The sequence below is a fragment of the Bacillus sp. EKM208B genome (genome assembly GCF_011800725.1).
Taxonomy (GTDB): Bacteria; Bacillota; Bacilli; order Bacillales; family Bacillaceae; genus Bacillus; species Bacillus velezensis.
On sequence record NZ_JAANHO010000008.1, the window covers coordinates 115,344 to 168,393 of the forward strand.

General features: G+C 45.2%; 49 protein-coding genes, 5 tRNA genes, 1 rRNA gene and 1 pseudogene (1 of these 56 running past the window's edge). 20 read left to right on the plus strand and 36 right to left on the minus strand.

Annotated features, from left to right (window positions below; all coding sequences use genetic code 11):
- On the plus strand, window positions 1–343 hold the end of the coding sequence (locus tag G9F75_RS15190; protein WP_007408993.1) for a glycerophosphodiester phosphodiesterase. It extends 545 nt beyond the left edge of the window; 343 of the gene's 888 nt are visible here — the last part of the coding sequence; its start codon lies beyond the left edge, outside the window; its stop codon occupies window positions 341–343.
- A gap of 181 nt (window positions 344–524) precedes the next feature.
- Here G9F75_RS15190 and G9F75_RS15195 read toward each other — a convergent pair whose 3' ends face one another.
- Together G9F75_RS15195 and G9F75_RS15200 are read right to left on the minus strand one after the other, a co-directional pair.
- Complete coding sequence (locus G9F75_RS15195) at window positions 525–773, minus strand: DUF2651 family protein (RefSeq protein ID WP_031304552.1); 249 nt, start codon at window positions 771–773, stop codon at window positions 525–527.
- A gap of 65 nt (window positions 774–838) precedes the next feature.
- Window positions 839–2,041 (minus strand): hypothetical protein, encoded by a 1,203-nt coding sequence (locus G9F75_RS15200; RefSeq protein WP_021495315.1) that lies wholly within the window; start codon window positions 2,039–2,041, stop codon window positions 839–841.
- Window positions 2,042–2,490: 449 nt separating this feature from the next.
- Between G9F75_RS15200 and G9F75_RS15205 the strand changes: the two are divergent.
- Window positions 2,491–2,631, plus strand: a pseudogene (locus G9F75_RS15205) (glycerophosphodiester phosphodiesterase family protein); the annotation flags it as partial.
- A 68-nt stretch (window positions 2,632–2,699) separates the two neighbouring features.
- Here G9F75_RS15205 and G9F75_RS15210 read toward each other — a convergent pair.
- On the minus strand, window positions 2,700–4,589 hold the full coding sequence (locus tag G9F75_RS15210) for a glycosyltransferase family 2 protein (RefSeq protein ID WP_021495317.1): 1,890 nt from the start codon (window positions 4,587–4,589) through the stop codon (window positions 2,700–2,702).
- 404 nt (window positions 4,590–4,993) lie between these two features.
- Entirely contained in the window at window positions 4,994–6,613 is a 1,620-nt protein-coding gene (locus G9F75_RS15215) for a glutamate/serine transporter AimA (RefSeq protein WP_014416799.1), read from the minus strand.
- 185 nt (window positions 6,614–6,798) lie between these two features.
- On the opposite strand from G9F75_RS15215, the gene G9F75_RS15220 reads away from it, so the two are divergent.
- Window positions 6,799–7,059 (plus strand): hypothetical protein, encoded by a 261-nt coding sequence (locus G9F75_RS15220; RefSeq protein WP_003156732.1) that lies wholly within the window; start codon window positions 6,799–6,801, stop codon window positions 7,057–7,059.
- Between the two features lie 44 nt (window positions 7,060–7,103).
- Here the strand turns inward: G9F75_RS15220 and G9F75_RS15225 are convergent, their stop codons facing one another.
- The 12 genes from G9F75_RS15225 to G9F75_RS15280 form a co-directional block, all read right to left on the minus strand.
- Window positions 7,104–7,802 carry a YqeB family protein gene (locus tag G9F75_RS15225; RefSeq protein WP_100261577.1) on the minus strand — a complete coding sequence of 233 codons (699 nt, stop codon included), beginning with the start codon at window positions 7,800–7,802 and terminating at the stop codon, window positions 7,104–7,106.
- A gap of 109 nt (window positions 7,803–7,911) precedes the next feature.
- Complete coding sequence (locus tag G9F75_RS15230; RefSeq protein ID WP_029974790.1) at window positions 7,912–8,160, minus strand: sigma-G-dependent sporulation-specific acid-soluble spore protein CsgA; 249 nt, start codon at window positions 8,158–8,160, stop codon at window positions 7,912–7,914.
- 80 nt (window positions 8,161–8,240) lie between these two features.
- A complete protein-coding gene (locus G9F75_RS15235; protein ID WP_100261576.1) occupies window positions 8,241–8,717 on the minus strand; it encodes a DUF4879 domain-containing protein in 477 nt (158 codons plus the stop codon).
- A gap of 103 nt (window positions 8,718–8,820) precedes the next feature.
- Window positions 8,821–9,000 carry a hypothetical protein gene (locus G9F75_RS15240; protein WP_011996242.1) on the minus strand — a complete coding sequence of 60 codons (180 nt, stop codon included), beginning with the start codon at window positions 8,998–9,000 and terminating at the stop codon, window positions 8,821–8,823.
- 13 nt (window positions 9,001–9,013) lie between these two features.
- Window positions 9,014–10,156: an ABC transporter permease gene (locus tag G9F75_RS15245; protein WP_022552516.1), complete on the minus strand. Its 1,143-nt coding sequence runs from the start codon at window positions 10,154–10,156 to the stop codon at window positions 9,014–9,016.
- Window positions 10,153–11,340 (minus strand): ABC transporter permease, encoded by a 1,188-nt coding sequence (locus tag G9F75_RS15250; protein WP_022552515.1) that lies wholly within the window; start codon window positions 11,338–11,340, stop codon window positions 10,153–10,155. The genes G9F75_RS15245 and G9F75_RS15250 overlap by 4 nt, the downstream gene beginning before the upstream one ends.
- Before the next feature lie 8 nt (window positions 11,341–11,348).
- Window positions 11,349–12,284, minus strand: a complete 936-nt coding sequence (locus tag G9F75_RS15255; protein ID WP_100261573.1) for an ABC transporter ATP-binding protein — start codon at window positions 12,282–12,284, stop codon at window positions 11,349–11,351.
- Between the two features lie 141 nt (window positions 12,285–12,425).
- On the minus strand, window positions 12,426–13,070 hold the full coding sequence (locus G9F75_RS15260) for a response regulator (protein ID WP_167409208.1): 645 nt from the start codon (window positions 13,068–13,070) through the stop codon (window positions 12,426–12,428).
- 4 nt (window positions 13,071–13,074) lie between these two features.
- Window positions 13,075–14,205, minus strand: coding sequence for a sensor histidine kinase (locus G9F75_RS15265; RefSeq protein ID WP_167409209.1), 1,131 nt, complete (start codon window positions 14,203–14,205; stop codon window positions 13,075–13,077).
- A 10-nt stretch (window positions 14,206–14,215) separates the two neighbouring features.
- The gene (locus G9F75_RS15270) at window positions 14,216–14,929 is read right to left on the minus strand and encodes a YjjG family noncanonical pyrimidine nucleotidase (protein WP_021495325.1); all 714 of its coding nucleotides are present in this window, start codon (window positions 14,927–14,929) and stop codon (window positions 14,216–14,218) included.
- A gap of 92 nt (window positions 14,930–15,021) precedes the next feature.
- Window positions 15,022–16,407, minus strand: coding sequence for an amino acid permease (locus G9F75_RS15275; RefSeq protein WP_014416788.1), 1,386 nt, complete (start codon window positions 16,405–16,407; stop codon window positions 15,022–15,024).
- 425 nt (window positions 16,408–16,832) lie between these two features.
- Entirely contained in the window at window positions 16,833–17,264 is a 432-nt protein-coding gene (locus G9F75_RS15280; protein WP_053285460.1) for a MarR family winged helix-turn-helix transcriptional regulator, read from the minus strand.
- Between the two features lie 195 nt (window positions 17,265–17,459).
- Here G9F75_RS15280 and G9F75_RS15285 point away from each other — a divergent pair, with 195 nt between their 5' ends.
- The 3 genes from G9F75_RS15285 to G9F75_RS15295 all read left to right on the plus strand — a co-directional run bounded on the left by G9F75_RS15285 (window position 17,460) and on the right by G9F75_RS15295 (window position 19,482).
- Window positions 17,460–17,864 (plus strand): CidA/LrgA family holin-like protein, encoded by a 405-nt coding sequence (locus G9F75_RS15285; protein ID WP_003156751.1) that lies wholly within the window; start codon window positions 17,460–17,462, stop codon window positions 17,862–17,864.
- The gene (locus G9F75_RS15290) at window positions 17,834–18,526 is read left to right on the plus strand and encodes an LrgB family protein (RefSeq protein ID WP_007408978.1); all 693 of its coding nucleotides are present in this window, start codon (window positions 17,834–17,836) and stop codon (window positions 18,524–18,526) included. The genes G9F75_RS15285 and G9F75_RS15290 overlap by 31 nt, the downstream gene beginning before the upstream one ends.
- A gap of 110 nt (window positions 18,527–18,636) precedes the next feature.
- Complete coding sequence (locus G9F75_RS15295; protein ID WP_079890943.1) at window positions 18,637–19,482, plus strand: aldo/keto reductase; 846 nt, start codon at window positions 18,637–18,639, stop codon at window positions 19,480–19,482.
- A gap of 52 nt (window positions 19,483–19,534) precedes the next feature.
- Here the strand turns inward: G9F75_RS15295 and G9F75_RS15300 are convergent, their stop codons facing one another.
- Window positions 19,535–20,701, minus strand: coding sequence for a DUF4885 family protein (locus tag G9F75_RS15300; protein WP_014416783.1), 1,167 nt, complete (start codon window positions 20,699–20,701; stop codon window positions 19,535–19,537).
- Window positions 20,702–20,835: 134 nt separating this feature from the next.
- Here G9F75_RS15300 and G9F75_RS15305 point away from each other — a divergent pair, with 134 nt between their 5' ends.
- Window positions 20,836–21,717, plus strand: a complete 882-nt coding sequence (locus G9F75_RS15305; protein WP_094296342.1) for a hypothetical protein — start codon at window positions 20,836–20,838, stop codon at window positions 21,715–21,717.
- 76 nt (window positions 21,718–21,793) lie between these two features.
- On the opposite strand, the gene G9F75_RS15310 is transcribed toward G9F75_RS15305, so the two are convergent.
- From G9F75_RS15310 to G9F75_RS15370, 13 genes are all read right to left on the minus strand, one after another.
- The gene (locus G9F75_RS15310) at window positions 21,794–22,456 is read right to left on the minus strand and encodes an ABC-2 transporter permease (protein ID WP_014416781.1); all 663 of its coding nucleotides are present in this window, start codon (window positions 22,454–22,456) and stop codon (window positions 21,794–21,796) included.
- Window positions 22,434–23,306, minus strand: coding sequence for an ABC transporter ATP-binding protein (locus G9F75_RS15315; RefSeq protein ID WP_021495330.1), 873 nt, complete (start codon window positions 23,304–23,306; stop codon window positions 22,434–22,436). Before G9F75_RS15315 ends, G9F75_RS15310 begins: the two co-directional genes overlap by 23 nt.
- Window positions 23,307–23,730: 424 nt before the next feature.
- On the minus strand, window positions 23,731–25,533 hold the full coding sequence (gene glmS / locus G9F75_RS15320; protein WP_003156758.1) for a glutamine--fructose-6-phosphate transaminase (isomerizing): 1,803 nt from the start codon (window positions 25,531–25,533) through the stop codon (window positions 23,731–23,733).
- A 431-nt stretch (window positions 25,534–25,964) separates the two neighbouring features.
- Window positions 25,965–27,311 (minus strand): phosphoglucosamine mutase, encoded by a 1,347-nt coding sequence (gene glmM / locus G9F75_RS15325; protein ID WP_007408011.1) that lies wholly within the window; start codon window positions 27,309–27,311, stop codon window positions 25,965–25,967.
- A gap of 17 nt (window positions 27,312–27,328) precedes the next feature.
- The gene (gene cdaR / locus G9F75_RS15330; protein WP_021495334.1) at window positions 27,329–28,768 is read right to left on the minus strand and encodes a CdaA regulatory protein CdaR; all 1,440 of its coding nucleotides are present in this window, start codon (window positions 28,766–28,768) and stop codon (window positions 27,329–27,331) included.
- A complete protein-coding gene (cdaA, locus tag G9F75_RS15335; RefSeq protein WP_003156763.1) occupies window positions 28,761–29,582 on the minus strand; it encodes a diadenylate cyclase CdaA in 822 nt (273 codons plus the stop codon). The genes cdaR and cdaA overlap by 8 nt, the downstream gene beginning before the upstream one ends.
- A 164-nt stretch (window positions 29,583–29,746) precedes the next feature.
- On the minus strand, window positions 29,747–30,373 hold the full coding sequence (rsiW, locus tag G9F75_RS15340; RefSeq protein ID WP_003156765.1) for an anti-sigma-W factor RsiW: 627 nt from the start codon (window positions 30,371–30,373) through the stop codon (window positions 29,747–29,749).
- Between the two features lie 13 nt (window positions 30,374–30,386).
- The gene (sigW, locus tag G9F75_RS15345; RefSeq protein WP_003156766.1) at window positions 30,387–30,950 is read right to left on the minus strand and encodes an RNA polymerase sigma factor SigW; all 564 of its coding nucleotides are present in this window, start codon (window positions 30,948–30,950) and stop codon (window positions 30,387–30,389) included.
- Window positions 30,951–31,179: 229 nt separating this feature from the next.
- A tRNA-Gln gene (locus tag G9F75_RS15350) sits at window positions 31,180–31,251 on the minus strand.
- A 4-nt stretch (window positions 31,252–31,255) separates the two neighbouring features.
- Window positions 31,256–31,340, minus strand: a tRNA-Tyr gene (locus G9F75_RS15355).
- Window positions 31,341–31,359: 19 nt separating this feature from the next.
- A tRNA-Thr gene (locus tag G9F75_RS15360) sits at window positions 31,360–31,432 on the minus strand.
- 5 nt (window positions 31,433–31,437) lie between these two features.
- A tRNA-Val gene (locus tag G9F75_RS15365) sits at window positions 31,438–31,513 on the minus strand.
- A gap of 3 nt (window positions 31,514–31,516) precedes the next feature.
- A tRNA-Glu gene (locus tag G9F75_RS15370) sits at window positions 31,517–31,588 on the minus strand.
- A gap of 180 nt (window positions 31,589–31,768) precedes the next feature.
- Between G9F75_RS15370 and G9F75_RS15375 the strand changes: the two genes are divergently transcribed.
- The 12 genes from G9F75_RS15375 to G9F75_RS15430 all read left to right on the plus strand — a co-directional run bounded on the left by G9F75_RS15375 (window position 31,769) and on the right by G9F75_RS15430 (window position 45,327).
- Window positions 31,769–32,221, plus strand: coding sequence for a 2-thiouracil desulfurase family protein (locus G9F75_RS15375; protein ID WP_014416775.1), 453 nt, complete (start codon window positions 31,769–31,771; stop codon window positions 32,219–32,221).
- Window positions 32,222–32,239: 18 nt separating this feature from the next.
- On the plus strand, window positions 32,240–32,716 hold the full coding sequence (locus G9F75_RS15380; RefSeq protein WP_007408015.1) for a GNAT family N-acetyltransferase: 477 nt from the start codon (window positions 32,240–32,242) through the stop codon (window positions 32,714–32,716).
- Between the two features lie 99 nt (window positions 32,717–32,815).
- Window positions 32,816–33,745 carry an N-acetylmuramic acid 6-phosphate etherase gene (murQ, locus tag G9F75_RS15385; protein ID WP_095061737.1) on the plus strand — a complete coding sequence of 310 codons (930 nt, stop codon included), beginning with the start codon at window positions 32,816–32,818 and terminating at the stop codon, window positions 33,743–33,745.
- A gap of 127 nt (window positions 33,746–33,872) precedes the next feature.
- Window positions 33,873–35,240, plus strand: coding sequence for a PTS transporter subunit EIIC (locus tag G9F75_RS15390; RefSeq protein WP_160216697.1), 1,368 nt, complete (start codon window positions 33,873–33,875; stop codon window positions 35,238–35,240).
- A gap of 18 nt (window positions 35,241–35,258) precedes the next feature.
- The gene (gene pbp4b / locus G9F75_RS15395; protein ID WP_014416772.1) at window positions 35,259–36,542 is read left to right on the plus strand and encodes a penicillin binding protein PBP4B; all 1,284 of its coding nucleotides are present in this window, start codon (window positions 35,259–35,261) and stop codon (window positions 36,540–36,542) included.
- A gap of 46 nt (window positions 36,543–36,588) precedes the next feature.
- Window positions 36,589–38,502, plus strand: a complete 1,914-nt coding sequence (locus tag G9F75_RS15400) for a glycoside hydrolase family 3 protein (RefSeq protein ID WP_167409210.1) — start codon at window positions 36,589–36,591, stop codon at window positions 38,500–38,502.
- A 15-nt stretch (window positions 38,503–38,517) separates the two neighbouring features.
- Window positions 38,518–39,762: an exo-beta-N-acetylmuramidase NamZ family protein gene (locus tag G9F75_RS15405; protein ID WP_017419292.1), complete on the plus strand. Its 1,245-nt coding sequence runs from the start codon at window positions 38,518–38,520 to the stop codon at window positions 39,760–39,762.
- A 137-nt stretch (window positions 39,763–39,899) separates the two neighbouring features.
- Window positions 39,900–41,492, plus strand: a complete 1,593-nt coding sequence (btr, locus tag G9F75_RS15410; protein WP_167409211.1) for a bacillibactin transport transcriptional regulator Btr — start codon at window positions 39,900–39,902, stop codon at window positions 41,490–41,492.
- A gap of 90 nt (window positions 41,493–41,582) precedes the next feature.
- A complete protein-coding gene (locus G9F75_RS15415; protein ID WP_003156778.1) occupies window positions 41,583–42,539 on the plus strand; it encodes an ABC transporter substrate-binding protein in 957 nt (318 codons plus the stop codon).
- A gap of 19 nt (window positions 42,540–42,558) precedes the next feature.
- Window positions 42,559–43,566: a FecCD family ABC transporter permease gene (locus G9F75_RS15420; RefSeq protein WP_128496407.1), complete on the plus strand. Its 1,008-nt coding sequence runs from the start codon at window positions 42,559–42,561 to the stop codon at window positions 43,564–43,566.
- A 1-nt stretch (window position 43,567) separates the two neighbouring features.
- Window positions 43,568–44,578, plus strand: a complete 1,011-nt coding sequence (feuC, locus tag G9F75_RS15425) for an iron ABC transporter permease FeuC (protein ID WP_038461736.1) — start codon at window positions 43,568–43,570, stop codon at window positions 44,576–44,578.
- Entirely contained in the window at window positions 44,575–45,327 is a 753-nt protein-coding gene (locus G9F75_RS15430; protein WP_061861782.1) for an alpha/beta hydrolase, read from the plus strand. Before feuC ends, G9F75_RS15430 begins: the two co-directional genes overlap by 4 nt.
- Here the strand turns inward: G9F75_RS15430 and G9F75_RS15435 are convergent.
- The 5 genes from G9F75_RS15435 to G9F75_RS15455 all read right to left on the minus strand — a co-directional run bounded on the left by G9F75_RS15435 (window position 45,316) and on the right by G9F75_RS15455 (window position 51,309).
- On the minus strand, window positions 45,316–46,257 hold the full coding sequence (locus G9F75_RS15435; RefSeq protein WP_088056555.1) for a bile acid:sodium symporter family protein: 942 nt from the start codon (window positions 46,255–46,257) through the stop codon (window positions 45,316–45,318). The two genes, G9F75_RS15430 and G9F75_RS15435, sit on opposite strands and share 12 nt — an antisense overlap.
- A 150-nt stretch (window positions 46,258–46,407) precedes the next feature.
- A complete protein-coding gene (locus G9F75_RS15440; RefSeq protein WP_128496406.1) occupies window positions 46,408–47,841 on the minus strand; it encodes a SulP family inorganic anion transporter in 1,434 nt (477 codons plus the stop codon).
- A 231-nt stretch (window positions 47,842–48,072) separates the two neighbouring features.
- A complete protein-coding gene (locus tag G9F75_RS15445; protein WP_003156784.1) occupies window positions 48,073–49,119 on the minus strand; it encodes a zinc-dependent alcohol dehydrogenase in 1,047 nt (348 codons plus the stop codon).
- A complete protein-coding gene (locus tag G9F75_RS15450; protein ID WP_014416764.1) occupies window positions 49,094–50,044 on the minus strand; it encodes an inositol monophosphatase family protein in 951 nt (316 codons plus the stop codon). The genes G9F75_RS15445 and G9F75_RS15450 overlap by 26 nt, the downstream gene beginning before the upstream one ends.
- Window positions 50,041–51,309, minus strand: coding sequence for an aspartate aminotransferase family protein (locus G9F75_RS15455; protein ID WP_167409212.1), 1,269 nt, complete (start codon window positions 51,307–51,309; stop codon window positions 50,041–50,043). The genes G9F75_RS15450 and G9F75_RS15455 overlap by 4 nt, the downstream gene beginning before the upstream one ends.
- A 229-nt stretch (window positions 51,310–51,538) precedes the next feature.
- Here G9F75_RS15455 and G9F75_RS15460 point away from each other — a divergent pair, with 229 nt between their 5' ends.
- A complete protein-coding gene (locus G9F75_RS15460) occupies window positions 51,539–52,750 on the plus strand; it encodes an MFS transporter (RefSeq protein WP_021495343.1) in 1,212 nt (403 codons plus the stop codon).
- Between the two features lie 95 nt (window positions 52,751–52,845).
- Here G9F75_RS15460 and rrf read toward each other — a convergent pair.
- A 5S ribosomal RNA gene (rrf, locus tag G9F75_RS15465) occupies window positions 52,846–52,961 on the minus strand.
- Between the last annotated feature and the right edge of the window lie 89 nt (window positions 52,962–53,050).

Genomic DNA, 53,050 nt, shown 5'->3' on the forward strand with positions numbered 1-53,050 from the left:
TGGACAAGTTATCATTCAGTCTTTCAGCAGGGACAGCCTTCTGAAAATCAAACAGCTCGATCCGAAACTTCCCGCCGTCCAATTGCTTGAAGCGGAACAGATGACGTCAATGACTGACGCAGATTTAACGGACATTAAAACATATGCCGTCGGAATCGGACCGGATTACAAAGCGCTGAACGCTCAAAATGTCCGAAACATTCGCAGCCATGGCCTTCTGCTTCACCCTTATACCGTGAACAGCGAGGCGGACATGCGCCGTCTGCTGAATTGGGGCGTAACCGGTGTGTTTACCAACTATGCGGATATATTCCAAAAGGTTAAAAAAGAATACAAATCATAAAGCCAGCATGGGTTCGGAGATGATGCCGAACCCATGTTTTTTCGCCCGATAATGCAAACGCCAGCATGGGTTATGTAGCGGGCGGAGCATATTATTCAAGCTTACATTCACCTTTATATTAATTAAAGGTATCACTGTAATTGTGAATTACCTATGATACCTTACAAACAAAAGGATATAATTATTTATTTCTATTATCTATTTTCTTTCTTATACTATTTGTAATAGACGATAATATAAGTGATACTAAACCATAGACAACAACCCATCCCCAGAAAGATAGATTAAAAACAGTAAACATTAGTATGACAGAAACAACTATACTGACAAGCGGCATTATATACACTTTTTTGAAAATATAAGTGAATATGATCGATAAGACGATAATAGAAAGTGGTAAAATACCAAAAGCAAGATCTAGCTCATCCATTATTATTCTCCTTTGTGAATTTAATTTCCCCTTAAGTATACTCACTCAGCTGTCTAGCCATTATATTAATTACCCCATACTTCTTTGTTTTTCTTAATCATAAAAAAGTCATATTCAGAAACATGGGTATTGTTAATAATTTTTTCAAGTCCTCTGATAGGAGTAGATTTTAATTTTTTTCCGTTTTTATAAGAGTAAGAATTAATCACATATTTCCCACCCTTGCTTATTTCTAACAAGAAAATTTCAGACTCATCAAAATAAGTGAATTTTGCTTGGTTTTCAAATTTTGTTGATCTATGTAATGGGAGTTTTTTCTTCGGCTTCATACTTTTCAGATCAAAAGTATAAAGTATTGAATTAGCTGCCAAATGATATAAAGTGTCATTTTTTACAAAAAAGTTATTAGTGGAAAGAGGAATTGCCAGTTGAGAAATTTCATCAGGGATATTATAACTGCCTAAAGGATATGCCCCTTTAAACTTATTATGCTTTAAATCTATTTCTGCTACTTTGAATTGTACTTTGTTTGATTTATCCGTTTGGTTATATAGTATAAAGAAGGCTGAGCTTTTTTTAACTATTATCTGTGAATAAACACTCCAATTTTCTTCATTCAATATAGGAATTGTTGTTCCTTTCCCTACTGTAACTTTGTCTTTATCTATTTTAACATCCTGGAAAGTCGGTGTTTTGATTGAAGAATCTTCATTTATCACGTAAATATATTCACCGTCATTACCGGTACTTGTATAGAAACCCGGAATAATTTTTTCATGAAATCCATTGCTGTTACCCCATCTGATTAAGCTATTATAATGGTTTTTACCGACTTCTTGATTATTCAAAAAATAAAAGATATTCCCTTTTATTAAATGACCCGATGACTGCCCATAACTTGTATGTACTTGATGTTGCATCGGGAATTTTTTGAAGTTATCGCCCATCATATAAACTTCTTTTTTGTCCTGTCTAACTATGTTTTTTTCATCTTGTGCAATGGTTCCAACTTCAATAGCATCTCCTTTTACAGCTGTTGCTTTTCCTGTTTCATCAATATATACAGTATAACTCCCATCTTTAGGGTAATCTATTGTAGCTGAATAATATATAGCTGCAATTTTATCATTCAAGAAATTCTTTTCTTTTTCTGTTTCAGTTTGTTTAACATCAGAAACTGTATTAGTATATTTAAAAGTTCCGATACATATAAATATACCTATTAATACTATGACCGCAATTATAATTAACCACTTAATTTTGTTCAAATATAATCTCACTCCTTAAAATAATAATGACTCCCTAAATAAACTTAGGGAGTGACGATGCAGAATGTTACAAAAAATTTTCGCTTTTTCATACTTATTACCATCGACTATTTGTTCATTTTTCTATATTTTAATTTATTATACAATTATTTCAAACACGACTTACGTACTGTATTTTCTCTATGGTTAATTATTTGTTTTGTCTCTAAAACTTTGACTTGAAGTACAGGAAAAAGAATGAGCATGGAGAAGAAGGAAATACATAAAAGGATTAATAGTTGCCCAACATATCTTTACATTCATTGTTTAGTATGGAAGACAGTTATTGATAGGGTGGAAGAAACATGCGGAAACATAAGTTGTTTGCTTTAGTATTGCTTTCATTCAGTTTATTGTCACTCATCGTCACGTCTGTATCGGCAGCGGGAAAAGGAAACCTTTTGTCTCCTGACAGCCACGGCCTTCTGCTTCATCCTTATACCGTAAACAGCGAAGCGGACATGCGCCGTCTGCTGAATTGGGGCGTAACCGGTGTGTTTACCAACTATGCGGATATATTTAATTTTGTTAAATCTAATAGGGATCAATAGGTTTACGAATCTAAAGATTTCAAAACAAAAACTGCACGTATATCGCGTGCAGTTTTATAATATTAATTTTAAATATTTCTCCCTTTAAATAAGGGTCTTAGTATATTCTTAACTTTTGCTTTAATAGATTTGCCCTTATAAATAACAGGAACACTTTGTTGCAAATGACCAATAATCACTTCTGCATTCTTTTTTAGCCTAATTTGTTTTAACTCCTGCTTAGTTACTTCAAAACTAAAGTCATATGACATTTTTTTTCGGGTAGAATCTTTAAGTACCACATCAGGTTTAAACACAAGAAACCTTCCAAAATTCACCTGGAAAGAATTCTGTTCTTCAAAACTTAAATCTGTTTCACAATCAAAATGTCCTTTAATCCTAGAACCGCTGCAGGTTAACACAAAGTTTTTAAAATGTAACATTTGATGTTTAACAACAAGAGAAAGATTACCCCATTTAGTTAGATACGAGTTTATAACGATAGGTTCTTTACATCCTTTTGCAATATAAGAAGCATTTTTTAAATAAACGCTTTCTTTCGATTTTAATCTCAATGATTTCGTATAATCTTCTATCTTACTAATTAATCTTAAATCTAATATACCATCTTCGCTATTTAAATGGAGTAAAGATTCTATAGAAATATATGCATAAAAATAAGTAACTTTTTCTTTTTTTATAATTTGCGTATCTATTTCAAAAGGATATTTTTTTTCAAAAAGGCTTCTATAAGCTGGAAATGAAATTGTTTTATCTTTTTGTTCTCTCAAAGAGACTTCGATAAATAAACGCTCATTTGAGGAGTCAACATGTGAATGATAACAAAAACCCTCTAACAAAACGGCATTCTCTAATTTCTCTATTTTTGTTATTTCTCCTTCAAATTTATTATTACGATGAAAGGAAATGGACTCATGCAAGGCCAAATTGTATGCTAATTCTGGTTTTGGATAGACCTTCCCATGTTGTACTACCATGTTACCAGGTTGTTTTTCAGCGTACCAGAAAGCAATTAAATCCTCCAATTGTCCTTTCTCAATTAAACGTAATAAGAGTTTATGGCGGGAAGAAAACTGCTGGTAGTAATCTAAGTATTGGTACTTGTCAAGCATTTTCTTTAATGTATTAAAAATATAGATTTTATCTTCAATTAGAAAAGACTTTGAAATCAGAGCGCTTAACTCCACTTCCATAATCCTTTCCCAGTAATGAAAGAAAATCAGCCGTTTTTTATCTGTTTCAAGGTTCAGTAATTCAATAGATGCCAATGTTTCTTCGATTCTGAACATAAAACTTTTACCTGATAATGGTTTCTTAGTAAGTTGAACCCTTCCTATTGTTTGATGATTGGTCAAATAATAACATGGGTAATCTTTAACAAGGGCTATGGAATTTGAATATGCATACGCTTGAATCATAAACGGTTGATCTTCTCCTAGAGAGAAGTGTTCCGGAAAACGAATATTATGTTTAATTAATAACTCCCGTTTAAATAGCTTTTGAGCACTCATCGTAAAAAGAGCATTGGAACCAGGGAAGGAAAAACAATCTGGATTCTTTTTAAATACAGCCACAGGAACACCTCTATTAATTCCTTCATAACGGCCGATAATTATATCACTTTGATACTGAACTATTTTTTCTTCCATCTTTTCTAAAGCTTCAGGTCCTAAATAATCATCTCCGTCTAGAAAATAAATATAATCACCTGTTGCTGCTTCTATAGCTTTGTTCCTCGGTCTGCCAGGTGCGCCGCTATTCTGCTGATGAATTACTTTAATAAACTTGTACTTGCTCATGTATTCATCTAAAATATTACCGCTTTTATCAGTTGAACCATCATTTACACAGATAATTTCAAGTTTGTCCTCTCCAACTGTTTGGTTCACTACGCTATCGAGACAATCTCTAATTGTGTTTTGATCATTATAAACCGGAATAGCTACAGTAAATATCATCTTTTTTCTCCTTAATTATTGTTTCCTATATAAAAACAAGTCCAGAATTATTCGAATCCAATTTTAAAAGTTTACCATAATTTCTTTCTTTTATAAATATGGGTTAAAAATTTTAATGTGTTTTTAAACCTAGCCACCGTAATCTAGATAATAAGATGGAATATTTCCAATAATTAAATCGAATTTTCCATAAGATCCCTAACAAATGCTTTGATTCATTTCTCTTTGAATTTGGAAAGCTCACTTCATTTAATCCTAAATACGATACTTTGCGGATTTTTAATTTTACCCATAAAAAAACACCTCTAAGTCGTTTTCAGGTATGATACCTGCTTTTCAACTTAAAGGTGCCTTTGTCCTGCGCTTACAGGCCCAGACTCTCAAAAACTTCAACTTTTTATAACTTATTCTTTTCCGGCAGCGGCTTCCGCCTGTCCGCCTTTTAATTGATCGTTGATTGCTTTGGCGTCTTTCAAATACTCAGTCTTGAATCCGCTCTTCAGCGCCCACGCATAGAAGGCAAGGGCAACGATTGCGATCAGCCCCATATCCCAGCCGTACGGAATGATGTTCAGACCGCCGAATTTTTCACTTCCGAGCCATGAAATGACCATCATGCTGAGCAGATAGACAACCATCCAGACGCCGCCTTTAAAGTTTCTGCGGAATCCTTTCCACTTCGCTTTCGCTTGGTAGTAGAAATAAATCGGAAGGCCGATCAAAATGATAAACAGCACCTGCCCTGTTAACGGCCAGCGCGCCCAATACAGCACGAGAGACGCGAACACGAAGCCGAGCGGTGCAACCACGCTCAGGCCTTTCAGACGGAGAGGCCGGTACAAATCCGCCGCCGTCCGCCGCAGCGTCATCACCGTCACGGGACCCGTGATATAAGAAATCAGCGTCGCAACGGAAATGATTTCAGCAAGCACGCCCCATCCTCTGAATAAAAACAAAAAGATAAACGATACGATCAGATTGAAAATCATCGCTTGGCGCGGCACGCCGTACAGCGGATGAAGCTTTCCGAAAATGCTCGGCATATATTTATTTTTTTCCATGCCGTAAATCATGCGGGACGTCGTAGCGGTATAAGTGATACCCGTTCCTGACGGAGATACGAACGCGTCCGCATAAAGAATAATGACAAGCCAGTTGATATTCAATGCGATCGCCAAATCGGCAAATGGAGAGTTGAAGTTCAGGTGACTCCAGCCGTGAACGATCATGGAAGGTTCAACCGCCCCGATAAATGCGATTTGCAATAGGACGTAAATGACGGTTGCGACCAGCAGCGAACCGACAACCGCAATCGGAATCGATTTGCCGGGATTTTTTGCTTCGCCGGCCATGTTAATCGGGCTTTGAAACCCGTTAAACGCAAATACGATACCTGATGTGGCCACCGCCGTCAGCACGCTTGCCCAGCCGTTCGGCGCAATGCTTGAACCGGATGTGAAGTTTCCGCCGTGAAAACCGGTAAACAGCAGCGCTCCGATTGTCAGCCCCGGAATAATGATTTTAAATATGGTAATCAATGAATTCGCTTTTGAAAATAAGTTAACTGTCCAAAAATTCAGTAAAAAGTAAATAATCAGTAATACGGATGCGAAGCCGAGCCCCTCTCCCGTAAGAGTGCCGTTGTGAACGAGATTGCTTGTCCATTTTGCCCATTCCCACGGCCATGAGCTCATATATTGAACAGACGCAACCGCTTCCACCGGAATAACGGAAACAATCGCAATCCAGTTTGCCCATCCTGCGATAAATCCAATAAATGATCCGTGAGAATATTGAGTATATTTTACCATTCCCCCGGCTTCCGGGAACATTGAACCCAATTCACTGTAAGAAAGTGCGATAAACAAAATAACGATCATACCGATAATCCAGGAAATAATTGCGGCAGGTCCCGCAATCTGAGCCGCCCGCCACGCCCCGAATAACCAGCCGGAGCCAATCATCGACCCAAGTCCGACCATCATGAGTGCAAACGTTCCCATTCTGCGATGTAATTGATTCATAAAGTTAACACCTTTCAATTAAAATATGACTCCAGCGCTATCATATATTTATAATATTATTCTGAAAATAGATTTGTCAATCTTTATCGCATTAAAGCGGAAAGCCAAAATTACCCTTCAGATGTTTAAACAGCCGTTAAGCGGGAATAACTACTGCAAGCCAGAAATAGAAAGGAGTTTTTATCGTGAAACAAAAACTGCTCATTTCAGGACTTGCCGTGTCGACTGTCGGAGTGACTTCCTACCTGCTCAAAGATAAATCAAACCGCCAAAAGGTGATGAACTTTATCCGCAATATGAAAACATCGCTCTCCGGGAAGCAGGATATTGAATCATTCCCCGTCAACAAAGCAGGCAACCCGCATCCCGAAGATATTGAAGATAACAAAATGGTATCCGAAGGCTCCATGTACCCGGTTCAATATTATGATGACAAGAAGAAATAATCTGTTCCCGGGCTGCCCGGCCGTATCAAACGGCGGCAGCTTTTTTATGCAGACGGCGTTTTATAGGTCCGCCAATATTGGCGCGATCCTTTCTCCCGCACAGTAATGCCCAGTTTGGATATTTCCGCTTTCAGCTCTTTCGCATCAGCCTTTTCCTCCTCTTTCAGCGCCTTTTCTCTCGCTTTTAAAAGAGCATTTGCCCCCGGCTCCAAATCCGGCGTGTCCGGCACCCACCGTTTGTATTCTTCTTTAAAAGGATCTTCCGTCCCCAGCCAGACATACCCATGCGCGCGAAACGCATCAGCCGCTTTTTCAACCGCCGGCTCAAGCTTCTCCCGAAAAAGCTCCTGTCCTTCAGTGCCTAATAAGACAAGATACTTCTCATCCGTAAACACACCGGAAATGCTGTCTTTCGAAAACACGCTTTCTTCATTATATATGGTTAAGGACACCTCGCTGTCCGTCACGACCGCCGTAAGACATTCTTTAAAAACAGTCCGCGTCAGCCACATTCCCCCGATTAAGCCGATAACGGCGATGACAGCCGCAGCCTTCCATCCGTGAAAAGAAGCGATCATTTCCAGCGGCCCGATAACAGGCAGCCAATCCAATGTTACGGCCCACTTCGCAATGACCGGCAGAAACCATCCGATGACCAGCCCCAATAATGGCGGCACCAGAAAAACCAAAGCTTTTTCAACCGATGATAACTCAAGAACCGTCTGTTTTTTTATTTCGTTCATGTTTCTCCTCCGTCTGTTTTTTTCACAACTATCCATTATACAAAGGGTTGGATGATTCTGTAAACTGTTTCCGAAACAATAAAAAGCCTCCCGACCGCCGGGAGGCTTTTTAAAACAGGAGCTCATATACTTCATTCAATTCCATCGTGCGCTTCTCATCCTGCTCGTTCTCAGCATATTTGATTTCCTTTTCAAGCACCTGATTCAGCGCATCCATTTCCAAATCATTTAGATCTTTCACAAACTCGCCCTCATTTTCATAATGCTTCACCTGAAGCTTTTTATAAATCCCTCGGCACACATCATGCTCCAAGTGGTTCGAAAGCGACTCGCGCAAATATCCGAGTGTCCTGTCCATCATGTAAGCCCTCCCTTTTCTTTAGGAATAGCTTCCCGGAAAGAGAGAAAAACTATACATGAAAGCACCGGGCGGCTGTTTTAACTCTGTACCTGAATGGAGAAAAATCCGCTGCTTAACGGTGTGTACGGCCCGTTCAGCCCCGTTGCGGAGAAAGAGAACGTTCCTGAACTGACATAAGAAAGAGGAACACTGTAATATTTAATATAGCCTGTAACGATATTGCCGTTTTTCGTATATTCATCTTCCAGCGCTTTTGACGTAAGATTTGTAATATTCGTTCCGTTGTTAAACGCCTGGATCGTGTTATTGTTCGGATACCCTTGGAAATATACGGCTAAATAACCCGTTGTACCCTTCATCGGTTTTGATGCGCTGATTTGGTTCGGCCCGATATTTTCCCATTGGTAACTCTGACCGTCAGACGTCACACCGATAATACGGATTTGTGTTAAAGCAGGAGCCGGCGCCGCAGACGCTGATGGAGCCCACAACCCGCTCACAAGCAACAAAACAGCGGCGGCCGCCGCGAATAGCGTAATGAGTCTCTTTTTCATGTTTTTTCCCCCTCTTATTCTTTTCGTAGAATCCTATACTATTTTACACGATTTACAAGGAAAAAGATTACATTTTATAAAAGAGTCCGGAACACTTTGTGAACTAGATATGAAACGCTCTTGAAACGCCGTTGATCATGAGAAAGATGCCGCAGATTCTTAACACGACTCTCGAACTTCTGTCATCTTTACCGAAAAAGGTTTTTCCGAGCCTCCCGATCCATACGTTCATTGCGGCTCCCGCGAGCAATTCTATGATTCCGATCATTTCTGCCATATACAAAGCAGCCACCCTTCTAACCGTTTTTTTTCATATGACGGTTTATCATATAAAGTGATAAGACTAATGACGCTGCACCGGCAGCAAGAAACAGGCTCAGCGGCACGATCTGCATGCTGCCTCCGCCATTGTTTTGAAATGAGCCGATCGCCCATTTTTCAGGAGTAAACAACGACAGCATCCGCATGTACTCCGGAGCCGCGTCTAAAGTGAAGAAAGCCCCTCCCAATAAACCCGTGACAGCTATAAAAACGGAAGCAAGCGACGTGAATTGCTTTTGGCTCTTCATGAACGGTATCACGGCCATCGTTACAGCAGTCAGCGCAAACGAGCAGGCCGCAAGCACCGCTCCCGCAGCAAAAACATGATCAGCAAAACGGATATGCAGCATGAATGTTCCGGCAGCGAGGATCACGATAATATGGAGAAGTCCGAAAAGATACGCCGCCGCAAACTTAGAGATTGCATATGCCGTATAGGAAACGGGCGTGCTCAGCAATCTGTCATATGTATGATTTTCTTGTTCATCTATAAATGATCGCAGGCTTTGGACTGCAACGAACCAGATAAACATCACTAAAAATCCGATAAGCCTGTCGGCTGCCTGTCCGCCTTCATAAACGTGATGGCGGTCAACATTGACGGCGGAATGATCCTGAATATCCTTCAAGAGATCAGCTGCCGCCTGCTTCCCGTCGGTGTGCAGCGTGCGGGATATCACTTTTGCATCGTGGACTATTTTTTTCAGCGCGCCCGCCTGCTGCGCAATCAGCTGCTCTGTCAAAACAGCATCACCCTTTTCTTCATTCTGAATAAATGAAACGTTCAATTCATCTCCGGAAAATAATTTTTCTTCAAAATGAGAGCCGATCAGCAATCCGAAGGAAATATCCTGATGATTAACCTTTGTTTTTAATACGTCCTCCGTGACCTTCGTGACTTTTATATGGCCGGCTGTCTGAATCATTTTCATAAATTGCGCTGAATAGGCGCTCTGATCCTTATCAGCTACATATACTTCCTTCTGCTGACTGCCATCCGCAGAAAAGGAAAAGAAATATGTGAGAAGGAGCGGGGCGGAAATCGTCGCAAAGATGGCAGCCCGATTTTGCAGCATCAGTTTCAGCTGATGTCTGATCATGAATAACAGCTGCGTCATGAAACAGCCTCCTTCCGTTTAAACACCCAGATGGTCAAACATAAAAACACGGCGCCGATGGCGGCAAGCTCTGCCAAATCCGCCAGAATACCGCTCAGACCGGCATGCTGCGTGACACTGACATAGCTGTTGATCGCTTTGCCGTTCGGTATCAGCTCCTGCACGATTTTCAAACTGTCAGGCAAGCCGTCTTTTGCGATAAAGCTTCCGCCTAAAAAACTGAATCCGTATAAAATGGGAGCCGCCATGCTTGAGACGGTCTCGTGGTTTTTTGCAGCAACCCCCCAAAGAAGCACGATACTGCCGATCGCAAATGAATAAACAATCGTAACCAGCAATATTTCAAACAAATTGCCCCATTTTACCTGATACAAGATGCTGCTTGCGATGATGACGGCAGCCATTTGCATAAGGATGGCAAGCATGATTCCCAAAAGCTTACCCGCCACATACTGGATACGTAAAACAGGCATTGATTTGATTCTGAATAACGTGTGCTGCTGTCTCTCTTCCACTATCCCGTGAATGAGCGCAAACGCGGTCATAATGGAGAACATGACGACCATTGCGATTGAATAATACTGCATCGCATCAATCGGGGCCGCGTGATTGCCGGCCGACTGTTTCGGAATGGTGACAGCCTGTTCACGTTCACCCGAAAGGCCGCTGATGATTTTGCTGGCATCTCCCTTTGACAGATGTTCCGACTTCTTCAGCACCGCTTTTTCTTCACTGATCTCCGCTTTTACTCTGGTGACAAACGAATCAGCCATCATTTCCACAATGTCTCCGTTTACAGAGCCTTGTTGGTCCGAGATGACTTTGATACTTGTTTTTTCATTGTGTTCTGCCGCTTTTGCAAAGCCTTTCGGCACGTATACAAAAACGGAGACTTTGCCGCTTTCGACAAGCTGTTTCCCTTCTTGGTAACTGCCTATGTCTTTTACACGGATGAGATCAGTTTGTTTCAGCACGTCATTTTTTAATACGTCGCCTAAAGAACTCTCCGCGTGATCCGCATTATAAAACGCGGTCTGAAATGGCTTCACTTTCGAATCGCCGTGAAAAACCGTTCCTAAAATAAAAATCATCAGTGCCGGAAACAGAATCAGTTTTATATAGAAAGACTTTGCTCCGGCCAATAACCGAAAATCTAATAAGATCAGCCTGAATAATATTTTCATGACGCCCCCTATGAATCCCGCAGCGTTTTGCCGGTGAGCCGGAGGAAAATGCTTTCCAGATTGGCTTCCTCGAAATGAATGCCCTTAATGGTGATACCGGTTTTCCTGATATCATCCGCAATATCAAGGATATTGCGATCTGCCGCAGAGACGAGCATCGTAATGGTCTGCTGGCTGACAGCAGCCTCGGCAACACCGGGAATGCGGCGGATTTTTTTAACGGCATCATCATTCAGCCCCTCTGCATTCACGATCAAGGTATCAGAGGCTTTGGCTGACTGCTTCAATTCGTCTTTCGTCCCGCAGGCAATGATTGAGCCGTGATCCATGATCGCCGCTTTTTCACAGAGGTATTCGACCTCTTCCATGTAATGACTCGTGTAGATGACGGTCATCCCTTTTTCTTGATTTAACGTCTTCACGGTTTGAAGAATATGATGTCTGGATTGCGGATCAATTCCGACGGTCGGTTCATCTAAAATGAATAGTTTCGGTTCATTCATTAGCGCGGCTCCGATATTCACCCGTCTTTTCATGCCGCCTGAAAACTCAGATACCCTTTGGTTTCGCTGTTCCTTTAATTCGATGATGTCCAGCACTTCATCAACCCGTTTACAAAGTTCCTTACCGGAAAGTCCGTACAAACTCCCAAAAAAAGCCAAATTATCCTTTGCGCTTAACGCTTGATATAAAGCGATTTCCTGCGGGACGACTCCCATCACTTTTTTTATGGCCGCAGACTGTTCGTGTAATGAGGTTCCGTCAATGCAGATTGTTCCGCCCGTCGGCGGGAGCACGGTGCTGATCATCGACACCGTTGTTGATTTACCGGCGCCGTTTGGTCCCAGCAGACCGAATATCTCGCCTTTTTCGACGCGCAGTGATATATGATTGACAGCGGTAAAATCGCCGTACTTCTTTGTCAAATCCGTTAATTCGAGCATTCGTGCAGCACTCCTTGTGTCATGTCTGCACTTATTCTACTCTCGGCAATCCTTGTTTTCTATTCACTTTCGTACTCGATATGGATATTACTTTCGTCATATGTTTAGTGATAAAAAGGGAGAGAGGAGGGTGAAGCGGGGTTATAGCAATTTTTGCAAATATAAAGTAAGCTCGGTTCTGTTTGACACTTCAAGTTTATCGAGGATTCTGGATACATAGTTTTTCACAGTGCCTTCAGTCAGAAATAAGTCTGCGGCAATGCGTTTATTGCTTTTGCCTTCCATAATGTGTTTCGCCACATCAAGCTCTCTCGGCGTGAGAATCTCCGTCAGCTTTGACTGCGGCTCTTCCTGCAACGCAGGGATCTCCATATTGTTCAGCGCTTTTACGACGGAAACCGTGATTTTGGGATTCAGCATCATCTTCCCTTCATAAACGGCTTGAAGGGAGGCGATAATTTCATCTGAATCAGCATCCTTCAAGAGATAGCCGTCGGCTCCGCTTTTCAGCCCGGCAAAAATATAGTGATCATCTTCAAACGTTGTCAGAATGATGACTTTTACGGACGGATATCGCGCTTTTACCGCTTTTGTCGTTTCGATTCCGTCCATACCGGGCATTCTGATATCCATCAAAATCACATCGGTTTCGGATTGAGAAAGCATCCGGAGAACCTCTTCGCCGCAAGAAGCCTCTCCCGATATTTGAATTCCTTCGTGAAGACTCAGAATCATTTTCAGCCCCTCTCTCACAATGGACTGGTCGTCTGCGATCATGACATTCACTTGATTATTCCTCCTTGCATGGAATCCTTATTTTCACGTCAAAACCTGTTTCCTTCCCAGACGAGAAAACAGCCTCTCCGCCAAGTGCGGCTGCTCTTTTCTCAATTCCTTTCAGACCATTTGATTTTATGATCGTTCCGCAGGCTGAGCCGTTATTATGAATATGCGCCAATATCATGTTTCGGTTTTTTTGAATCCGGACAGAAACATATGAAGCATGTCCATGCTTTATCGCATTCGTAATCGTTTCCTGAACGGATTGATAAAGACAATGCTTCACATCCGGCTGTTCCGCTTCTATGGCCGCATCCATCTCCAGCTCGAAGCGTATGCCTCCCACCTCTTGAAAATGGCTGAAAATGTCACGAAGCTCTTGCTCAAATCCCCGCCCCGGCAAAGAGCCCTGCAGCAGCATAACGGCCTGGCGAAGCTTTAAAATGGATTCTTTCGTAAGATCATGCGCCTTATGAATGATCTGCTTCACTTTGTCCGGCTGATGCCCGGCTGTCTTCCCGGCAAATTCCAAATTCATTTTCAGAGCAGCCAGATAATGACCGAGAGAATCATGCAGCTCCTGCGCAATTCTTGTTCTTTCTTTCGTAACGGCCAGTTCCTCAATCCGGTCTGAATATTCCTTCAGTGTATCATTAGCGATCTTCAGCTCTCGGTTCAGCAATTCAACCTTCGACTTCTCCTGCAGGTTTTTCCGATATAAATAAATCACCGCAAACATGATGAAGTATGGCGGCACGATATCACTGACACCCGCTCCGCCGGCGTATAAAGCTGCGGCAAATGCGGCGGCATTCATCGTTAACAAAACAGCCGAAATCTGCTTATCAGTAATAAGCACCTCCGCCAATAAAAGCACCATTACGGCCTGTGTCCCCACACTATAGACATTGTACAAAAGAACTCCCGCGATAACGCTGCTCAGGAGAAAAGAGCCTTGATATATAGCCGGTCTTCTCTTCATATACAGCGGCCGCAGGCAGTCATTAGCCGTCAGCATCATCACGAGCACAGACAAAAAAACCTTCAGCTCCCCCCGGCCGGGAGGAAGCTGAAGAATCGCATGAAAGATTGATAGTAATGCAAAACCCCTGATCAGTAACTTCGTATGTGCAATCTTCATCGTATTCTCCTTACAAATGAGCGGCGGCTTTCCGCTCCACGTTCAGCACATCATACAGCTCATCAAGCGAATGAATCTCGTATGTCGGGATGATTCCGGACTCATTTGCTTTCTTTCCGGGATTAAACCAGCACGTATCAATTCCCGCCATCTGACCGCCTTTTATGTCCGCGCTCAGTGAATCGCCGATAATAAGTCCGCCCTCGGCAGAAAAACCGGGAATTCTCGCAAACACGTAATCAAAGTATTCCTTCATCGGCTTTTGAAAACCCGTGTCCTCAGATACAAACACATCTTTAAAGAACGGATACAGACCGGAGTCGCCCAGCCGCTTATATTGTGATCTTGAGACGCCGTTCGTCACGATGTATAAATCAAATAAAGGACTCAGCCGTTCAATCAGCTCATAAGCTCCGTCTATCATCTGGTGCCCTTCTTCTAAGTATTGGCGGTACGCCTGATTCAACAGCACGCCGTCGGCTTCGAGGCCGTATTCTTTAAACAAAAGGGCAAACCGTGTATTCACCACTTCATCGCGGGTCATTTCCCCCTCTTCAAACGCTTTCCACAGCCCCTGATTTAACGCTTTATAACGGGCTTCCACCTCTGCCGTCAGCTCCAGCTTTGAACCTTGAAACAATTTTTGAAGAGCATCGGTTTCTGAAGCGGTAAAATCCAGCAGCGTATTGTCTATATCAAATAATAACGTACGGTAATGACTCATCGATGTTTCCCCCGGTTCTGCTTTTTTTAACCAGTATACCACTCGCGGACAAGCCGAAAAAGACACCCCTGTAAGAGAGGTGTCTTTTTGAATTATACAGCGTCTTCTATTTTCGATTTTTCACCAGGCACGCGCTTGCCGATACCGAACGCATAATAGCTGACCGTCACAATCGCCAGGAAAATCACCCCGACAACCAAAGAAATCCGCGTATCTTTGTTAAACCACATGCCGATCAATACCATGAGTAAGAAAGCGATCGTCAAATAGTTTGTAAACGGCGCAAAAGGCATTTTAAACGGATGCTTATCAAGCTCAGCGCCCTTCGCTCTTCTGAAACCGAGATGGCTGATTAAAATGACGAACCACGGAATCATTCCCGGTAGCACACTCGCGCTGTACACATAGACAAAAACTTTCGGAGGCGCGATGTAGTTCAGCACGACACCGATCACAAGTCCGATTAATACCGCAAGCGTACCGAATATCGGCACACCGCTCGAAGAAACTTTCTTAAAGAATTTCGGGGCCTGTCCGTTCACGCCCAATGTATAAAGCATGCGTCCCGCACTGAATATCCCGCTGTTGCATCCGGACATCGCAGCGGTAATCACAACAAAGTTAATCAAACCGGCCGCCGCCGTAATCCCGACTTTCGCAAATGTCGAAACAAACGGACTGCCGAGTGAGTGAAGCTCATTCCACGGATATACGGTAACGATGACGAAAATCGCACCGATGTAGAAAATTAAAATCCGCCAAATAATACTCTGAATCGCGCTTCGCAGCGTTTTTTGCGGGTCCTTCGCTTCTCCTGCCGTAATCCCGATCAGCTCGACCCCTTGATAGGCCGCAACGACCAAAGACAAAGCAAAGAAAAATCCTGAAAAACCATTTGTAAAGAAACCGCCGTGCGACCATAAATTAGATAATCCGATCGCATGCCCTCCGTTACCGAAACCGAAGAAAATAATCCCGATTCCGGCCACAATCATCAGAATAATGGTGACGATTTTGATCATGGCAAACCAAAATTCAAACTCACCGAAAGATTTTACCGAAATTAAATTCGCCGCACCGAGAATGGCCATGGCGATAATGCCGGGAATCCATGCCGGCAGATCAGGAAACCAATATTTCATATACGAACCGACGGCGATAATTTCAGACATCCCGACGATCACCCATTGAAACCAGTTGCTCCACGCCGTCATATAGCCGGCTAACGGATGTATATACTTATGGCCGAATGTCGCAAACGACCCTGTACTCGGCTCTACATAGAGCATTTCGCCCATCGCACGCATGATAAAAAAGATAAAGATACCTGAGATCGCATAAGCCAGCAGGACAGACGGCCCGGTCCATCCGATCGTGCTGGATGACCCCATGAATAAACCGACACCGATCGTGCCGCCCAGCGCAATCATCTGTATATGACGCGCGCCTAAGCCTCTCTTTAATTCTTTGTTTGCCACTTCGCTTCCTCCTCTTAACAGCTCTGATATATGTGAAATAATGAAGCAGAAGGTGCACCTGTTGAACCTAACTCACTCTTCATTTCCCGCAATATTAGAAATATTCTAGCTTTCTATTGTTATATAATCTCCAATTTCCTTATTCCATCATAATAAATTTTCGTGGAAAATACAATTGTTTTTTTCAGGTAAACACCTTGCACCCTAAACCAACAGACTAAAAATAAAGCGCTTTCATTTTTATTGAATTATGAATATTGAGATAATAAATGCCGCAGCCTCCGAGAAACAGGATGTCCCTGGAGAAACATGTTCCGCCCCCTATTCAATATTATTTTTGCTAAGCAGAATGGCGTAAAGTCTTACTCTCTTCCATTCTCCCTTGTATACGCCATAATCCTGCTTAACCCGGCAAAAATCATGCATTAATCGATAAATGCCTCATTCAGCCGCAGCAAAAGCCGGCTGAACATTTCTTTTTCATCGCCTGACCAATCGTCAAGCATATGTCGGTATCGATCAAGACGCATCTTTTTATCAGCTTTTAACCTCTGTTTGCCAAGCTTCGTAATCGCAAACAGACTGACCCGCCCGTCAGAAGGATCGGAAAAACGCTGGATCAGCTCTTTCGACTCCAAGGCCGCGGCCTGGCGAGACAATGTGGAAATATCCAGCTTAAAAGATTCGGCTAATTCCTTTACACGCGCCGGTCCGAATTCATCCAGCTGCCGTAATAACAAATACGCAGCCCTTTCCAGATGTCCGATTTTACGGTCGGAGTTATCAAGATAAACAGCTCTCCTGATAAAAGTGGTGAGCTCATATTCAATTAATTCAATCGGATCTTGTTTTGACAACAGCCTCACTCCTTACAATTGACAACAGCAATATTAGTTGTATAATACAAACATATGCACATTTACTCAGAAAACATATAGAAAGATTTTGCATACATATATTTGTATAGTACAAATATATGCGCAAAAAGTAAAGAAACATATCGAAGCATCAAGAAAGGGGGAAGCTGCTCTTCTCCAAAGAACAGCATTGTCGTGAAAGTCATACGCATCATCTTGCAAATCATTATTTTATTCGCATTTTCCTTTATCGGGGGAGCCGTTCAGCAGTTCTTTCACCTGCCCATTCCCGGAAGTATCATCGGTTTGATCCTGCTGATCATATGTTTATCGGTTAAGATCATTCCCGTCAAAATGATTGAAGACGGAGCCGGATTTTTGCTGTCTTTTCTTCCGCTGTTATTCATTCCGGCCATGACGGGCGTCATCAATTACCCGTCACTGTTTTCCGCCAGCGGGGCTGCTCTGTTTCTGATCATCGTGCTGAGCACCATCGTCACAATGATCGCCGCAGGGTACGCCAGCCAGCTGTTAGAGCACAAAGCCAATCAGAGAAAGGAGAAAAAGAAGTGCAGCAAGCATGTATCGCAATCCTTATAATTTTGTTCACGGCCGCCGCCTATCTGGCTATGGTGAAATTATATGTGCGCTTTCCATATCCCTTTCTCATACCGGTTTTGACGACTACGATTTTCATTATCGCCGTGCTGCTTGTTTTTCATATTTCGTATAAAGACTATATGATCGGCGGACAATGGATCAATTCACTGCTCGGCCCCGCCGTGGTGGCTTTGGCATACCCGCTTTATAAGCAGCGCCGGGTGTTAATCAAGTATATGTTTCCGATCATCGGCGGCGTGTTGGCCGGTTTATTCTCCGGAATGGTCAGCGGCCTGCTATTTGCAGAGCTGTTCGGCATCAGCCGGAGTTTGATTTTGTCGATTATCCCAAAATCAATTACGACGCCTGTCGCCATACAGATTGCGTCCGGTATCGGCGGTGTCCCTTCCATGACAGTCGTGTTCGTCATGATCGCAGGGTTTTCCGGCGTTATCTTAGGACCGCTGCTTCTCAAGTGGATCCGCATCCGCAGCTCACTCGGGAAAGGAATTGCATTCGGGAGCGCTTCCCATGCGCTCGGCACCTCAAAAGCAATGGAGTACGGAGAATTAACGGTCTCCATGAGTTCTGTTTCCATGACGCTCTGCGCCGTGTTAGGGTCGGTCTTCGGCCCCGTCGTAGCATGGATGTTTCAAATTTAAAGCTGACGGTTCTCCGTCAGCTTTTTTCATGTGCGGATCATCTCATTTCCTTCCATTATTATGTTTCATTTGTAAGAATAATGGTAAAGTAGAAAACAAGGAGGGATTTAATGATGACTGGGACAATTCCGCAAAAGAAACTGCTGGATGGGACAAGCATTCCCGCGATCGGCTTCGGTACATACGCTCTTAATGGAAACAATGGCGTTCATGCCATTACCAGCGCCATTGATATCGGCTACCGTCTGATTGACACCGCTTATAACTATGAAAATGAAGGGACGGTCGGAGAAGCCATCCGCAGAAGCTCTGTTCCGAGAGAACAGCTATACGTGACGTCCAAGCTGCCCGGACGCTACCATGACTATGACAAAGCTGTACAAACCATCCAAGAATCTTTATACCGCGCCGGTCTGGACTACTATGACCTGTATCTCGTCCATTGGCCGAATCCGAAACAAGACCGCTACACGGAAGCATGGCAGGCACTGATTGATGCGAAAAAATGGGGCCTGATCCGATCCATCGGCGTCTGCAATTTCCTGCCTGAGCATATCGAACGGCTCGAACGTGAAACCGGCGTAAAGCCAGGCATCAACCAAATTGAACTGCATCCCGCTTTTAATCAGCAGCAGCAGCGCCAATGGCACGAAGAACAGGGCATCGTGACAGAATCATGGAGTCCGTTATCCCGCGCCGGTGAAGTATTGAACGATCAAAAACTCGGACAGATTGCGGACAAATACGGCAAAACCATTTCTCAAGTCATTTTACGCTGGCATATCCAGCTGGGCGCCATCCCGATTCCAAAATCAGCATCGCCCGAGCGCCAGCTTGAAAACATCTCCGTTTTTGATTTCTCTCTTGATGAAAACGACATGAACATCATCGACTCGCTTACCCGCCCCGACGGACGCATAAACGGCCAAGACCCGGCGGAGTATGAGGAGTTTTAAGAAAACACATAAAGAAAAGCTGACGGCATCATTCGTCAGCTTTTTTCTCAATTTATATACGCACACCCAGCTCCCGTTTCCATTCAGAAAGCCAACCTGTATCCCCAGATCCGTATTGCCTGCTTTGACCGACATCACGCAGAGATCCGTTTTTATACTCAATGGACAGCACCAAATCAGGAATGGTATCATAACCCGTTCTCGCAAGCTTCGTGAGCCCCTGTCCGTAATGGGCGGCCGCTTCTGCCGCCGTATGCTTCAACAAAGGATCGAGCTGCAGCGCTTCCTTATAGACGTCTAAAAGGTCACGGCCGTCTTCTGTGACATACTTTCCGTCCACGATCTGCAAGTCTTTCAGATGATAGCCGGTCACCTCATACATTTCCCGAACGACTTGATATTTCTCATATGTTTCCGGCGTAAACTGCGAGGAGTCATCACTCCGGCTGCGAATGATGTGCGCAAACAGCTCTTTGCTGTTTTCCCCGGAGTTTAAGACGGCTTCAATCTGCTGAGTGAGCTCTTTATCGTCAGTCCCGCTCACTTTTAACAGATAATCAATCGGTGATATCGTAAATGTAAGATTCGCACCCTCCGGAATCTGAATATGATTCCGATGAAAAAGCATATCAATCTGCTGATTCACCTGCGCCCGCTGAAACACCCTTTCATTTTCGACTTGAATCTCTCCGTTGAGCGTTTCACCCCGAAACGCCGCATCACGGAAATCATAGCTCTGGGCTTTTCCCTTAAACAGCCATTCCGTTTCGTTATGATAAGCGGCCTGACGCTCTGATTCTGATAAATCACTCCTGAAATAAGGTGAATCGGCACGCTGGTATTTGTCCTTAATATAACGCAAAGGATCTGATTTTCGTTTATTGATTTCATTGATACGGCTGTATTTCTCATCAAGAATCTTGCTCGCAATATCACTCTCAGACTCATACGGATTATCAGCGTCTATTACCGTCTCATTCCCATTATCCGTAATCGTTTTCTGATTTGCAGATTGATATAAACGGGACAGGCTGCTCCCTTTCTCAGTGACACCGCTCCTTGAATAATTCATCTGGCTCAGATCGCGGGTCCCGCTTGCCTGAATCAATAAGCTGTCCGGCCCTTTTGCCGCATCTTTCCCATTTGTTTTGGAAGAATACCGCTGAAGCACTTGCTGAGCCATTACTTGATTTTTTATATAACGAGCGTTTAGGCGCATGTTTTTAACCTCCGCTTGAGATGATGTTCTAGTGTTTGTATCGGCTGTTTCCCAGTTGATTTTAACCTAAAATAACAAATGTTTACATCATGAGGGTTTTTATGTATGATGTAGTCAAAAAGGGGGATTTTTCCATGAAAAAGTATGTTTCTATGCTATTTGTCAGTGCAATCGTATTATCAGGCGTATTGATTGCACCTTCAGCCTCAGCCTCTGCGTCTCAAAAGAACTCATCACAAATAAGCGCTATTACAGGAAATCACTCATTTGAAACTGCCAATCCAGTAGGCTACTGGAAATATAAAAATATTGATACTGCCATATTGCCGGAAGGGGAAAAAGAATCGTACTTCACTTTCACGGCAAATAAGGGAGAAAGACTCTATGTCAGGAGCTCAACAAGAAGTGAATACAAGGGAATGAGCATTGAAATTTATAATAAAAACAAAGTGCTGATCAGTAAAGGCACAGAAGTGATAAACCCTGATACGCCGCTTCCTTTTATCTATGCCATTACAGATGCGAAAGAAAACAACGAGACGTTCTACGTGAAAGTGTCCCGCGGCTCATACACTGACGATATATACTTTACACTCTCCATTTACGATCGAATCAAAACCGGAAGCGAGACCTTCTCATTCAGCGGCACGGCTGAAAATAAAGGAAATACAAGCCTCAGTTCGAATGGATCAGATTCAACTGTTCTCAGGCTCGACTTAACCAAACAAACAAGCATTCCAAAAGACGCCATAGTGAAAAGAATCAGTACCGCCGCGACTCAAACACCAAGCCAAGGAAACACAAGACACTGCATAATGTCTGAAGAAAATAAAGTGTGGCACCACGCACTCGCAAACAGCTCCACTCAAGGAAATTACGGTATCACACTGGATGATAACCTCTCAGTCTCAAGCATCTGGAATTTTAAATACAACACACTCGCAACAGCAAAATCGACTATGAAAAATGTAAAATTGAAGATTGATTATGAGTACGATGTGACAACGCAGTTTTAATTAGAAGAACAGCCGCCCATTATGCGGGCGGCTGTCTGCTTGAAGTTTAAGTGAATTTATGAGCCCGTTCCTTGCCTTATCCTGTTGTAAATTCTTTTTTATGATAGATAGCCGCAGCAATGAAAAATGAAATGATATATAAGATAACGCCGATCATGAGATATATAATCGGAACATATAAAGAAGGATTTATGTGCAAAAATGACAGCGGTACTTGTTCTGCTGCATACCCAACGACACTTTGCAATCCAAAGGTAGCAAAAAGTCCCCCCATTGCACCTCCAATCACGATAGCATCGGATTTTTCCGGGCCTATCATGTAGAGAAGAGGATAAACGATTGCACCGGCAAAGAGAACGATGAACGTTCCAAAAGAGACAATATTCAATATGCCGTCAATTGGTTCATCAGAACCCAGGCTGTATACAAGGAAAATACCATAAGATATTACAGCTCCGATCACAACAATCAAAAGATAAAAGACATAGTGACTTTGAACAATATTTGTTCTGCTGACCGGTAAAGTCAGGACATACCTGTCATAGCCAGACTTGCTCTCATACTTTATAACCTCAAGTGCGGGCATGACGACAAACAAAATAATCAGCATAGCAACAAAACGATGCATTGAAGCATCCCCAAAATAAAAAATGACTGCTGATACCAATATGGCCAACCCTGTGTATGCAAAGAAACTCCGATAAACCAAGTAATAGTTAGTCAGTAACAGACCTCTCAATGTTTTCACTCCTCGTTAAAAAGACGCTGATTTCTTCTATGGAAATGGTGTTGGCCGTTACGCCATTCGGCAATTTCTGTTGATCCGATACAAGCACACTCCAATAAGATCCATGATTCCTTTTTGCTAGAACGATATCTTCGTCAAGCTCAGCCAATTGGCCTTCATCAACGTCTATAACAGTATAGCTTTCAAGAACCTTGTCTTTCTCTTCATTTAATAAAATTTCGCCATCTTTCATCATAATGATATGGCTGGCTATCTTCTCGACATCAGTCATAATGTGCGATGAAAGTAAAATACCGCCGTTGCTTTTACTCACAAAGCTTTTTAATTCATTTAACAGAGCATCTCTTGAAGAGGGATCAAGCCCTCCCGTTGCTTCATCCAGGAGTAATAATTTTGCATTATGCGACAAAGCAACAGCTACTGATAACTTCATTGACATGCCGCGCGAGAATGTATTCACTTTTTTGTCCATAGGTAAAGAGAAAGAATGAACCAACCGATAAAAATTGTCTTGGTCCCAAGCACCGAATAGTTTTTTAAATACATGATTCAGCTGTTTTATCGTAAGATGCGCGGGCAAATTCATCGCATCAAATACGACCCCTATATCTTCTTTGAACTTTATATGTTTATCCAGATTCTCTTTACCAAAGATTTTCACTTTACCTCTATCCTGAGAGATTAACCCTAATATCGTTTTAAATGTTGTTGATTTGCCTGCGCCGTTATCACCGATAAAACCGACAATGGATCCGGCAGGCACATTGAATGTGACATCCTTTAAAACAACTTTATGACCAAAAGATTTGCTGATGTTTCTGATTTCTAAAAGGTTTGACATCATTCCACTCCTATCATTGTTGTCAGGACTTTTTTAAGAATTGAACCGGATTATTCAAAAAATGTTGTTATTTTCATATCTAGTCGAGGTATTCATAATGGATCAGGAGTCGGCAAATACAACAGGGATTTTAAGGTCTTTTTTAATCATAATTTGGATGTGTAATCGATTGATCACGGTTATATAATGGAATATTCATGATGAAAATTGCTGGAGGTGATTACTTTCCGATGAGGCATGCACAAAAACGATTTACCAATGATTACATTTATGGATATTAACTGGAATGCATCTCGTATTATAAGGCAGGTGTTAATCCTTTTCAATATATAAAAGGGGATTTCTTTACAATCGCAAAGAGTATGTATTTCTAATTTCTGCATTAAAAAACCCCTCTGGCTAATAACCAAAGGGGTTAAATATATTATTCCACCGTAACACTCTTCGCAAGGTTGCGCGGTTTATCAACGTCACAGCCGCGGTGCAGTGCAGCGTAGTAAGCGATCAGCTGCAATGGCACAACAGATACCAGCGGAGCAAGCGCAGGGTTGACTTCCGGCAGGATGAATCTGTCGTCTGCGTCTTCTAAGCCTTTCAGCGAGATGATGCAAGTGTTGGCGCCGCGGGCTGCGACTTCCTTCACATTTCCGCGGATGCTCAGGTTGACGTGTTCTTGTGTCGCCAGTGCAAAGACCGGTGTTCCTTCTTCAATCAGAGCGATTGTTCCGTGCTTCAGCTCGCCGCCGGCGAAGCCTTCCGCCTGGATGTAAGAAATCTCTTTCAGCTTCAGGGCGCCTTCGACACACACGAAGTAGTCAAGGCCGCGGCCGATGAAGAAAGCGTTTCTTGAAACAGTCAGGTACTCACGCGCAATCATTTCCATTTCGTCCTTCTGGTCGCAGAGGGCTTCCATGGCGTTTGCCGCGATACCTAATTCTTTGACCAAATCAAAACCGATATCAACGCCGTTGCGTTCTGCTGCAACGGACGCAAGGATCGCGAGGACGGCAATCTGAGCCGTATACGCTTTTGTTGATGCAACCGCGATCTCAGGGCCTGCGTGCAGAAGCAATGTGTAATCCGCTTCACGGGAAAGCGTTGATCCCGGAACGTTTGTAATCGTCAGCGCTTTGTGACCCAGCGCTTTGACTTGAACAAGCACGGCGCGGCTGTCCGCTGTTTCTCCGCTTTGAGAAAGGAAGATAAAGAGCGGCTTCTTAGACAGAAGCGGCATGTTGTAAGAGAATTCACTCGCTACATGCACTTCAACCGGTACGTTTGCCCACATTTCAATATATTGTTTCCCGACAAGACCGGCATGGTAGCTCGTTCCGCAAGCCACGATATAAATGCGGTCCGCTTCCGCCACGGCGTCAGCGACATCGCCGGCCACGGCCAGTCTGCCGTTTTCGTCCTGATACGTTTGGATGATTTTGCGCATAACAAGCGGCTGCTCATCCGTTTCTTTTAACATGTAGTGAGGGTATGTGCCTTTTTCGATATCACTGGCGTCAAGCTCAGCGATATAAGATGCACGTGTCATGACTTCACCGTCAAGGTTTTTAATCACGGCTTCGTCTTTTGTCACGATCACCATTTCTTTGTCCAAAAGCTCAACGTATTCATTCGTTACTTGAAGCATAGCCATCGCGTCAGATGCCACGACGTTAAACGTATCTCCAAGGCCGATTAACAGAGGGCTTTTGTTTTTTGCAACGTAAATGGTGTCTGTGTTTTCACCGTCAAATAATGCAATTGCGTAAGAGCCTTTTAACAGAGTCAGTGTTTTGCGGAACGCTTCTTCTGTACTAAGTCCTCCCGCCACAAATTGCTCGATCATTTGAACGACTACTTCAGTGTCCGTGTCGCTTTTCAGTTCAACGTTTTCAAGATATTCGCGCTTCAGCTGAACATAGTTCTCGATCACACCGTTGTGAACAAGTGTAAAGCGGCCGAGTGCGCTTTGATGCGGGTGAGCGTTCAGGAAGCTTGGTTCGCCGTGAGTCGCCCAGCGTGTATGGCCGATTCCCGCTTGAGATTCAACCGTGTGATCCACCACTTCACGAAGGTCGGCGATGCGGCCTTTTTCTTTGTACACATGCACGCCCTGCTCATTCGCCACAGCGATACCGGCAGAGTCATAGCCGCGGTACTCAAGCTTCTCTAATCCTTTTAACAAAATCTCTTTCGCATCAAGCTGACCGATATAACCTACAATTCCACACATATTTTCTTCCTCCTAAAGGTGCAAAAGGAGACGAAGAAAGTCAAATTACAAGGGGACTTTCAATCGTCCCCTCCCACATGTTTTTTTGGAAGATCATGTGATTTCCCTTTGTTCGGAGAGTCGCCCCTCCGGTTTGAAGAAATCCTTACGGCTGTGATCTAAATGAATCAGCCGGGAGGCATCCGCCGAAAATTCGATAACCTCCATCCTCGTCAACTAAGCCGTTTTTCGGGCGCTTAGTTCGGGCGCTGTAATTATAAAAGATGCAAACAATCCCGCCTTTCCTGCAAGTGAAAAACAAAGGCTGAACAAGCTTGATTTTACAGCATGTGCCAAGGACGGTCAATTATTTTTTGCCGCCCCGGCATCATGTTTACTATCATTTTATGCTGATCGCACTTGTTTTGTTCGCTCTCTGTTTATAAACTTCGCTACTCCGCTCCCATTTCTGTCCGCACGACATCCACGATTTTTGTGACATATTCGTCACAAAGCTCTTTTGTTCTCGCTTCGGCCATCACGCGGACGAGCGGTTCGGTGCCTGACGGGCGCACTAAAATCCGGCCGTCTCCGTTCATTTCTTTTTCCACTTCAGAAATAACGGCCTTCACCTTAGCGTTTTCTTCTACCTTATATTTATCCGTCACTTTCACATTCACTAAGAGCTGCGGGAATTTTTTCATTTCATCCGCAAGTTCTGAAAGGGTTTTGCCGGACGCCTTCAGCGTATTTACAAGCATGATCGCGGACAAGAGACCGTCGCCGGTAGTGTTGTAATCAAGGAAAATAAGGTGCCCTGACTGCTCGCCGCCGACATTATAGCCGTCTTTTTTCATCGCTTCTACGACATAGCGGTCGCCGACTGCCGTTTGAACGCTTTTGATTTCTTCTTTTTCAAGCGCTTTGTAGAAACCGAGGTTGCTCATCACGGTCGATACGACGGTATCATCCTTCAGACGGCCTTCTGATTTCAAATACTTCGCGCATATGTACATGATTTGATCACCGTCGACGATGTTTCCTTTTTCATCAACGGCAATGAGGCGGTCGCCGTCTCCGTCAAACGCAAGGCCGATATCGGCGTTTTTTTCTTTGACGAAAGCACTCAGCGCTTCCGGGTGAGTAGAACCGACGCCATCATTAATGTTTAATCCGTTCGGAGACGTCCCCATTGTAGATACGTCAGCATCGAGATCGGCAAAAAGGTGCGTCGCAATGGAAGATGTCGCACCATGGGCGCAGTCAAGCGCTACATGAATGCCTGTGAAATCTTCGTCCGCCGTCTGCTTTAAAAATTGCAGATACTTTTGAACGCCTTCAAAATAATCGTTCACAAGCCCGAGGTCCGCGCCTGTCGGTCTCGGCAGCTTATCTTCCGGTTCATCCATAAGACGTTCAATCTCGGCCTCCTGCTCATCAGAAAGCTTAAAGCCGTCCCCTCCGAAAAATTTAATCCCGTTATCCTGTACGGGGTTGTGAGAAGCGGAGATCATGACGCCCGCCTCAGCATCCATGGCTTTCGTTAAATAGGATACCCCTGGCGTAGAAATAACGCCGAGGCGCATCACTTCAGCTCCGATCGATAAAAGTCCGGCGACAAGGGCTCCCTCCAGCATATGTCCGGAGATACGTGTATCACGGCCGATCAGCACTTTCGGGCGCTGCTTATCTTTGGTCAGGACATAACCGCCAAAACGCCCAACTTTAAAGGCCAGCTCTGGCGTAAGCTCGCTGTTGGCAACACCTCTTACACCATCTGTTCCAAAATACTTGCCCATTTTGTATCGCTCCTTTTTCATTCTGTTGAAGAAGAATCAGCACTTGATCCGTCTTCATCCTGGTCTTGATTTTGATCCTGGTTTTGACTTTTATTCTGATCGCTGTCAGTGTCGTCTTCCCGGTTCTTGTTCTTGTCTTTGTCTGCGTCTCCGCTTGTGCCGTTCTTATTGCCGGAATCAGCGGAACCGCCGTTATTTTTATTTGAACTTGTGTTTTTCTTAGAAGTCAGCTTGATCTTAACCGTGTCTTTTGACAGGGACCATGTGACGTTTTGCGGGCCGTTTACTTCAAGCTTTACAGAGTGCTCTCCGTCATCCAAGTCCGAGACATTGGCATACAGTTCAATGTCCGACTTTTTCAGCGCCTTAATGTTGGCGGGAGAGCCTTTGGCCGTAATATTTATCGCCTGCGATTCAGGATCGAGAAACTCAATCTGCTGTGAGCCTCCCAGTCCGACCGTCTTGATTCCGACATTGTCAAAATCCTTTTTGTCTTCACTGTCCACTTTAACATGAAGCGTGATTTTTTCCGGTGATACCTTGGTGACACCCTTAGGAAGCGGGATATCGGCATTGATATCGGTATCTTTATCAATTTTGCCTAAATCAAGAGATACGCCGTCAATAAATTCCAGTGAATCCAGCACATCCTGCGGGCCGTAAACCGTCACCTCACTCGGATTCGAGTCAATGCTCGCAACGCTCACCCCGTCCGGAAGACTTCCCTTCCTTTCGATTTTGAAAGGAAGCTTTTTGCTCGGACTGGCTACGGGAACTGTCACTTTAATGACTGACGGTTCAACATCAACAGGAAGTGCGTTGCCGTCTTTGTCATAGACGGTCACCTTCACTTCCTTTTCAATGGTCTCATTTGCATTTTCAAGGTTCACGGATGCTTTGACAAGTGAAATGTTATCAATCACATTTTTCGAACCTGTAATCTGCACGTTTTTCGGGCTGATAATCGGCTGCTGAGGGGTGTATCCCTTTTTCATTTTGCTTTTATTGTAGTATTCAACTTCCACGGGAAAACTCTCAGCCGTTTTTTCCTGAATCGTAACCGTCGTGACTGACGGGTTAATGGAGATCGTCAGTCCGTCCGATACGTTTTTCGCCTTCAATTCGACCTTATGAGTCCCGGTCTTCAGCTTATTCATATCGGCGTATATCTCAAAATTCTTCGTCTGTCTCGCCTTTTTCACCGCGCTTGTCGAGCCTTTAATCGTGACATTTACGGTCTGGGGCACGCCGGTGACGACATAGTTCGCTTCATCATAGTATGCTTTTACAGGAATATCAGTAAGCGTAGCCTCGTCAGTCGTTGATGTCGGAAAAAAGGATTCCCCCGGCTTTTTCGGAGTCGGCGCCTGGTTGTTGTTAACCGCAACGTAAAGCAGCAGCGCAAAGAGCAATGCAATGATCTTTACAGCCCAGCGGTTGTTTAAGAATTTATCCATTTTTCTTGCCCCTCCAGTACCAGCGGTTAGAAGAAGTATCTCTGGCGTTCTTCTTAAACTCGGCTTCAAGCATTTCTTTCAGTGCTTCTTCCGTCAATTCTCTGTGAAGGTCTCCGTTTTTGGCCACACTGATGGCGCCCGTCTCTTCAGATACAATAATGGTTAAGCTGTCCGTCACTTCACTGATGCCGACAGCCGCTCTGTGACGCGTCCCCAGCTCCTTTGAAATAAACGGGCTTTCAGAAAGCGGCAGATAACAGGCAGCCGCCGCAATCTCGTTATTTTTCATAATGACCGCTCCATCATGCAGCGGTGTATTCGGGATGAAGATATTAATCAAAAGCTCCGAGCTGACCTGCGCATTAAGCGGGATGCCCGTCTCAATATAATCGCCCATTCCCGTATCGCGCTCAATCGCGATGAGTGCGCCGATACGGCGTTTTGCCATGTAGCTGATCGATTTTGTAATCGCTTCAATTGTCTTATGCTGCGCTTCCTCCACGGGGGTCCCGCTCCTGGAAAAGAACCGGCCCCGTCCGAGCTGTTCAAGCGCCCGTCTCAGCTCAGGCTGGAATATAATGATGATCGCTAAAAATCCCCATGTTATCGCTTGGTCCATCAGCCACTGAAGCGTGCTGAGTCCCAAATATGAACTGGCCATCCGGACCAATACGATGACGACGATTCCTTTTAAAAGCTGAACCGCCTTCGTCCCGCGTATGACCATGATTAATTTATATATCACATACCAAACAAGGAGAATATCAACGGCATTGCCGAGGTATTGCAAAAATGGGATGTCCTCAAAAGCCATTTCCTCGTCCTCCAAGAATTCAGTCATTTCGTTTTTCTGTTATGAATTGTGCTGCATGAGCAATATGTACATCATATAGCGTGCTCATTATACCACATTTTGATTTCTCAAGTGAAATGAGCCAGCGCGGCGATGCACAAAAAAGAGTAAAGCGATTATACGCTTTACTCATCTTCATTCGGGTCCAAAGCGCTCACGACGCCCTGGCCCGCCGATTTCAGTTCGTACCAGACCCAGTCAAACAATTGGTTAATCTCTTCAATCTGCCCGGTGACTTGTCCGGCTGAGGCCATGTATTTTTCTCCGTTGACGACGGTCACATTGCCGTCGACTTTTCCTTCAATGAACAGCTTGCCGTTTTTTACTGTGACATCGCCCTTTACGGTCTCGCCTTCAGGGACGGTGACCGTGTGATTCTGCACGACAAGGTTCGGCTGTTTGGACACACTGAAATTGTGGTCATTATGCCAGCTGTTGAAAAAACCGCCGCCCATTAAAATCACAAAAACCGCTGCGGCTGCAATCATCGGATGAGTTTTGATCCATCGTTTTACAGAAGCGCGTTTTTTCTCTTTTGGAAGATTCGCCATAACTTTGGCAGTAAAATCAGCAGGGGCCGTGACATGCGATGTGCTTCGGACGAGTGCTACGGATTTCTCCATTTCATGAAAATGCCGTTTGCAATTCCCGCATGACTGCAAATGTTGTTTTAATACGTTTTCATCTTCAGGAAGGATATCTCCATCAAGATGCTTATGCATAAGCTGCACGATCTGTTCAGGACAGCTCATTTCATCACCCCACTTAAAGATCCCTCAATTGTTTTCTAAGAGCCTCTCTGCCTCTGTGTATCCTTGTCTTGACGGTGCCGACAGGGATATTCAGAATCTCCCCGATTTCAATTAAAGAGAGTTCGTCAATATACTTTAATACAATAACCGTTCTGTACTTGTCAGGCAGCTTTAAAATCTTTTTCTGAATTGTGTCCGACAGCTCCAATGACAATACGGCGTCTTCAGGGAGAACCCCGTCCGCGGCGATCTGCGAATACATCGTCAGCCCTTCTGCTCCCGCTACTTCTGCGTCCAGATAGTAATCAGGCTTTTTCTTACGGATGCGGTCAATGGTCAGGTTGGTCGCAATTCTGTAAAGCCACGTTGAAAACTTTCTGTTGATATCGAAACTGTCGATATTGACATACGCTCTGATAAAAGCTTCCTGCGCAATATCTTCCGCTTCGTGAACATTGCCGAGCATGCGGTAGCAAAGCTGGTAAATCTTATCTTTATAAAGGTCAACGATTTCTGCAAACGCATTTTGATCGCCTTTTTTGACTTGCTTGATTCTTTTTTTAATCAGGTTTTCCATGTTTTATCTTACCTCTGCCCTTCACCGGTCTGTATCTATACGTTGATTGTTTTAAAAGGTTTCATTTTTTTATTACATTTATTTTACCAAATTTCAGGCAGGGTGTAGATGGAAAATACAGAATATACTGCCTTAACAGCAGCTTAAAAATAGTATATCTGATGAACAATCAGAAATCGAAACAAAATGCTGATAAAAAAAGACACCTTTATGCAAAAGGTGTCTGAGACTGGGCTAGCTGGATTCGAACCAACGCATGACGGAGTCAAAGTCCGTTGCCTTACCGCTTGGCTATAGCCCAAAAATGGTGGAGGGGGGCAGATTCGAACTGCCGAACCCTGAGGGAGCGGATTTACAGTCCGCCGCGTTTAGCCACTTCGCTACCCCTCCGTATTTTTTTAAAAAACAGTGCCGGCCAGAGGACTTGAACCCCCAACCTACTGATTACAAGTCAGTTGCTCTACCAATTGAGCTAGGCCGGCAAATATGGTGGAGGATGACGGGCTCGAACCGCCGACCCTCTGCTTGTAAGGCAGATGCTCTCCCAGCTGAGCTAATCCTCCATATGACCCGTACGGGATTCGAACCCGTGTTACCGCCGTGAAAGGGCGGTGTCTTAACCGCTTGACCAACGGGCCGTTGTGTCCGCGTCGAGCTGACAAAAGTTATTATATACAGGTTGTACCCCATTTGTAAAGAGAAAAATTATTTTTTTTATTTTCAAACTTTTTTACCCGTTTTTTAACTGAAAAACTCATCCCTCCTCTCTTATTTCATTTATGATGAAAGTATTAAAATATTGAAGGGAATGGACACAGATGATCTTAGTCAGCTCTTGTCTCGGCGGTATCGAATGCAGGTATAACGGCTCTCACGCCGCTTCGGAAAAAATCCGCAGACTCGTAGAAGAAAAGAAAGCTGTTATGGTCTGCCCCGAACTTTTGGGCGGCTTCACCACTCCCCGCGAACCGGCGGAAATCATCGGCGGCACGGGCGAAGACGTGCTGAACGGAACGGCAAAAATCGTAACAGCATCAGGCGAAGACGTTACGGCTTTATATATGGACGGCGCGGAAAAAACATTAGCATACGCAAAAGAAATAGGCGCCGCCACGGTCATCCTTAAAGAAAACAGCCCGTCCTGCGGCAGCAGCTTTATCTATGACGGCACATTCTCAGGAAAAAAAATACTCGGAGACGGCATCACTTCCGCTCTTTTAAAACGGGCAGGCTGCCGTGTTCTATCAGAAGATGAATTGGATCAATTATAAAAAAGGAGAGTAGATATCATGGATGTAGCCCTGTCCTTTTATAAACCGGAGCATGCAGACGGGCTTAACGGGTTTGTGCTGAGTGAAGAAGATAAAAAGTTCACAGCTCTGCCGATAGATGTACTGCCGCAGGCTCTTGTCATCCGGGATCGCTACCCGACAGTCATTTTAAAAGAAGACCGCCCCGTCGGTTTTTTTATTTTACATACCTCAAAAGAAACCATTGCCCCGTATTCGAATAATGTGTCTGCCATTTTGCTGAGTGCGCTGTCCTTACATGCACCGCATCAGGGAAAAGGTTATGCCAAACAAGCGATGCTGCAGCTCCCCGCTTTTGTCGCAAATTACTTTCCTTGGTGTGATGAAATCGTGCTTGCAGTAAACCATCGCAATCATCGTGCAAAGAACCTGTACCGGTCTTCCGGTTTTATTGATAAAGGGCGGCGCAGGATCGGCCCGATCGGTGAACAGCACATTCTGCATCATTTTTTGTGAAAGCGCTTGATTATTCATCTCATCCCTGCCGATTTTTCTTGAAACATCTATTCAGAAGCCCATATACTTCAAGTATTAACGACTTGGGAGGGTACAATCATGACAGACCGGCTTAACATTCACAGATTGACCACAGAAACCAGAAATCCGCAGACCGCTTCAATTCATCAAGCAGACACGATGGAAATTCTCCGCATCATTAACGAAGAGGATTTCAAAGTGGCTGAAGCCGTTCAGCAGGTGCTGCCCGATATTCAGATTGCCGTTCAATTCGCCCATCAGTCCTTACGGCGAAACGGCAGGCTGATTTATGCGGGAGCGGGCACAAGCGGCAGACTCGGTGTACTGGATGCGGTTGAATGCCCGCCTACATACAGCGTAAGTCCCGACACCGTCATCGGTCTGATGGCCGGAGGGGCAGACGCCTTTTTGCAAGCGGCTGAAGGTATAGAAGACAGCGAGGAAACCGGCGCTCTCGATCTCAAAACGATCGGGCTTACCGCAGAAGACACCGTGATCGCCATCGCGGCAAGCGGGCGCACGCCGTATGCGGCCGGTGCGCTGAAATACGCAAAAACAATCGGCGCCAAAACTGTCGCGCTCACATGCAATAAACACTCATTGATCAGCACTTATGCCGATCACAGCATCGAAGTCGTCGTCGGCCCCGAAGTGATTACAGGGTCAACACGAATGAAAGCGGCGACGGCACATAAAATGATTCTGAACATGATTTCCACGGCCGTGATGATCAAAAGCGGCAAAGTGTACGAAAATTTAATGGTGGACGTTCATGTCAGCAACGAAAAATTGAAAGAACGCGCAATCGGCATTATCCAAAGCATCACGGGCGTTCCGTACGACAAGGCAAAAGAAACGCTTGAGGCCGCAGGCAGCCATGTCAAAACGGCAATCGTCATGCTGAAGACGAATTCGGACGAAACACACGCGAAGGCACTGCTCAAAGAATCAGACGGCTTCATTGACAAAGCCATTGAACAGCACGTTTCAAAAGAAAAAGAACGCTGATCGTTCTTTGGTGGAAATAATGTGTTTTTACGAGCCCGCGCCGTTTTCATAATCGGCGCAGGCGCTTTTAGGACGCGTTTCAGGCACAGCTCCCCGGGAAAAATCGCACGGACAAAGGAGGATCTCCATGAGCAAAGAGGCATTTTATCAGTCACTGGCCAAAGATATCCTGGACAATTGCGGCGGTTCATCGAATATTTCAGGCTTTACCCACTGTATGACACGCCTGAGGATTACACCTTTAGATCAGGACAAAACGGATATTGAAGCGCTGAAACGGCTTGACGGGGTAATAGGCGTCGTCGAAGCCGAAACACTGCAGATCATTCTCGGCACGGGTGTCGTCAATCATGTCGCCGACGCTTTCGCAAATCTTATGTCATCCGGAAAAAACATTGATTTAAAAGAAGCCGCCTCACGGAAAAAAGCCGATCTCAACAGAAAAAACACCACACCCATCACACTGTTTCTGAGAAAAATATCAAGCATCTTCATTCCCCTTATTCCCGCACTCATTGCATCAGGTTTAATCACCGGTATTACGAAAGCCGTCATTCAGGCCGGCTGGCTCCCGAAAGAATCCCAAATCGCACTTATTTTAACGGTTATCGGTTCAGGCTTATTCGCTTACCTCGGCGTCCTTGTCGGCATCAACACGGCGAAGGAATTCGGCGGGACTCCCGCGATGGGCGGCCTTGCGGGCATATTGATCCTTAACCCTGAGATTGCCAATATCAGTTTGTTCGGAGAGAATCTGCTCCCTGGCAGGGGAGGGTTAATCGGCGTTCTTTTCGCTGCGGTTTTTATCGCTTATACCGAACGGTTTATCAGAAAGTACGTCCATCAATCCATCGACATTATCGTCACGCCTACATTGTCTTTACTTATCACCGGGCTGGTGACATATGTCGTTTTTATCCCTGCAGGCGGTTTTATTTCTGATCTGATTACATCAGGTTTATTGTCGCTGCTGAATGTCGGGGGAGTGCTCTCAGGGTTTGTACTGGGAGCCGCCTTCCTGCCGCTTGTCGTCACCGGCCTGCATCAAGGCTTGACTCCCGTACATTTGGAATTAATCCGATCAATCGGAGATGACCCGCTTCTTCCGATTCTCGCGATGGGAGGCGCGGGTCAAGTAGGGGCAGCCTTCGCCATCTTTATGAAAACAAAAAAAGCCTCATTGAAAAGAGCGATCGGCGGCGGACTTCCATCCGGTCTGCTCGGAATCGGAGAGCCGCTCATCTTCGGCGTCACGCTCCCGCTCGGCCGGCCGTTTTTGACGGCGTGTTTAGGGGCGGGAATCGGCGGCGCCTTTCAAGCCCATTTTCAGGTGGCTACTTTTTCAATCGGTGTCTCCGGCCTTCCGCTCTCGTTTCTCGTACAGCCGGCTCAAATCGTTTTGTATATCATCGGTCTCTTCATCTCTTACGCGGCGGGCTTTGTCTTCACTTATGCGTTCGGATTTAAGGATGACATGGCTGCTGAATTTGAATAAACCGGGAGGGATCAGAATATGAAAACACTGACAGCCGCCATACTCACAATGGTCATCAGCCTCTCTTTTCTGCCGCAGCACAAAGCCGAAGCCCAATCCAAATTATACGACGCAGCAAAGCTCAGAAAGGTTGATCAAATGATTGAAAAAGACATCGCAGCTGGATTCCCCGGAGCCGTCCTCGTCGTCGTAAAGGACGGACGGGTGATCAAAAAGAAAGCATACGGCTACAGCAAAAAATATGACGGGAACACCCTTTTATCCCGTCCGAAAAAAATGAAAACATCAACCATGTTTGATCTAGCTTCCAATACAAAAATGTACGCGGCCAATTTTGCATTACAGCGACTCGTCAGCCAGGGAAAGCTTGATGTGTATCAAAAAGTCTCGGCTTACCTTCCTGATTTCAAAGACAGAAAAAGCGATCCGATTCAAGAAAAAGACCGCATTCGCGTCATCGATGTGCTCCAGCACCAATCCGGTCTGCCGGCAAGCTTTTATTTCTATCAGCCGGACACCGCAGGCCCTTTGTATTCACAAGAACGGGATAAAACGATCCGTTTTCTCACCCAAATCCCGCTTGAATATAAACCGGGAACAAAACACGTATACAGCGATATCGGTTACATGCTTCTCGGCTGCATCATTGAAAACATAACCGGAAAAACCCTTGATGCCTATGCGGAACAAGAACTGTACAAACCGCTGAAACTGACGCACACACTGTTCAACCCGCTGCAAAAAGGCTTTAAAGAAAAAGCATTCGCAGCTACTGAACGTTTAGGCAACACACGTGACGGAGTCATCCATTTCCCTCACATCAGGACATATACGCTGCAGGGGGAAGTTCACGATGAAAAAGCATTTTACTCCATGGGAGGGGTGTCCGGTCACGCCGGGCTGTTTTCCAGAGCTGATGATATGGCCGTCCTTCTTCAAGTCATGCTGAACGGCGGCAGTTATAAACACGTTTCTCTCTTCAATAAAAGAACGGCCGATTTGTTCACAACGGCGGCATCCTCTGATCCGACTTTTGCTCTCGGCTGGCGGAAAAACGGCAGCCCGGATATGGAGTGGATGTTCGGCCCTTATGCAAGCAGGCAGGCATACGGCCATACGGGATGGACCGGCACCGTCACGATTATTGATCCCGCTTATAAGCTGGGGATCGCACTTTTGACCAATAAAAAGCATTCCCCCGTCGTCAGTCCCGGTGAAAACCCGAATGTTTTTGAAGGGGATCATTTCCCGACCGGAAGCTACGGCAGCGTCATAAAAACGATTTATGAAGCCATTGAATGACAACCCATGTCTTTTGTCCAAACTATGACGGCAGGAGGGCACCATCATGAAACTTGTCATCTCAGCTGTATTACTGTTGTTCATTGTTTTCGGCACGCATCATGCATCGACAAAACCGGACATTCCGTCACAGGCGGAACAAGCGGTATCCCGTATGACATTAGATGAAAAATTAGGGCAGATGCTCATGCCTGATTTTCGCAATTGGCAAAAAAAGGGGCAGCCATCACCTGAGGCTCTTACCCAAATGAATGACGAAGTCGCAGGGCTTATTCAAAAGTACCGTTTCGGCGGCGTTATCTTATTTGCAGAAAATGTAAAAAACACTGAGCAAACGGTACGCCTGACAGATGCCTTTCAAAAGGCGAGCCCTGACATTCCGCTATTATTAAGCATTGATCAGGAGGGCGGCATCGTAACTAGACTTGGTGAAGGCACTCATTTCCCAGGCAATATGGCGCTCGGAGCCGCTAGAAAAACAGCCTCCGCGTCCCAAACCGGCGCCATTATCGGGAAAGAACTGAAAGCACTGGGCATTAATACGAATTTCGCTCCCGTTCTCGATATCAATAATAATCCCGGAAACCCTGTCATCGGCGTCAGGTCGTTCAGTTCAGACCGAGATCTGACAGCTTCACTCGGTCTTGCCTCAATGAAGGCTCAGCAAAAGCAGGATGTCGCTGCCGCCGTCAAACATTTCCCGGGACACGGCGACACGGATGTAGACAGCCACTACGGCCTTCCGCTTGTCACCCACAATCAAGAAAGGCTGCGTCAAATTGAACTTTATCCGTTCCGGAAGGCCATTCAGGCCGGAGCTGATATGATCATGACAGCCCATGTGCAATTTCCCGCTTTTGACGATACAACCTATAAAAGCAAGCTGGACGGTTCAGACATCCTCGTACCCGCCACACTCTCGAAAAAAGTGATGACTCATCTTCTCCGTGAGGAAATGGGATTTAACGGCGTCATCGTTACGGATGCATTAAATATGAAAGCCATTGCCGATCATTTCGGCCAAGAAGAGGCGGTCGTCATGGCAGTAAAAGCAGGAGTCGATATTGCCCTGATGCCGGCCCAAGTGACTTCGCTGCAAACGGAAAACCGCTTTGCCCGGGTTCATTCCGCTTTAAAAAAGGCGGTACAAAAAGGGGAAATTCCGCTTCAGCAAATTAACAAATCGGTGAAACGCATCATTTCCCTGAAAATAAAAAGAGGGATATATCCCGCACCGAAAGAGACAAATCTGAAAAAGAAGATTGCAAAAGCAAAGAAAACCGTCGGCAGCAAAAATCACCTGAAAGCTGAAAAACAAATCGCGGCAAGGTCCGTCACCGTCTTACAAAACAAAAACCGCACGCTCCCATTCAAACCGAAAAAGAACAGCCGCGTTCTCATTGCCGCTCCTTATGAAGATCAAACAGCGTCAATGGAACAAACCCTTCGGCAGCTCATCAAGAAGAAAAAAATCCGGCCGGTAACCATCAGTAAAATGAACTTCGCCGAGCGCACTTTTCATGATGAGCACAAAAAGCTGGTATCCGACGCGGATTACGTGATTACAGGCTCCTATGTCGTGAAAAATGACCCTGTCGTAAACGACGGCGTGATTGATGATTCCGTCACAGATCCCGGCAAGTGGACGACTGCATTTCCGCGGGCCGTCATGAAAGCCGCACAATCAAACCAAAAACCCTTTGTGCTGATGAGCCTGCGTAATCCATATGACGCTGCGAACTTTGAAGAAGCTGAAGCCCTTATCGCAGTCTACGGCTTTAAAGGATATACAGATGGACAATTTCTCCAGCCAAACATTCCGGCAGGCATTGAAGCGATATTCGGACAGACAAAACCGCAAGGCAGGCTGCCCGCTGACATTCCTTCCGTCACTCATCCGGGAACGACACTCTATCCTTATGGTTTCGGTATCAATCTGAAGACCGGAAAACCGCTTTAAACAGGAGGACTGATCATGAAAAAACAAACGGCTGCGCTTCTTGCCGGATTAGTCGTCATCAGTGCCATGACGGCAGTCTCGGCGGCTTCTGACAGAAACCTTCATACCGCCAAGAAACCAAGCATCCAAACAGGCATCGACCGCCTGCTGAAAGATTATAAACAGGAACTGAAGGGAAAAAGGGTCGGGCTGATCACCAACCCGACCGGTGTGAACAATTCATTGAAAAGCAGCGTTGACGTGCTGTATGAGGCACCAGACATCCAATTGACGGCATTATTCGGACCGGAGCACGGTGTCCGCGGCGATGCTCAGGCCGGAGACAAAGTCACATCCTATATAGACGAAAAAACAGGGCTTCCCGTCTACAGCCTGTACGGGGAAACGAGGAAACCGACGCCTGACATGCTGAAAGATACAGATGTGCTGATTTTCGATATTCAGGATGTCGGAACGCGATACTACACCTACATTTATACAATGGCCTATGCCATGGAAGCGGCCAAAGAAAAAGGCATTCCTTTTTATGTCTTGGACCGGCCGAATCCGCAAGGCGGACGAAATCCGGACGGCCCGGTTCTTGAACCGGATTACGCTTCATTTGTCGGACTGTATCCGATCCCGCTGAAGCACGGCATGACGATCGGTGAGCTTGCTCTTTTATTCAATAAAGAGTTTCATATTGGCGCCGACCTCACCGTCGTAAAAATGAAGCGCTGGAAGCGGACGATGACGATTGAAGATACCGGCCTGCCGTTCGTCCTCCCTTCGCCTAATATCCCGACCCCGGACAGCATATTCGCATATTCGGCGACAGGACTAATCGAAGGCACAAACGTATCCGAAGGAAGGGGCACGACAAAGCCGTTTGAACTGATCGGCGCGCCTTATATGAAAAGCACCGAGCTCGAAGAACGCCTGAACAGTCTCAAGCTTCCGGGCGTCACCTTCAGAGCCGCATCATTTATCCCCAGCTTCTCCAAGCACCAGGGCAAGCTGTGCCACGGCGTACAAGTCTACGTAACAAACAGAAACACATTTGAAGCGGCAAAAACAGGGCTTTCCATTCTGAAAACCATGCATGACTTATATCCGAATGACTTTTCGTTCTTGCCGACAGGCTCTTTTGACAAGCTGATCGGTAACGGCTGGGTACGCAAAAAAATAGAAAAAGGCGCTTCCATTGAAGACATCACCGGCACATATCAACGCCGGCTGGACCAATTCAAAACTCTAAGAAAACAATACCTCATATACTGACAAAATTCGTGTTACACGTGTAACATTTTGACGCATTTCACATTTCCGCTTTTTATAGGAAAACATTCATTTATTTGGTACAATTTCATTGATAACAGTTATCATTTAAATGAATGTTTCCTAAAAGGTGGTTTCTTATGAAAAACACATTATTCTTTCAGCCCATTGATATCATCTCCGTAAAAAAAACAGCCGACCTTCTGTCAGAGCATCAGCTCACTGATTCCCCCGTATTGATCTTTCATGTGAAAGGCGAGGGACAAATTGATATCGGAACAGACAGCTTTCCGCTGCAGAAGGAAACGCTCTACATCTGTCCTTGTGATGAGACATTCAATATTGCCCCTATATCGTCAGGCGGCATCCATTTGTATATCGTCAGACTCCGTGTTTTCTCCTATTCATCAGATGATGAAGCGATGCTTCCGGATAACGGGGAAGACATCTTCCACGGACTTCAGCAAATGAATATACAAACGGTTGATCATTTGACAAGCCGGCTTCAGTCACTTTCTGAAAACGTGCGATCGGCGGATGCATTGCAGAAAATGAAATATACAGCCGACTTTCAGCAGCTGATGTACGACCTTTATGCCGCAAAAGTATGCCATCAAAATAATACGAAAGCGGCGATCGAACAGACAAAACAATTCATACATGCTCAGTCCGACACAAAAATCACGCTCACCCAGCTCGCTCATATGGCGGGAATCAGTCCCAAGCACTACAGTGAAACCTTTAAAAAACTATACGGGCAGAGCGTAACTGAATATATCACAGACATCCGCATAACCAATGCGAAAAAACTGATGGCCAAGGCAAACTGCAAACTGCGGGAAATCGCTCATCAAATCGGCTACCAGGACGAATTTTATTTCAGCCGCATCTTTAAAAAACATACCGGCAGCTCACCTACAAGCTATATGAAAAAAAGGCGCATAAAAATGGCCGCGTACGGAAAAGAAACGATGGGGCATCTGATTCCTCTGCATCACGTGCCTTACGCTGCGGCGCTGCACCCGAAATGGACGGCCTATTATTACAAACAATTCTCTTCCGATATTCCGGTTCACCTGAGTGCTTACCGTTATAATGCAAATTGGGAAGAGAACCTGCAAACGCTGTCCCAAGCTGCCCCGGACATCATTTTCAGTCTTGATTCTGTCAGTGAAGAAGAAAAACAGCGCCTGAATGACATCACTGACGTTTTTTACCTTCCGGCTCAAGAGAATTGGAGAGACCAGTTTCTTCGCACAGCAGCATATTTGAATGAAGAGCAGGAAGCGCGGCACTGGCTTAAAGCTTATCAAAGTCTCGCCCATTCAGCGAAAGATGCTCTTAAACACGTGCGGCATCAGCGGTTCTTATTTGTCCGTGTATATAAAGAAAATATGTACATCGCCCATAACAACAGTATTGAGGATGTCTTCTTCGGTGATTTAGGCTTTGCCTCCGCAAAACCGGAATCTTTTGCTCCTGACGAAAAGATTTCCTTGGAAATGCTGGCGGATTGCCAAGCTGACTGCATCATGCTTTTCACTTGTAAAGAACCGGAAACGCTTCGTTATTTTCAGCGGATTCAGCAGACCGGGATATGGCAGAACCTTAGAGCCGTCAGCAATAAACGCGTGTTTCCCATTTCATCTGACCCGTGGATTGAATATTCTCCAAGCGGACATCAGCGGATGATCGAACAAAGCGTTTCCATTTTTTCCGAAGATCGTCCATGATAATACCGGAAATTATCCATGGTCTTATCCCTGTTCCTTCTCTATAATTCCAATTGATAATAGTTATCAATTGAACAGGAGGAACAATAGATGAAGAAATTGGCATTCGCTTTCATGATTTTGCTTTTGGCTTTCACGGCCGCGGCTTGCGGAAGCTCAGAAACATCTGATACAGCAAGTAAAGGAAAGGACGCTTCTTCAGATAAAAAGAAAATCGAATATCTAGGAAAAACATATGAAGTCAAAGCGCCGACTGACAAAATCGCCATTACAGGCAGCGTAGAATCAATGGAAGACGCCAAATTGCTTGACGTTCATCCGGCAGGAGCAATTTCTTTCTCCGGCAAATTCCCGGAACTGTTTAAAGATATTACAGATAAATCCGTATCAACGGGAGAAAAAATGCAGCCGAATATGGAAAAAATTCTTGAGCTGCAGCCGGACGTCATTCTGGCATCAACCAAATTCCCGGAAAAAACGTTGAAAAAATTGAGCGGCACCGCTGAAACGATCCCTGTCTCTCATATCTCATCAAACTGGAAAGAAAACATGATGCTGCTCGCCCAGCTTACAGATAAAGAGAAAAAAGCGAAAAAAATCATCGCAGATTACGAACAGGACCTGAAAAAGACAAAAACAAAGATCAACAGCAAAGCGAAACAGTCAAACGCGCTGGTCATCAGAATCAGACAAGGCAATATTTATATTTATCCTGAACAAGTTTATTTCAATTCCACGCTTTACGGTGATTTAGGCCTGAAGGCGCCGGACGAAGTCAAAGCGGCGAAAGCGCAGGAACTGATTTCTCTTGAAAAATTAAGCGAAATGAACCCTGACCATATCTTCGTACAATTCTCTGATGACGAAAACGCAGATAAGCCGGACGCTTTGAAAGACTTAGAGAAAAATCCGATCTGGAAGAGCCTGAAGGCAGTCAAAAAAGACCATGTATACGTCAATACGATTGATCCATTAGCCCAAGGCGGAACCGCATGGAGTAAAATCAGCTTCTTACAGGTTGCGGCTGACAAATTGACTCAAGACTAATAAAGAGTAGGTTTTTCACATGTATGCAAAACGGCGGACACACATTATTATCATTGCTTCACCGATTGCCATTGTTCTGTCACTGCTGCTTTCCGTTTTATACGGCGCAAAGCAGCTTGACTTCCATACCGTGTTCTCCGCATTGCTGCACTTTAATCCGGAGAATACCGACCATCAGATCATATGGCATTCAAGAATCCCGAGGGCTGCCGGCGCTATGTTTATCGGCGCCGCCCTTGCTGTTTCCGGAGCGCTCATGCAGGGAATCACACGGAACTATCTGGCCTCGCCTTCGATCATGGGTGTGTCGGACGGCTCCGCTTTTATCATCACCCTTTGCATGGTATTGCTCCCTCAATCGACATCCATTGAAATGATCATATACTCGTTTATCGGTTCCGCATTCGGCGCCGCTCTTGTTTTCGGGCTGGCCTCCATTCTTCCCGGCGGTTTTACCCCGGTGCAGCTTGCCATTATCGGAACGGTGACCAGTATGCTTCTCAGCAGTCTGTCGGCTGCGCTTTCGATTTATTTTCAAATTTCGCAGGATCTCAGTTTTTGGTACAGTGCGAGACTGCATCAAATGAACCCTGATTTTTTGAAACTGGCCGTCCCGTTTTTTGCGACCGGAATCATCACGGCCATGATTCTCAGCAAAAAGGTCACTGCCGTATCATTAGGAGACGACATTTCAAAAAGTCTGGGACAGCAGAAAAGAACCATCAAACTCATGGCGATGGCGGCCGTTGTCATATTGACCGGAAGCTCGGTGGCACTCGCCGGAAAAATTGCCTTTGTCGGTTTGGTCGTTCCGCACATCACACGTTTTCTCGTCGGATCGGACTACAGCAGGCTGATCCCATGCGCGTGCATCATCGGCGGCGTCTTCCTGACCCTTTGCGACCTTGCCAGCCGATTCATCAATTATCCGTTTGAGACGCCTATTGAAGTTGTCACTTCTATCATCGGTGTTCCTTTCTTTCTTTATTTGATTAAAAGAAAAGGAGGGGATCAGCGTGGTGCGTAAAATGGCCGGAATTTATATCATTCTGATTGCTCTCATATTGCTCGTAAGCTATTTCAGCATGACAAGCGGTTCTTTTTCCGCAAAGCCGGGTGAACTGCTCAGTACGCTTTTCCGCATCCATCCGAATCCGCAATATGACATTTTGCTGTTTCAGCTGAGGCTGCCTCGCATTGTCATGGCTGCTGCCATCGGGCTCGGATTGGGGATAGCCGGAGCTGTTATTCAGGCCATTACCAAAAACGGGCTTGCCGATCCCGGTATTCTGGGCATTAATGCCGGAGCCGGAGCCGGAATCGTCGCGTTTATGCTTCTGTTTCAGGGACAATCTGAAGCGACGGCACTTGCCTCTGCGATGGGTATGCCTGTCTTCGGCCTCATCGGAGGATTGATGGCGGCCGTGCTGATCTATATTTTCGCCTGGCACCGGGGGCATCTGGAATCGGGGAGAATTATTCTCGTCGGGATCGCCATGAATTCCGGATTCAGCGCGCTGTCTTTATTTCTTTCATTAAAAATGGACCCGCAGGATTATGAGATGGCGATGGTTTGGAAAAACGGCAGCATCTGGTCGGCAAACTGGATGACCATTACGGCGATCCTTCCGTGGCTGATCTTGTTCATTCCTCTTCTTATGGCGAAAACGTCATTGCTGGATACCATTCGTTTCGATGAGGACACGGTGAAAAGCCTCGGTGTTTCAACCAATAAAGAAAAAACGATTTTACTCATTGCCTGCATCGCTTTGATCAGCGCATGTGTAACCGCAGCGGGCAGCATGGCATTTGTCGGGCTGATCGCGCCTCATATTTCCCGCAGGCTCGCCGGGATTGAGCACAGATACTCTTTACCGGTCAGCGGATTGGTCGGTATGCTCCTCGTCATATCCGCCGACTTTGCGGGCAAATTGTTCTTTCAGCCTTCAGAAGTGCCGGCGGGAATTATTCTTGCGATTCTCGGCGTTCCTTATTTCTTTTTTCTTCTGTTTAAGCAAAAGAAGGGGCTGGATGCATGAGAGGCACCCTTACAGAACACCGGATAAACGGAAAGGAATGCACTGTGTATCTTCCTCCCTCCTATTCGGTTCAAACAGGGGCTTTACCCTGTGTGTACGTACTTGACGGGGGGTCTTTGTTTTTAGAACAGATGGATAAGCTTGAATCCCAATTTGTGAACGGAACACTTCCCGAATTGATTTTTGCCGGCATCAAACCGGCTGACAGGCTCGATGAGTACACACCGTGGCCCGCGCCTTCCCTGAGCCCTGCATTTCATGATTTCGGCGGCAAAGGGAGGCTCTTTCTCGAGGAGCTGACAGATGCCATCATTCCAACTGTAGAAGATATGCATCACATTTCTGCACATCCGGAAACAAGAGGCCTGATCGGCGCGTCATTAGGCGGACTGTTTTCGATATACGCGATGCTACAAAAGCCTGAAATATTCGGCAGAATCGGCTGTATTTCCGGTTCCTTCTGGTATGAAAAATCAGCAGATTATGTCCGCTCCGCATCTTTGCATCCGGCACGGCGGCGTATCTATATGTCTGTCGGCAGCCGCGAAGCTGAGCATAAAAACAACATCCAAAACACCATGATCCGACAAAATAAAGACGTGCATGAAAGCCTGAGGCAAAAAGGCTTTTCTCAATCTCAGCTCTCATTCACGATCGAAGAGGGCGCCGTGCACCATCAAGAAGCATTCAAACGACAATTCAATGCAGCACTAAGCTGGCTGTACGGAAAAAACCGCTCACGTAGCTGAGCGGTTTTTTTCATACTTCATCACGACCGGCTTAAGTTCAAAGCGTCTCAGCAAATAGCCGAACAAAGCGGCAAGGATTTGCTGAAAGAGCATCCCGATGACGACCGGAACCGCCACTTGAGACGGAAAGAAAGACACGGCGAGAACGGCTCCGGCGCTGATATTGCGCATGCCCCCTGTATAAATCAGAGACACGATTTCATCCTGGCTCCGCTTCATCAGTCTTCCGATCAGCCAAGCCACGGCATAACCCGTCATGGCAATAAAAAATACCATGCCTGCGATGCCCGCAAATTTGATATCCACGTGCGTGACATACGGCGCGATTTCCGAACTGTTAATGGCAATGACAATCATCAGACAGATTTTTGAAAAAGGAGACAGCGACCGGCTTATCGCCTGAGTCCTTACCGGCGGGGAAAACTGGTTGACCATCATCCCTGCGATGGACGGAATCACCACCATCTCCGCCAGCCCTTTCATCATTCCCCACACATCCATCTGAACATTCGCCCCGGCCAGGACAGACAGGCTTAACGGTACGATAAAAGGAGAAAGCACGGTATCAACCAGGATAATAGACAGCGTCAATCCGACATTTCCCTTATACATCGCAGCCCAAATCAAACTCGTAATTCCGGTCGGAATCACCACACCCATAATCAGCCCCGTCACAGTTAAAGGGTCACCGCTGAAAATCAGATGGCCGCTTCCCCATGCAAAAACAGGCATGAAAATATGCAGAACAAACAATGCCATGATCATCGGGAGCGGCTTCTCGATACTGCGCTTCAGCGATTGAAAATTGGCACTCAGACTGCCCGTAAATGTAATAAATGCAAATATCCACGGCACAGCGCCGGCCATCCAGCTGATATGCTGAGATAACAGCACACCCGCCGCCACACTTGACGGAGTCAAAAGCGGCATGATTCTTCCCAACACTTGGTTCAACTTCTGAAGCCACATCATATGCAAGTCTCCTATATACGGTTTTCAAATCTCATTCATTATAACAATGCAAACCCACAAATTTAACCGAAAAAAAGCCCGGATATATTCATCCGGACTTCACAAATTCTATGCCATTTGTTTCATTAAATCTCGGCTTTTTTGATTCAATCCCTTTAATTCAGCCTCAATTCCGTATTCTTTACATTTGGCGACAATTTTCTCAAGAGCCGCCGCTCCCGAATCATCCCACACGTGGGCATCGGTCAAATCAATGACAATTCGTTTCACGTCTTCATCATAAACGATGGCATTCATCAGTTCAGACACGGAAGCAAAAAAGATTTGTCCCGTTACCTTATATGTTCTGACATCTTTCTGTTCGGAATGTGACACAATCTTCAGCTTAGAAATTTTAGCCGTAAAAAAGATCGCGCTTAGCAGCACACCCGCGAAGACACCCTTTGATAAATCATTTGTCAGGACGACCGTCACGACGGTAATAACCATAACGATCGAATCAGTAAGGGGCGCTTTCCGTAAACCTTTAATCGATGACCAGTCGAACGTGCCGATGGACACCATAACCATCACGGCCACCAGCGCAGCCATCGGAATTTTCATGACGATACCGCTTAATACGGCAATTAAAAACATTAAAAACGCGCCGGCCGTAAAAGCCGATAACCGGCCGCGTCCGCCGGCTTTCGTATTAATGACAGACTGGCCGATCATGGCGCATCCGGCCATGCCTCCGAAAAATCCGTTCACAATATTGGCGATGCCTTGTCCGCGGCTTTCTTTGTTCTTATCACTATCCGTATCCGTCATTTCATCAATGATCTGGGCTGTCAGCAATGACTCGAGCAATCCGACGAATGCAAGCGCCAGTGAATACGGGAAAATAATCCGCAATGTCTCAAACGTCCACGGAACATCCGGTATCAAGAAATGCGGAAGTGAACTTGTAATCCCGCCCATATCACCGACCGTGCGGACATCCGCATGGGAGACCACCGCAATGATCGTCATGACAATAATCGCCACCAGCGGAGACGGCACAGCCGTCGTAACCTTCGGCAATAGATATATGATAGCCAGTGATCCGGCAAGCATGGCGTACATGACCCATGAAGCTCCTTTGAACTGCGGCAGCTGCGCAGAAAAAATCAAGATCGCCAAAGCATTCACAAATCCGATCATGACCGAACGCGGAATAAATTTCATCAATTTCGCTATCTTACTGACACCAAGAATAAATTGAATAATACCTGTCAAAATGGTTGCCGCAAACAAATACTGCAGCCCGTAATCAGCCACCAATGTCACCATGACAACCGCCATTGAACCCGTAGCGGCTGAAATCATTCCCGGTCTGCCGCCGAAGATAGAAATAATAATCGCGATACAAAATGATGCATAAAGGCCGACCATCGGATCGACACCTGCAATAATTGAAAATCCGATCGCCTCAGGGATCAGAGCGAGAGCAACCAGAATACCGGCCAGAATGTCTTTACGGACATTCCCGAACCATTGCTGCTGTAACGTATAATCTTTCAAATGATAACGACTCCTTTTCACTGTAAATATCCGCACCTTATCAGTTGGAAACATTGATTTTCATCTGGGGAATATGAGGCAGGCTTACGGGGAAAAAGAGGACACGCTCAGAGTATGATGTCATTGAGGAAAGGAATTGTTAACAAAGAGTATCATATTAAACTTTAAAGAAATGTGCAAGACCGTATAAATAAGAAAAGAAAACGGCTCTCACTGGAGCCGTTTCCGCTTTTATAAAAGTTCCGGATCAGACACAAGAATCGTTTTTATTGCGCTGATATCTTTTCTTTCTTTTGTCACCGGGTCGATGCCCATGAGATGATCAATGGCTTCTTCATAATTCTTCAGTTCCGTCTTTTCCGTAATAAAATCATAGAGCTGCGGAAGGTCGGACGCGCATGCTAACGCGGCCTCCATGATCTGGCGGGCTTCACCTGTGCCCACAATCGTTACGCCATTTGACAGCAGCTGGTACGGCCTGACCGTCATCTCATACGTATCATCAAAGCCCATCGGCACGATTCTGCCTCCCTTTTCAATAAAAGGATAAGCCCAATCAAGCTGGTTGCCGATCGCGTCAAAAATCACATCAAATTTTCTTCCTTGATTAATCCGTTTCACTTCATCCACGGTTAATGCTTCAGGGTGGTAGACATAATCCGATATCCGGCTCGCCGCCTCGCTTCGGAAACTGCCTATTTCAGTCGCAACCGTCAATCGTGCCAGTTTTTTCACCATCATTTGCACAAGCAGTCCGATCGGTCCCGACCCCAAAACCAAGACCGAGTCCTCCGGCTGAATCGAAGCCTTGTCCACAACATTCAGCACACAGGAGAGAGGCTCAACCAATGTGGCCCGCTCCCATTCCATTGAATCCGGAATTCTGTACATGAACCTGTCTTCCCCCACGTAATATTCCGCAAACGTTCCGTGCGCCCCGATTCCGAGCTGCCAATCCTCGAAGGTTTCGCAATAACACGTCAGCCCTCTCCGGCAATAATGACATTTCCCGCAAAACTGCGTAGGATCTATCACGACGCGGTCTCCGACTTTTACATTTGTCACGTCCGGTCCGATTTCCACGACCGCTCCCACCGATTCATGCCCCATAATCATATGATGGGTTGCATTCATTTTTCCTTTCAGCACATTTAAGTCCGTTCCGCAGATACCGGTTCCGAAAATTTTCACTTTCACATCATTGGATTTCCGAATTTGAGGCTCGTCCACCTCTTGATATTCAAGCTTATCATTAGGAGTCCAGACCAACGCCTTCATATTTCTCTTCCTTTCTGCCCCAGCGGATTTGGTCTAACAATGTTTGATGAAGCTCCTTCGTTGATGCCGCAATACATGATTGCTGATTCTGATAACTTAAATCTGTCAGAAGCGTTTCGTCCAAAGACCGGCCGTATGCATCCGTAATGACCACTCCCGCCTTCTTCGCCAAAAAGACGCTTGCGGCAATATCATAAGGAAACAAATGCAGCACCTGCCCGTTCCCGACCTGCTGAAAATCTGAAAGCAGCTTCGGATCATCTTTCAGCAGACGATTGCCGATATCCACATAAGCATCCATCTGCCCCGTGATAATTCGCGAAATCGAATAAGAAGCGCTGTTGAAAACAAAAACCCCGCCATTATTGGCCGACTGGTCAATCAGATGGCCGTATGCGTCCGTCATCAGCTGCGCCGGATGCCCGTTAAATTCAAGGCTCCAAAACATATTTTTAATATCCCGCACTCCGCTCAAATTCGGCAATTCTCCATGATACCCTTCAAAATGAATCGCATCGCTGTATATATCACCGTACATATAAGCGCCTGATTTCAATTCAAGTAAAAAAGCAAATTCGATATCCTTAATCTTTGCGTTTGGCTTATACGAAGCAAGCGCAATCGAAATACACGACATTTCAAGCCCCGCGGCGGCCGGGCGCGTTCCGTCTATCGGATCTACAATTAAAATATATTGCGGATCTTCTCCAATCAGCTTCAGTCCGCCATCCTCCGTGTAAAAAGCAACCGGATGGCCCTTTTCTTGAATATAATCCAGCACCGCCTCCTCAGCAGCGGCGTCTATGTTAAATTGGGCGTCGCCTCCCGGAGAATAGCCGTTTACGAGCCGGTTTTTCAGCGTGCCTTTTTGATTTTTCACCTTTTGATAAACAAATTGTCCAAGCCCAATGATATAATCTCTCACTTGATTTCCTCCAATAGCTTGCGAAGTCTGTAGCAGAGCACTTCGGCTTCACTAAGTGTAATGGTTAAAGGCGGACGGATTTTAAATACATTTCCGAATCCGTAACGGGATGTCCGGAGAATCAGCCCGTAATCCATTGCCCGTTTAGCAATATAATTGGTCAGCTCCACATCCGGTTCATTGTTCTCTTTAACAATCTCCACACCGATCATAAGACCGACGCCTCTTACCTCAGAAATAAAAGCGAAATCCTCTTTCATTGTTTCTAAGCGATCCATAATATAATGACCGACCGTCGTTACATTTTCCAAAAATCCCGGGCGCTGCATAATATCTATGGTTTTACACGCGGCAGCGGCGGCCATCACATTTGAGCCGTACGTGAAGGAGTGCGTATACCCCGGAAGCCCGGTATACTTGTCCTCCGTCAGAGTGGCGGCGACTTGGAAGCCTGTGCCCCCGAGCCCTTTTGCTACCGTCATCATATTAGGTTTCACATCGAAGTGGTCCGCGGCAAACATTTTGCCCGTCCGTCCGAACCCGGTCTGAATTTCATCAAAAATCAGGGCGATATCATGTTCATCACAAAGCTTTCTCAGCTGTTTAAAATACTCTTTAGGCGGAACGACGTTTCCACCGTTTCCGGATATCGGTTCAATAATCATGGCGGCAATTTTTCCATTGCTCGCATACTCAATAAAATCATTAATTCTTTCTACGCACAGCATACCGCATGAATCAGGTTTCTGATTATAAAAACAGCGGCTGCAATACGGATCGGGGACTTGCAGGCCAAAAGAAATTTGCGGCGGGAAAGGTTCTTTTCTGAATGAGTTGCCGGACAAAGCGGAAGTCATATACGTTTGTCCGAGGTGGCTTCGAAATAAGGAGATGACATCGGTTTTTCCGGAGTAATACTGAGCCATTTTAATAGCTCCTTCATTTGCACCGGAACCGCTGCTGACTTTAGGGTGTACTTTTGTGAGATTATCGGGGGCGATTTCTACTAGTTTTTCTGCCAGTTTATTTACGGCGTCTGTTTGAAAGGATGATGTCACATGGATCAGCTTCTCGGCTTGTTCTTTAACCGTATCAATGACTTCTTTGTTACCGTATCCTAAATTCAAGTTAAATGTGGCAGAAGCGCAATCAATGTACTCATTTCCCTCTTGATCGTACAGGTAAATCCCTTCTCCGCGCTCCATTACTACATCGTCAACACTGTAATACAAGCTGTCTGGATTCGTGATTTCCTTCGTTCCCACAAATACCACCCCTATGAAATTATTAGAATTTCGCTTTTTATCGTATAAATTATTGAAAATAATGTCAACGATCTTTCTTGTAAAAAATGTTAACAATTTGTTAACGTTACCATAAGGGATGTAAGAGAAAAAGTTATGTGATATAGTAACAATACTTGGATTTTTTGTAAAAACATCATGGTCATACGAGTAGAGAGAAATATTATTTTACCAATAAGGAGATAAAATGATGAAAACTCGTCTGCTGTGGATAAGCTGTTTTTCTTATGGATCGATTGCTTTTACACTTGTTATTCTGGGAGCCGTACTGCCTGAGTTACTCACACATTATTCACAAAGCTACAGTAATGGCGGAGTATTGGTATTCTCTCAGTTCATGGGCTTTCTCATCGGTGTCATCGGAATGCCATACATGGTGAAAAAGCTTGGGCGCAAAAACGTCGTTATCTTTGGCCTGGCACTCATCAGCTGTGAAATGTTCATCACCTTCCTGCCGCCCTGGCCGCTGCTCTTTCTTCTCGTCAGCATCGCAGGGCTTGGCGCCGGACTGGTGGAATCCTGCGTAGGCACGATCATCCTCACCGCTATTAAAGAAAGACAGGCTGTGGCCATGAGCAAGATGGAAGTGGCCTACGGATTAGGTGCGCTTTTCATGCCTCTGCTCTCAGGCTTTCTTATCAACAACCACATGTGGACAATTGCTTTTTTAGTATTAGGGTTATCCAGTTTTGCACTTTTAATCGCATGGAAGCAGATGAGTTTCGGCAGTATTGATCAGCTTCTCATCCGCAAAGAGGTCTCTTCTGCTGACACTCAAAAAGAAAGCACCGGTTATCGGTCACAAGGATTGCTGTTTATTGCCTTGGCGGGTGCTTACTTCTTCTTTTACGGCGGCAGTGAAGTTTCCATTGTACATTTTATCCCCTCCATCTTCGCTGAGAAATGGGATATCCCCAACTCTTTGGCAACAATAACAGTTACAGTGTATTGGACGGGTATGATCATCGGAAGGTTATTAACAGGCCCGGTATCAGAAAAGCTGACATATCACCGTTATCTCCGTCTCATAAGCATTGGCGGTCTGGCAGCACTTACCGTATTAGCATTAAGTAAAAACGTATGGTTCGGTTTTGCCCTTTGCTTCTTTTTAGGACTGTTCATGGCAGGCATGTTTGCAATAGCCCTAATCATCACGAATCATTTTTATCCCGGAAAGACAGAAACAACTACCAGTATTCTGCTCGCTTCAAACGGATTAGGAGGTTCACTCCTTCCGATCGCCGTCGGCTGGAGCTTAGATGAATATCCCGCACAAACTGCATTCTGGCTGTTTACTGCACTGATGCTCCTTATGCTGCTGATTGTGTTCAGTTTAAGAATGCTCGAGACAATAAAATCAAACAATCTTCAAAATCATAACAGCAAAGCAAAATCAATGTAAACAAAAAAGCTAATGCCTTTCAAAGGCATTAGCTTTATATATCTATGTGATCTTCCATATAAAAAACCCAGTTCATCATAAACTGGGTTAAGATAGCTTGGCGGCGTCCTACTCTCACAGGGGGAAACCCCCGACTACCATCGGCGCTGAAGAGCTTAACTTCCGTGTTCGGCATGGGAACGGGTGTGACCTCTTCGCTATCGCCACCAAACCATTGAGAGTGTTCTCTCAAAACTAGATAACAGTAAGCATACATTCAAATTGGTTAAGTCCTCGATCGATTAGTATCTGTCAGCTCCA

Excerpts from the sequence above, each read along its gene's own strand:
- G9F75_RS15195 (WP_031304552.1), bottom strand. The coding sequence starts at position 773 with ATGGATGAGCTAGATCTTGCTTTTGGTATTTTACCACTTTCTATTATC.
- G9F75_RS15210 (WP_021495317.1), bottom strand. The coding sequence starts at position 4,589 with ATGATATTTACTGTAGCTATTCCGGTTTATAATGATCAAAACACAATT.
- G9F75_RS15215 (WP_014416799.1), bottom strand. The coding sequence starts at position 6,613 with ATGAATCAATTACATCGCAGAATGGGAACGTTTGCACTCATGATGGTC.
- G9F75_RS15225 (WP_100261577.1), bottom strand. The coding sequence starts at position 7,802 with ATGAACGAAATAAAAAAACAGACGGTTCTTGAGTTATCATCGGTTGAA.
- G9F75_RS15230 (WP_029974790.1), bottom strand. The coding sequence starts at position 8,160 with ATGGACAGGACACTCGGATATTTGCGCGAGTCGCTTTCGAACCACTTG.
- G9F75_RS15235 (WP_100261576.1), bottom strand. The coding sequence starts at position 8,717 with ATGAAAAAGAGACTCATTACGCTATTCGCGGCGGCCGCCGCTGTTTTG.
- G9F75_RS15245 (WP_022552516.1), bottom strand. The coding sequence starts at position 10,156 with ATGACGCAGCTGTTATTCATGATCAGACATCAGCTGAAACTGATGCTG.
- G9F75_RS15250 (WP_022552515.1), bottom strand. The coding sequence starts at position 11,340 with ATGAAAATATTATTCAGGCTGATCTTATTAGATTTTCGGTTATTGGCC.
- G9F75_RS15255 (WP_100261573.1), bottom strand. The coding sequence starts at position 12,284 with ATGCTCGAATTAACGGATTTGACAAAGAAGTACGGCGATTTTACCGCT.
- G9F75_RS15265 (WP_167409209.1), bottom strand. The coding sequence starts at position 14,205 with ATGAAGATTGCACATACGAAGTTACTGATCAGGGGTTTTGCATTACTA.
- G9F75_RS15270 (WP_021495325.1), bottom strand. The coding sequence starts at position 14,929 with ATGAGTCATTACCGTACGTTATTATTTGATATAGACAATACGCTGCTG.
- G9F75_RS15295 (WP_079890943.1), top strand. The coding sequence starts at position 18,637 with ATGATGACTGGGACAATTCCGCAAAAGAAACTGCTGGATGGGACAAGC.
- G9F75_RS15300 (WP_014416783.1), bottom strand. The coding sequence starts at position 20,701 with ATGCGCCTAAACGCTCGTTATATAAAAAATCAAGTAATGGCTCAGCAA.
- G9F75_RS15305 (WP_094296342.1), top strand. The coding sequence starts at position 20,836 with ATGAAAAAGTATGTTTCTATGCTATTTGTCAGTGCAATCGTATTATCA.
- G9F75_RS15315 (WP_021495330.1), bottom strand. The coding sequence starts at position 23,306 with ATGTCAAACCTTTTAGAAATCAGAAACATCAGCAAATCTTTTGGTCAT.
- glmS (WP_003156758.1), bottom strand. The coding sequence starts at position 25,533 with ATGTGTGGAATTGTAGGTTATATCGGTCAGCTTGATGCGAAAGAGATT.
- glmM (WP_007408011.1), bottom strand. The coding sequence starts at position 27,311 with ATGGGCAAGTATTTTGGAACAGATGGTGTAAGAGGTGTTGCCAACAGC.
- cdaR (WP_021495334.1), bottom strand. The coding sequence starts at position 28,768 with ATGGATAAATTCTTAAACAACCGCTGGGCTGTAAAGATCATTGCATTG.
- cdaA (WP_003156763.1), bottom strand. The coding sequence starts at position 29,582 with ATGGCTTTTGAGGACATCCCATTTTTGCAATACCTCGGCAATGCCGTT.
- rsiW (WP_003156765.1), bottom strand. The coding sequence starts at position 30,373 with ATGAGCTGTCCTGAACAGATCGTGCAGCTTATGCATAAGCATCTTGAT.
- sigW (WP_003156766.1), bottom strand. The coding sequence starts at position 30,950 with ATGGAAAACCTGATTAAAAAAAGAATCAAGCAAGTCAAAAAAGGCGAT.
- G9F75_RS15375 (WP_014416775.1), top strand. The coding sequence starts at position 31,769 with ATGATCTTAGTCAGCTCTTGTCTCGGCGGTATCGAATGCAGGTATAAC.
- G9F75_RS15380 (WP_007408015.1), top strand. The coding sequence starts at position 32,240 with ATGGATGTAGCCCTGTCCTTTTATAAACCGGAGCATGCAGACGGGCTT.
- murQ (WP_095061737.1), top strand. The coding sequence starts at position 32,816 with ATGACAGACCGGCTTAACATTCACAGATTGACCACAGAAACCAGAAAT.
- G9F75_RS15390 (WP_160216697.1), top strand. The coding sequence starts at position 33,873 with ATGAGCAAAGAGGCATTTTATCAGTCACTGGCCAAAGATATCCTGGAC.
- pbp4b (WP_014416772.1), top strand. The coding sequence starts at position 35,259 with ATGAAAACACTGACAGCCGCCATACTCACAATGGTCATCAGCCTCTCT.
- G9F75_RS15400 (WP_167409210.1), top strand. The coding sequence starts at position 36,589 with ATGAAACTTGTCATCTCAGCTGTATTACTGTTGTTCATTGTTTTCGGC.
- G9F75_RS15405 (WP_017419292.1), top strand. The coding sequence starts at position 38,518 with ATGAAAAAACAAACGGCTGCGCTTCTTGCCGGATTAGTCGTCATCAGT.
- btr (WP_167409211.1), top strand. The coding sequence starts at position 39,900 with ATGAAAAACACATTATTCTTTCAGCCCATTGATATCATCTCCGTAAAA.
- G9F75_RS15415 (WP_003156778.1), top strand. The coding sequence starts at position 41,583 with ATGAAGAAATTGGCATTCGCTTTCATGATTTTGCTTTTGGCTTTCACG.
- G9F75_RS15420 (WP_128496407.1), top strand. The coding sequence starts at position 42,559 with ATGTATGCAAAACGGCGGACACACATTATTATCATTGCTTCACCGATT.
- feuC (WP_038461736.1), top strand. The coding sequence starts at position 43,568 with ATGGCCGGAATTTATATCATTCTGATTGCTCTCATATTGCTCGTAAGC.
- G9F75_RS15430 (WP_061861782.1), top strand. The coding sequence starts at position 44,575 with ATGAGAGGCACCCTTACAGAACACCGGATAAACGGAAAGGAATGCACT.
- G9F75_RS15435 (WP_088056555.1), bottom strand. The coding sequence starts at position 46,257 with ATGCCGCTTTTGACTCCGTCAAGTGTGGCGGCGGGTGTGCTGTTATCT.
- G9F75_RS15445 (WP_003156784.1), bottom strand. The coding sequence starts at position 49,119 with ATGAAGGCGTTGGTCTGGACTCCTAATGATAAGCTTGAATATCAAGAG.
- G9F75_RS15460 (WP_021495343.1), top strand. The coding sequence starts at position 51,539 with ATGAAAACTCGTCTGCTGTGGATAAGCTGTTTTTCTTATGGATCGATT.